Source organism: Chenggangzhangella methanolivorans (genome assembly GCF_042648545.1).
GTDB lineage: Bacteria > Pseudomonadota > Alphaproteobacteria > Rhizobiales > Methylopilaceae > Methylopila > Methylopila methanolivorans.
The window spans coordinates 827,364-882,767 of record NZ_JBHRXS010000003.1; the positions used below are offsets into that span (position 1 = coordinate 827,364).

A 55,404-nucleotide genomic window follows, 5' to 3' on the forward strand; every position below is an offset into this window, starting at 1 on the left:
CATGACCGTCATCGCCTCCAAGGCCCGCAAGGCCGCCGCCGCCCTCCTCGCCGCAGCCGTCATGGCCTCGGCCGTCGCGCCCGCCGCGCAAGCCAGGTCCGTCCGCAACGCGGCCTTCATCGCGGGCGGCGTCGCCGGCGGCCTCCTGCTCGGCGCGCTCGCCGCCGGCTCCGCCGACGCCTATGAGCGCGGCGTCTCCTACGAGCGCGACTGCTGGCTCGAGAAGCGCAAGCGCTACGACGCCTACGGCGATGCCTATTTCGTCAAGGTTCGGGTCTGCGACTGACCCTGGTCCCCGCCAACGTCGCGACCCGCCGGGGGCGGGGGCCTCCTCCCGGGCCCCCGCTCCCGCCTTTTTTCACAGCCGTCCGGACTTGCGGATCCGCACATAGAGCGCGCCGGTCCCGCCATGGGTCGGGCCGGCGGTCTCGAACCCCACCACCACGCCGCGCGCCGCTGGCGAGGACAGCCACATCGGGACCGCCCGCCGCAGCACGCCGCGCTCGGCGTAGGCGTCCGCGCCCGGCGCGCCCTTGCCGGTGATCACCAGCACCAGCTTGTGGCCGCGCGCCTGCGCGCCCTGGAGAAAGGTGACCAGACGGCGCTGCGCCTCCTCCTGCCTCAGCCCGTGAAGGTCGATCCGCGCGTCGATCTCGACGACGCCGCGCACCAGCCGCCTGCGGAACCGCGCCTCGAGCGGCGCAAGCGGGGTGAGGGTGGGCGCGGGCGCGGTCTTCGCCGAGAGCGCCGCGGGGGACGTCTCGGCCGCGGGCGCGGGCGCAGGTTCGCTCGAGGCGGAGACCGCCGGCGCGGCCGGAAGCGCGAGACGGCGGCCCGGAAGCGGCGCGACCGTCTCCGCGACCTTGGCCCACAGCGCGAGCTCGGCTTCGCTCGGCGTCCGGCGACGGCGGGTCACCGCCCGCCGTCCTCGCGCGGCAGCAGCACGGTGAAGCCGGTCTGCTGCTTCATGCCGCCCGCGACCGCGCCAGCGTCGTCGCCCGTCCCGACGAAATAGTCGCCGCGCGCGGCCCCGAGGATCGCCGAGCCGGTGTCCTGCGCCACCGCCAGAAGCCGGATCTGGCCGCCGTCCGGGAACCGGCCGTCGAGCCAGAACGGCAGGCCGTAAGACCAGATCCCGCGGTCGACCGCGATCGAGCGGCCGGGCTCGAGCGGCACGTTCTGCGCGCCGAGCGGGCCGTCGGCGTGCGTCAGCTTCTCGTCCTTGCGGAAGAAAATGTAGGACTGGTTCTCGCGCATCAGCGCGGCGCCCTCGCGCGGGTTCTGCGCGAGCCAGGCGCGGATCGCCGCCATGCTGGTCGAGCCCTTCGCGAGCAGGCCGCGGTCGAGCATCAGCCGGCCGATCCCGGTGAACTTGCGCCCGTTGCGCCCGTCGAAGGCGAGCCGCATCGCGCTGCCGTCGGAAAAGCGCACGCGGGTCGAGCCCTGGATGTGCACGAAGAAGGCGTCGACCGGCTCGGCCCAGACGAGCTCGAGCCCGCGGCCCGCGAGCGCGCCGTCCTCGATGGCCTTGCGGTCGTAATAGGGCTCGAAGCCGGCCCCGACCTTGCGCGCCCCGCCCATGCCGGCGGCAACCCCCGGCAGGCTCTCGCCGTCCGGGATCGTCACGAGATCGCGCGGGCGGGCCATCAGCGGCGTGTCGAAGCGGTCCGTGCGGACGCGCGAGCCCTCGATCTCCGGCTCGTAATAGCCCGTCAGCATGCCGGTCCCGACGCGGAACGGCCGGAACGCGCGCTCGAAGAAGGCCTTGGCCTGCGCGCCGTCGGGCCGGCCGAGCCCGACCGCTTCGGCGCAGACGCGCGTCAGCGCCTCGCCCGGGGGCTGGGCGGCCCTCGAGGGCGGCCGGTTCTCGAGAATGGCGCGGCAGGAGGCGGCGAAGGGCGTGAAGGCGGCGGCGTGGTCGTCCGCCGCCCAGCCGGCGAGCTCGGAGAAGGCGACGGGCTCGAGATTGTCCGGCGCGGCCATGGCTCCGCCTGCGCAGCCGATCGCCGTCGACAGGACCACGATCGCGGCCCCCCGACCGCCCATCGTCACGCCCTCGTCAGATCGCTTCGGTCGAGACGAGCCGCCAGTTCGGGTCGCGCGAGGGCACTTCGCGGGCGAAGGTCCAGACGTCGACGAGATCGGCGATCTCGGTCGGGCTGCCGTCGATGACCTGGCCGGACCGGTCGCGGGTCGCGCTGATGAGCTTCGAGACGAAGCGCACCGTGACCTGCGCGGTGCGGCCGACGACTTCGGCGCCGGTGATCTCGGACTTCTCGATCGAGACGAAGTTCGACTCGACCGTCTCGCCGCGGCCCTCCCGCTCGCCGATGGCGGTCGAGAAGCTGTCGAACACCTCCTTGGCGAGCAGCGGCTTCAGCGTCTTGCGGTCGCCGGCGGCGAAGGCGGTCACGATCATTTCATAAGCGGCCTTGGCGCCGCCGACGAATTCGCGCGCATCGAAGCCGCCGTCGGCCCGGGCGATCTCGTCGAGCCCGCTCGCGAGCGGCGAGCCCGCCTCCGCGACGCCCGCCCAGCGGTCGCCCGCCGGCTCGGCGGGCTCGGCGGGCTGGCCGACCGGCTCGGCCGGGCGCTGCGGCAGCGGGGTGACGTTGTCCTTGGGCTGCTCGGGCTGCGGGCGGCCCACATAGGTGTCCTGGCGCGGACGCTCGTTTCCGGTGCGCGTGCCGAGCACGGAGCGCAACCGCAGGAAGATGAACACCGCCAGCACGATGATGATGATCGTGTAGATATCGAAGCCGTCGTTCATCTCGTCTCGCAGTCGTCGTGGCGGTCGGCGCTTCCCGAAACGTGAAGCGCGGCCGTCGAGCCCAAGCCTTATATGTGAGCAGATCGGCCCGCGATTCCAGTCGCGTTCCGGTCGCGCTCCGCAGGCGCTTGAACTCCACGGGGTCGAGGGCCCACATAAGCTATCGTCGCGCGCTGCGCATCAAGGGACGGTTTCACGGACACGTCATGCCCCGACTTCTCGGTCTCATCCTTCTGCTGCCGGTGATGGAGCTCATCGCCTTCGCGCTGGTCGCCTCCGCGATCGGGCTCGGCAAGGCGGTGCTGCTGCAGGTCGCGATCTCTTTGATCGGCGTCGCGATGCTGGGTTCGCTCGTCACCGAGGCCAAAGCCAAGGCCCGCCAGAACGGCGGCCTGATGTCGTTCGCGCTCGACGCGAACCACGGCCTGCGCGGCCTCGCCGGCCTGCTGTTCGCAGTGCCGGGCTTCATCACCGACGCGATCGGCGTGATGGCGCTGATCCCGGAAGTGCGCCGGCGCCTGCGCGGCTTCCTCGGCGGCGCCGACAAGGCGACGGCCGAGCCGGTGCGCGCCAGCCGCCAGGCGTCGCCCGATATGCTGGACCTCGACGCCCAGGAGTGGCGCGAGATCCGGCCCGCGGCCGATCCCCGCAAGGCCTGATCCTTCGAACGACGGGCAGGCCTGCGGCTTGCCCGCTCCGCGGACGGCGTGTTACCTCGCGCCGCCCGTCGCGGATCGGTTTTCTCCCCGCGGCACGTGACGAAAACCCCCGAGGGGACGACCGATGGCCAGCAACAACGGCGCGCCCGGCGCCGAAAACAACGCGCCCGCGATCAACGTGCTGGCGCAATACGCCAAGGATCTCTCCTTCGAGAACCCGAACGCGCCGCGCTCGCTCGCGCCGCGCCAGACCTCGCCGCAGATCGAGATCAACGTGAACGTCAACGCCCGCAAGGTCGGCGACACGGATTTCGAGGTCGAGCTCGCGATTCAGGGCCAGGCCAAGGACGGCGAGACGCTGATCTTCCGCGTCGACCTCTCCTATGGCGGCGTGTTCCGCATCGTGAACATCCCGGAGGACCAGCTCCATCCGGTGGTGATGATCGAGTGCCCGCGCCTGCTGTTCCCGTTCGCGCGCCAGATCGTGGCCGACTCGGTCCGCAACGGCGGCTTCCCGCCGCTGATGATCGACCCGGTGGACTTCGCAGCCCTCTACCGCGCCCGCGCCGAAGAGGCCGCGGCCGCCCAGGGCAACGCGTAAGCTTTCCTGATCGGACGGACCTGCGTGCTTCGAGACGGCCGGCGAAAGCCGGCCTCCTCGAGCCATGAGGACCGTTTGGTTTCCTCGACGATCCTCATGGCTCGAGGAGCGCCGAAGGCGCGTCTCGAAGCACGCACTGGCCTGTCAGCCCGGCTGGACCACGTTCGCGCTAAGAGGCGGTCGTCCAGAGCGACGCGTAAGATTCCCTGATCGAACGGACCTGCGTGCTTCGAGACGCCGGCCAAATGGCCGGCTCCTCAGCATGAGGACCGTTTTTGGTCTCCTCAACCAACCTCATGCTGAGGAGGCCGGCTTTCGCCGGCCGTCTCGAAGCACGCACTGGCGTGTCAGCCCGGCTGGACCGCGTCCGGCTCGGCCAGAAACTCCCGCCACAGCACCGTTCCGCCGAGCCCCGCCACGAAGGCGAGATGGGCCTCGACCTCGGCGTCGGTGAGCCGCGGCGGAAGCGGCGTCGGGCGCTGGGCCACCGCAGAGCCGGCCTTCCCGCCCCGGCCGGAGAGTTGCGACAGGCCGAGAGAGGCCTGCCGGCCGCCGAGCAGCTCGAGATAGACCTCGGCCAGGATCTCCGAATCGAGCAGCGCGCCGTGCTTGGTGCGCTTGGAGTTGTCGATGCCGTAGCGCGCGCAGAGCGCGTCGAGCGAGGCCGCGCCGCCCGGGTTCTTGCGGCGCGCGAGCATCAGCGTGTCGACCACCCGCGACCGGCTGATCTTGGGCTTTCCGAGCTTGGCGAATTCGGCGTCGAGAAAGCCGACGTCGAAGGCCGCGTTGTGGATGACGAGCGCGTCCTCGTCGATGAAGGTCAGGAACTCGTCGGCGATCTCGGCGAAGCGCGGCTTGTCCGACAGGAACTCGCTCGAGAGCCCGTGCACCCGAAACGCCTCCTCGGGCATCGAGCGCTCGGGATTGATGTAGACGTGGTAGCTCGTGCCCGTCGGGATGCGGTTCAGGAGCTCGACGCAGCCGATCTCGACCACGCGGTCGCCGGTCGCCGGATCAAGGCCGGTGGTTTCGGTGTCGAGCACGATCTCGCGCAAGAAAAACTCTCCTCAGATCCCGGCGAAGCGCGCGATCGCCCCGCGCACCTGCTCGCGCGCAGCCTCGATCCCGCGCGACGTGTCGATCACGAGGTCCGCCCGCGCGCGCTTTTCGGCGTCGGGCGTCTGGCGGGCGAGGATCTTCTCGAAGGTCTCTTCGGTCATTCCCGGCCGTTCCAGAACCCTGCGCCGCTGCTCCTGCGCGCCCGCCGAGACCACCGCCACGGCGTCGACCTCGGCGTCGCGGCCGGTCTCGAACAGCAGCGGAATGTCGAGAACGGCGATTTTCGCGCCCGAGGCTCGCGCCTCGTCGAGGAACCGGCGTTCGGCCTCGCGCACGAGAGGATGGACGATCGACTCCAGCCGCGCGAGACTTTCGGGGTCGCCGATCACCCTTCTCCCCAGCTCCTTGCGGTCGACCGTCCCGTCGCGGGTCGTTCCCGGAAACGCGGCCTCGACCAGAGGGGCGGCCGCGCCCGAATAGAGCCGATGCACGGTCGCGTCGGCGTCGTGGACGGCCGCGCCCTCCTCGGCGAAGAGCTTCGCGGTCGTCGACTTGCCCATGCCGATCGAGCCGGTGAGGCCGAGGACGATCATGACTCTGTGGTCGCGTCCTTCGCGGCCTTCCTGCCGAGGAGCGCCGCGCCGAGCTCGCCGATCGCGATCGCCGCGAAGCCGCCGAGGAACAGCTCCCAGCGATAGGCCGCGAGCGTTTCGGTGAAGAACAGGAAGCTCACGAGCCAGGCGGTGGTGGCGGTCGAGCCTGCGAGCGTCAGAAGCTTGAGCGCCAAGAGCGCGGCGACGGTTCCCATCGTCTTCTCCCTGTCGTCAGCGCTGTCCGGCGATGTCCGCCTCGACCAGCGCCCTCAATTCCGGCGTCACCTTCGGCCGCACGCCGAACCACCGTTCAAAGCCCGGAACCGCCTGGTGCAACAGCATTCCGAGGCCGTCGACCGCACGGTTTCCGTTCGCCCGCGCCTGCGCCAGCAGTTCGGTCTCGAGCGGAACATAGACGAGGTCGTTGACGACCGCGTGGCCCGGCAGCTCGCCGAGATGGACGTCGAGCCGGTCCTTGCCCGTCATGCCGAGCGAGGTGGCGTTCACCACGAGGTCGGCGGAGGGAAGCCAGCGCCACAGCTCGTCATAGCCGACGGCGCGGCCCGCCTCGCCGGCGAGCGCCGCCACCGCCGCCGCGCGCGCCGCGGTGCGGTTGGCCACCACGACCGCGCCGAAACCGCGCCGGCCAAGCGACCGCGCCACCGCGCGCGCCGCGCCTCCGGCGCCCAGAATCACCGAGACGCTCTTGCGTTCGTCCCAGCCCGGAGCGCCGTCGTCGAGATTGGCCAGAAAGCCGAGCCCGTCGGTGTTGGCGCCGTGGAGCCTGCCGCCGTCGAGCCAGACGGTGTTGACCGCGCCGAGCGCCGCCGCCTCGCCGTCCGCCGCCTCGACCAAAGAAAAGGCCGCCTCTTTGTGAGGAATGGTGACGTTGCCGCCGACGAAACCGTCCGCCCCGCATCCGCGCAGAAAGGCCTCTAAATCCTCCGGCGCGACTTCGGCGTGCTCGTAGGATCCGTTGATTCCGTAAGCCTTCAGCCAGTGCCCGTGGATCATCGGCGAGCGCGAATGCCGCACCGGCCAGCCCGTCACGAAGGCGCGCTTCACGAGGCGAGCGCCCCGATGTCGCGCAATGCGGCGGTCACGAGAAGCAACGGCAGGCCGAGGATGGTGCTGAAGTCGCCCTCCACCTCCTCGAAGAGGTGCACGCCGGCGCCTTCGTACTGGTAGCCGCCGACGCTCGACAGCGCGGCCTCGCCGGTCACGTCGAGATAGATCTCGACGAACTCGTCGGACAGCTCGCGCATGGTGAGGTTGGCCTTGGAGATCCCGCTCCAGAGCACCGCCCCGTCCCGCACCAGCGCTGCCCCGGAGGCGAGCGTGTGGGTGCGGCCCGAGAGCTTGAGAAGCTGGGCTCGCCCCGATTCTCGGTCCTTCGGCTTGGTGAAGCGCTCGCCGTCGAGCGCGAGCGTCTGGTCGGCGCCGAGCACCAGGCGCCCGGGCATGCGCGACGAGACGTCGATCGCCTTGGCGGCCGCAAGCGAGCCGGCGACGCTCGCGGGGCTGAGGCCGTCGCCCGAAAGCGAGGCCTCGACGGCGCGCTCGTCGATCTCCGCGCCTCGGATCTCGGTCGGGATGTGCGCGCTTTCCAGAAGCTGCGCCCGGATCTCGCTTTTCGAAGCCAGCACCAAGAGAGCCGCGTCGCGCCAGAGCGCGCTCACGGAGCGACCTCGGCGAGGGCTTCCTGAATCCGCTTCGCGCGGTGCTCGCCGAGCATCGCGATCACGGACGCCGCCGTCTCCTCGATCGAGCGGCGGGACACGTCGATCATCGGCCAGCCGTTGCGCGAGCAGAGACGGCGCGAAGCCACGATCTCGGACGCCACCGCGTCGCGGTCCACATAGGCCGCTTCCTGCAGCCGCCCCGTCATATTGCCTTCAAGCCCGAGCACCCTGTTGTGACGCACCGCCACGATCCGATCGGGCGTCGCGACCAGCCCGACGACGAGCGGGCCCTTCAGCCCCTCGAGGCCGGCCGGCGGCGGCACGTCCGGAACGAGCGGAATATTGGCGGTCTTTACGCCGCGGTTTGCGAGATAGATCGAGGTCGGCGTCTTCGACGTGCGGCTGACGCCGAGCAGCACCACGTCGGCGCCTTCGAGGTCGTCGGCGTTCTGCCCGTCGTCATGAGCCATCGTGTAGTTCAGCGCGTCGATGCGCTTGAAATAGTCGTCGTTGAGGTCGTGCTGCGCGCCGGCCTTGGCCGCGCTCTCTTCGCCCAGATGCGAGCGCAGCAGCTGGAAGACCGGCGCCAGCACGGCAAGGCACGGACATCCGAGCTCCCGGCAGCGGGTCTCGAGCGCCGACGTCAGCTGCTCGTCGACGAGCGTGTAGAGCACGACGCCCGGCTCCTCCGCGATCTCGTTCAGCACCCGTTCGAGCTGCCGGGCCGAGCGCACGAGCGGATAGACGTGCTCGACGCTCGCCACGCTCTTGAATTGCGAGACGGCCGCGCGGGCGACCGCGACCAGCGTTTCGCCGGTCGCGTCGGAGACCAGATGGAAGTGGAACGAGGAGCGTGGTGCGGACATCTCGGAGGGCGCGCCGGGCCCGCCGCGAGGTCGGAAAAGGAGTCGACGACGCGGTGGACTGCTGTGGACGAATTCGCGCCTCGGGGGGAGACGGAGCCGCACTCTCGCTGAGCCGGCGATTTTCATCAACAGCGACGCGGTCCGGGAGAGCGCCCGTTAGGGTTCTGTTAACTTCCGTGAACGCTTCGTTAACGGCGCTGAGATCTGAGATCGTTAACGAATGGTTAACGGAGCCGGCGCCTGTGGACCGCTTGTGGAGCGTCTGGAACGCCTGTAATCCGCCCCCCTAGAAAAAGAAGCAGAAGAGTCTTCTCTGAGATTCTTAAGAAGGACGATCGGGTGAGCGAAGCTGTGGCCAAAGGCGTTAACGGTGCCGAGCCGACGCCTCTCCTGATCCGGGCGCTGTCGGGCGAAACGCTTCCCGTCCCTCCGATCTGGCTGATGCGGCAGGCTGGCCGCTACCTTCCCGAATATCGCGAGCTGCGCGCCAAAGCGGGCGGCTTCCTCGATCTCTGCTATGCGCCAGAGATGGCGACCGAGGTCACGCTCCAGCCGATCCGCCGCTTCGATCTCGACGCAGCCATCCTGTTCTCCGACATCCTCGTCGTGCCGCATGCGCTTGGCCAGGAGGTCCGCTTCGTCGAAGGCGAAGGCCCGCGGCTCGACCCGGTGACGGGGCTCGCCGAGTTCGGCCGGCTGAAGGACGCCATCGACCTCGACATGCTCGCGCCCGTCTACGAGACCGTGTCGCGGGTGAGGAAGGAGCTTTCGAGAGAGAAGGCGCTGATCGGCTTCTGCGGCGCGCCCTACACGGTCGCGACCTACATGGTCGGCGGGCGCGGCGGCGAGGAGCAGGCGCCTGCGCGGCTTCTGGCCTATCGCGAGCCGGACGTGTTCGCCGAGCTGATCGAGCGTCTCGTCACGGCCTCGGCCGCCCATCTCGTCGCGCAGCTCAAGGCGGGCGCCGACGCGGTTCAGATCTTCGACAGCTGGGCGGGCGATCTGCCTCCGGGCGAATTCGCCCGCTGGTCGACGCGGCCGATCGCCGAGCTCTGCGAGCGGGTGAGGGCGGAAGTTCCGGGCGCGAAGATCATCGCCTTCGCCCGCGGCGCCGGGGCCAAGCTCGCGGATTTCGCAGGCGTGGTGCCGGCCGACGGCTTCGGCGTCGCGACGTCGGAGGACCTCCGGGTCGCGCGATCCGCCGTCTACGCCTCCAGGGCGCTCCAGGGGGCCGTGGACCCGATCGCGCTGGTGGCGGGCGGGGCGGCGCTCGACAGGGCCGTGGACGACGCCCTGGCGGCGCTGGGAGGCCATCCGATGATCCTGAACCTCGGCCATGGAGTGCGGCAGGAAACGCCGCCGGAGCACGTGGCGCAGCTCGTGAAGCGGGCGCGGGGCAAGGGCTGACGCGACAGTCGCCATTCCGGACGGCCGTCGGGCCGAGCCGTGGCGGCGCTTGGAACAAGGCTCGTCATGCCCCGGCTTCCCGGGGCGTCCGCGGTTCGGCGAGCGCGGTGGTCTGTGATCCGGACTGGGTCCCCCGGACAATCCGGGGGATGACGGCCGCGATTTGGTTGAGAACGATCCCGGCTCTCCGCTTCGCTGCGGCCGGGACGACGGCGAGGGCCGATGGACGTCTATCTCTGGATCAAGGCCCTGCACGTCGTCGCGGTCATCGCCTGGATGGCCGCGATGCTCTATCTGCCGCGGCTCTTCGTCTATCATTCCGTGACGCCGGTCGGCTCCGCCCAGTCCGAGACCTTCAAGGTGATGGAGCGGCGCCTGCTCAAGGCGATCTCCAACCCCGCGATGGCGGTGACCTGGCTCGCGGGGATCGTCCTCATCTGGCAGGGCGGCTGGATGTCGTCCGGCTGGCTACACGGCAAGCTCGCGCTCGTGATCGCGATGTCGGCCGTGCACGGAAAGCTCGTGAAACACGTGCGCGAATTCGCCGAGGACCGGAACACGAAATCGCAGCGCTACTTCCGCATTCTCAACGAAGTCCCGACCGTGCTGATGATCGGGATCGTGATCCTGGTGATCGTCAAGCCGTTCTGAAGCGGGAACATCGGCGTGAAAGACGGCTCTCGAGGCTTGTGAAGCCGGGGCTGAGCCGGTATGTACGTCACAGCCTCGGAGTCGGACCGCGTCCGTAGCTCAGGCGAAAAGCCGTCGCGGCCCTCGCGATCGCTTCCGCGGCCCCCCTCCCAGACGCATCGCCGGTCTCGGCGCCCGTCACGACACGCCGTCGCGCCTCATGGACCGACGACCTGTCCTCCCAAACCGAACGTCCCTTCCGAATTCGCCCCGTCCTAGCGCGGGGACTCCCTTCAAAGGCCCAAGATGCCCGAAGTCAGGCTCTTCGATCTCAAGGCGAAATCGCCGACCGAAATCCTCGCCCAGGCCGAGGAGCTCGAGGTCGAGAACGCCTCAACGCTCCGAAAGCAGGAGCTTTTGTTCGCAATTCTCAAGCAGCTCGCGGCGCGCGAAGTCGACATCATCGGCGGCGGCGTGGTCGAGGTGCTGCAGGACGGCTTCGGCTTCCTGCGTTCGCCGGACGCCAACTATCTGCCCGGCCCCGACGACATCTACATCTCGCCCTCGCAGATCCGCCGCTTCTCGCTCCGCACCGGCGACACGGTCGAGGGCCAGATCCGCGGCCCGAAGGAAGGCGAGCGCTATTTCGCGCTGCTCAAGGTCAACACGATCAACTTCGAGGACCCCGAGAAGGCGCGCCACAAGGTCCATTTCGACAACCTGACGCCGCTCTATCCAGACGAGCGCCTGCGGATGGAGATCGAAAACCCGACCAAGAAGGACATGTCGACCCGCGTGATCGACATCGTGGCGCCGCTCGGCAAGGGCCAGCGCGCCCTGATCGTCGCCCCTCCCAGGACGGGCAAGACGGTCATGATGCAGAACATCGCGACCGCGATCGCCGCCAATCACCCCGAATGCTTCCTGATCGTGCTGCTCATCGACGAGCGCCCGGAAGAAGTCACCGACATGCAGCGCTCGGTGAAGGGCGAGGTCATCTCCTCGACCTTCGACGAGCCGGCCCAGCGCCACGTGCAGGTCGCCGAGATGGTGATCGAGAAGGCCAAGCGCCTCGTCGAGCACGGCCGCGACGTCGTGATCCTGCTCGATTCGATCACCCGCCTCGGGCGCGCCTACAACACCGTGGTGCCGTCGTCGGGCAAGGTGCTCACGGGCGGCGTCGACGCCAACGCCCTGCAGCGCCCGAAGCGGTTCTTCGGCGCCGCGCGCAACATCGAGGAAGGCGGCTCGCTCACCATCATCGCCTCGGCGCTGATCGACACCGGGTCGCGCATGGACGAGGTGATCTTCGAGGAGTTCAAGGGCACCGGCAACTCCGAGCTCATCCTCGACCGCAAGGTCTCCGACAAGCGCACCTTCCCGGCCATGGACATCACGCGCTCGGGCACGCGCAAGGAAGAGCTCATCGTTCCGCCGGACGTGCTCAAGAAGATGTATGTGCTCCGCCGCATCCTCAACCCGATGGGCACGGTCGACGCGATGGAGTTCCTGCTCGACAAGCTGCGCTCGACCAAGACCAACGCGGACTTCTTCGACTCGATGAACACCTGAGGACATGCGGTCTTCCCGGACGGCCGCAGGGCCGATCCGGGAGCGTGTTCAGGAACCGGCGTTCGAACCTCGATCGTCATCCCCCGGCTGGTCCGGGGGATCCACATCGGCGCGCGGCGCCGTCCGACCGATGGACGCCCCGGACAAGACGGGGCGCGTGACGCGGCGGAAACGAACCGGCTTCAGAACGTCGCGTCGCTCTGCAGGATGACGCGCGCCCCCTCCGGCCTAAAATCACCCGCGATGCTCGGTCGCTTCACACGGCTCTCCGCCCTCGCCCTCCTGCCGGTCGCCATGCTCTGGCTTCTGGCCGCGACGGCGTTCGCGCAGGATCTCAGCCTCCCGCGCTTCACCAATTACGTGGTCGACGAGGCGAACATCCTTCCGCCTGACGCCGAAGCCGCGCTCGTCGCCAAGCTCAAGGCGTTTCAGGACAAGACCGGCCACCAGTTCGCGGTCGCGACCGTGCCGTCGCTGCAGGGGACGAGCGTCGAGGACTTCGGCAACCGCCTGTTCCGCGACTGGGGCCTCGGCGACAAGCAGCGCAACGACGGCGCCCTCCTTCTCATCGCGCCGAACGAGCGCAAGGTCCGCATTGAGGTCGGCTACGGGCTCGAGGGCGACCTCACCGACGCGGTCTCGCGCCTTATCATCGAGAACGCCATCCTTCCCCGCTTCCGCGCCGGCGACTTTCCAGGCGGGATCGCGCGCGGCGCCGACGACGTGATGGCGGTGTTTTCGGGCCAGGCCGAGGAGTTCAAGGCGCGCGCGAACGCCGCCGACGAGTCTGCGCCCACGTGGCTCGACCTTTTGGCCACGGTCTTCGTGCTCACGATCTTCGCCATCGTGCTGTGGAGCTTCTATCGGGCGATGACCAATCCGCGGTCGCGCGGACGGTCCGGTCCTTGGATCACCGGCGGGACCGCGGGCGGCCTCGGGAGCGGCGGCTGGTCGGGCGGCGGAGGAGGCGGAGGCTTCGGCGGCGGGGGCGGCGGATCGTCGGGCGGCGGCGGAGCCTCGGGCGGATGGTGAGCCTGCGCGAACGCTTCGCCGCGCCTCCCGCGCCGCTTCTGTCGGAGCAGGATCGCGCCCGCATCGCCGAGGCCGTCCGCGCGGCGGAGGCCGGCACGGCGGCCGAGATCGTCGTCGTGATCGAGACCAGCCCCTGCGAGGAGGCCGACGCCACCGTCGCGCTCGTGGTCGCGGGCTTCCTCGCGATTTTTTCGGCCGGCCCGCTGTCGCTGCTCGATCCGTCGATCCACGTGCTGGCCTTGGCCCAGGCCGCGATCTTCGCGGGCCTTGCGGGCCTTGCGTCGTCCTCGCGCGTCCGCCGGGCGTTGCGGATCGACCGGCTGCCGTCGGCCGCCGCGCATGACGCGGCCGAACGCGCCTTCGCGGAACTCGGGCTTGGCCGCACGCATGAGCGCACCGGCGTGCTGATCCATGTCGCGGTCGCCGACCGCAACGTCGAGGTCATCGCCGACGAGGGCGTGCACGAGGCGGCCGCTCCCCAGACCTGGCGCGAGACCGTGGAGGACGTGACTTCGGCCGCGGGCTCCGGCCGGCTGGTCGACGGGATCGTGGCCGCGGTCGAGCGCTGCGGCCGCGCGCTCGCCGACGTCCTGCCGCCGCGCGCAGGGCTCGGCGACGAGCTGCCGAACGACCCGGTGGTGCGCTGACCGATTTCTAGCGCGCCAACGGTGTCGTTGAGGCGGCCGAACCTCCCGGGTCGTCCCGGGCTTGACCCGGGACCCAGAACCGACGTCGTCAGGCCGGCTGGGCGAGCCGCATCGGTTCTGGATCCCGGCTCTGCGGCCGGGATGACGGCGAAGATCTTGGCGGGAGCGCGCCAACGCCCGCTTTCCGTCCCCCCGACGCCCGAACCTCCCCGCCGTCCCTGGCTCTCGCCCGACGCCGCGTCAGTCCTTCCAGCTTCGGCGCGACCTCATGAGGTCGAGCGCCCGGTCGTAATATTTGGCCTTCTCGGTCTCGCTGAGGACCCGATAGCCGTCCTTCTGGAGCTGCGACGCATGCAGGCCGTTCGACCAGAACCGGTCGTCCTCCTCAGCTTTGAAAAGCTTTCGCGCCAGCTCCCAGACCGTCGCATCCGACCGTTGCACCTGCGTGTCCCCCGCGAATCGCGATTTTGGGAACATCGGCGGCGAAACAGGTCTGCGGTCCTATTAACCAGGCTAAGTCCGGAACGATTTCCACGAGAAAATTTTCGCCGAGGGCCGCCCGTCCGGTCTCGGACGATGCGGCCTCGAAGAAATTCGGCGGAGAGGGATGCGGTTCGTTACGCCGCCCACGCGGAGCGTCGGCCTCGCAGCGTCTGCAAGGCGCGTTCGAGCAGCTCCGTGATCTCGCCGAGATCGGCGCCCTCGCAGGCGAGCCCCTCGGCCCAAAGCGCCAGACCCTGGTCGATCCACTGCATCTCCTCGAGCGCGTTCGAAGTCTCGAGCGAGGCGGGGGGTTGGAAGGCGATGCTCAGCATGATCGACCCAAGCGTTGCGGGTTGGCCGTTGATGTTTCCTGGTTACGCAGAACGCTTGCAGGCCCGGCCTGCAGTTCGGCCGGGCCGGGAGGCTTCAAGCGCCCCGGCCCGGCTGTTTCTCGTCAGAGTACGAAGTCGCCCGCGTCGAGTTTGTGATGGCCTTCGAGGCGGATGCTCATATCCGTCTCGCCGTCGCCGTCCGCGTCGATGCGCACGAGGGTGTCGCCGCCCTTAAACGAGTAGCGGATCTCGCCGTCGCCATCGCCGGAGAAGTCGCCCTTTCCGATGAAGTCGAACGCCTGGTCGTTCGGCTCGTTGGGATTGGCGTCGACGCCCTTCAAATTGATCCGGTCGCCGTCCTCAAAATCGACGATGACGTCGGCCTTCTTGCCGATGCCCGAATCATGGACGTCGCCGAACTTGAAGATGTCGTCGCCGGAGCCGCCCGAGAGCACGTCGGCGCCGCGGCCGCCAAGGATGATGTCCTTGCCGGCGCCGCCGCTGAGTTCGTTGTCGCCGCGATTGCCGACCAGGCGGTTGTTGAGGTCGTTGCCGACCCCGTCGATGTCGCGGCCGCCGAGCAGAGTGAGGCGCTCGACATTGTCGCCGAGCTCGTAGGAGATCCGGCTCTCGACCGTGTCGCGGCCGCCATTGGCGCCCTCGATCACCACGTCGCCGGCGTCGTCGACCGTATAGAGGTCGTCGCCGCCGCCGCCCTTCATCACGTCCGCGCCCGAACCGCCGTCGAGGCTGTCCGAACCGCCGCCGCCGATGAGCACGTCCGAGCCGTCGCCGCCGAGAAGCCGGTCCTGGCCCCCGCCGCCGTTCAGCCGGTCGTCGCCTTCGTCGCCCGCGAGGGTGTCGGCGCCCGACTTGCCGGTGATGTCGTCGTCGCCGGCGCCGCCATGGATGGTGTTGTCCCTGGAGTCGCCGACCAACTTGTCGTCGCCGGCCAGCACGACGTCGAGCAGATCCTCGAGGTCGGTGGCTTCGCCAGCCGTCTTGAGCACCGCGCCCACGAGGCCGGTGACGTAGGTGACGACCGCCTCGAGATCGACGCCGGTGAGGTCGCCGAGGGCGTCGAGGTCGAGCTCCGTCTCGCCGAGGCCGAGCAGGCCGTTGTCGAACACGTCGTCGAGCACGTCTTCCAGATGTCCGAGATCCGCGCCGCCGAGCAGGTCCTGCAGCTCGCCGAGGTCGAGGTCCCCGCCGTTGAGGACCTCCTGAAGCTTGAGAGGATCGATGACCTTGTTGTCGAGCAGGCTGTCGAGAAGCTTGGAGTCTCCGCCGCCCAATGCGGCTTCGAGCGTCTTGCCCAGGTCCTTGATCAGGTCGCCCGGAGAGAGGTCCTTGACGACGTCTCCGAGATCGCCGCCAAGCAGATCGTCAAGAAGGTCGACGACGCCATCCAGCAGTCCATCAAGCGAAAGACTTTGACGTTCCATAAGCCATTCCTTTCAGCGACAAGTCAGCATCGGACCGTCACAGCAATATGCGAGCATTCATCGGTCCGCGTAACAAACCTATCAGCTGATTTATGAATGAAACGAAAAGCTGTACCATCAACGATAATTACAACTATATGGATTTAGTCATTTATATGTGGGCGTTTCTATTTTGCACGAGGTATTTTATTCTGATCGTCTATGTGTCGAAAGTCGTATACTGCTAAGCTGTCCTGTCCGCCGCGCCCGTCACTATGGAAAGATGTCGGCAAGGTCAGGCGCTCGATAGGAACGCGTTCTTCTCTAGATTGTCCGCGCGTCCTTCGGCTCTGGCCCGGCGACGTATTTCTTCGACGGCAGACAGTCGCTTTCCGAGTTACGCCGCCCCCTCATCTAAAACTTGCTTGCGTGATGATCTCGCCGAAGAACTCGCCTTCGGCCGGCGGAGGCGTCTTTCTGTGATCCGAAGGGCCGTCCAGCATCCCCTTACGGATAAACAGAAGTGTTCTGTATTCTTGCCACTGCCTCAGCTCCTGGCACATTCGATCGAGGTCCGACTCACTCGATTGAATATCAAGACCGCTCTTCTTAAGTCGGAATATCAATGCGATCTGATTGCTTACAGCTTCGCTGGCGTCGATCACCTTCGCATCTGCGAAAACAATTTCGTCGTTTAGTGAATTCCTCATGATGAGGATCCTCAGACGCGGTGATGCGCCTTCAAATAGCCATATGAGCGTTCGATCACGAAATCAACTATAAGCCGCAGAAAATTTTCACTACACGCGAGAATCAGTTGTGCTCGATTCAATCGCCTAAGTATTCGTCGACTAAAGTCGTTCCCGTTGGTCTCTTGGCTATGTAAAAATGCATATGCCTGGGCCGAAACGTTAACCTTTTGAAAACCATTCCGGGCGCCGGACCGCAGCGGTCGCAAAGGCGTGAGTCGCTCTCTCCCACGGCGTCCGTCCCGCCGCGATCGCCGCCGTTTCTGTGCGAAGACTGAACATCGCGCCCAATCATCACGCGCGCGATCTTCTCGCCGTCTTCGAGCGTTTTCGCCACATCGCAAGACGTCAAAATACATTGCGCAGGAAACAGACTTATGATTATCGTCACAGCATAAGCGCAACCTCCGGTCGCGTCATGACGCCTGTCGAGCCTCTGTCGTCAGAAGAAGCCGCCGCCCTGGGCGCGATCCTGAGCTCCCAGGTCGAAAGCCTGGCCGACAGCGCCCTCTATCCGGATCTCGTGGCTCGCGGCTATGCGCGCGCGGACGTCGACGGGCTGGTCCTCACGCTCGCCGGTCACCGGATGTATCTCGCAAGTCTGGCCGCCCGCTTCGGAGACTGATCAGGGTCGATCGCCGGCCTGTCTCTCTGGCGCGCCCTGCGCTTTCCGCTCGCGGCGGCGAGCGATCACGGAACCGTCATCAGTCGGTTGTGAACGATGGATAACGGTTTCGTGTTCGCCGGGCCGGGAGGGCCGGGGACGTCGCGAAAACCCTCCTTCGGAACTCACCGGATGCGAAACGGTCTGCTGGCCGCGGCCTCGGGCGCCGCGCTGCTGTTCGGGCTCGGCGTCGGAGCCGCTCAGTCCGCCGAAACGGCGAAGAACGTGATCCTCTTCATCGGTGACGGCATGGGCGTCTCCGAGGTGACGGCGGCGCGCTACTATCAGGGCGTCAAGAACAAGCTGAACTTCGACAAGCTCACGCACACCGGCTTCCAGACCACCTGGTCGCTGAAGCCGGGCGACGGCCCGACCTACCTGCCGGACTACGCGCCGGATTCGGCCGCCACCGGCACCATGTGGGCCACCGGCAAGAAGACCATCGACGAGCGCATCTCGCAGGGACCGAGCACGGCCGAAAACGTGCCCGGCAAGAACTACAAGACGATCCTCGAGGTGTTCCAGGCCAAGGGCAAGCGCGTCGGCAACGTCTCGACCGCCGAGATCACCGACGCCACCCCGGCGGTGCTCGCCTCCAAGATGAGCCTGCGCGGCTGCCAGGCGCCGGCCAACATGACCCTCTGCCCGACCGAGACGAAGGCCAAGGGCGGCCTCGGCTCGATCTCCGAGCAGATGGTCGACCACCAGATGGACGTCGTGTTCGGCGGCGGCAAAGCCCGCTTCGACGCGACCGGCGGCAAGATCGCGGGCGGCTCCGACGACGGCAAGACGGTCGAGGAGTCGGCGACCCGCCAGGGCCAGAAGCTCATCTACACCAAGAACGATCTCGACGCGCTGAAGTCCTCCGACATGCCGGTGCTCGGCCTGTTCGCGAGCGGCAACATGACCACCGAATGGACCGGCCCGCAGGCCATCCAGGGCGCCGGCGTCGAGAAGCACAAGTGCGACACCGACAACCGCCCGAAGGTCCAGCCCAAGCTCGAGCTCATGACCGAGAAGGCGATCGAGCTTCTGAGCGGCGGCAAGCGCGGCTTCTTCCTGCAGGTCGAGGGCGCCTCGATCGACAAGCAGGACCACGCCGCCAACGCCTGCGGCCAGATCGGCGAGACGGTGGCGTTCGATAAGGCCATCGGCGTCGCGCTCAAGTTCCAGGAAGAAAATCCTGACACGCTGATCATCGTCACCGCCGACCACTCGCACACGAGCCAGATCGTGGCCGAGGACTCGACCGGGACCGGGGACCCGACCGGCTATTCCGACAACCTGATCACCAAGGACGGTCAGGTGATGCGGATCACCTACGGCACCGCGGGCGGTCCCGGCCCGGTCGCCACGCCCCCGAGCCAGCAGCACACCGGCGCGGTCGTGCCGATCTGGGCCAAGGGCCCGGGCGCCGAGAAGATCCTCGGCACCACCGACCACACCGACCTGTTCGACATCCTGCAGGGCAAGTAAGCCCCGCCTCGCATGACCGGCGGCCGGGCCTCGCGCCCGGCCGCCGACCTACCAGACGAACCATCCGATCAGCGCGGCCGAAGCGACAGCCCAGACCGCGAGGACGATGACGAGGCCCGCTTTGCTGCGCGGCCGGCGCTCCAGCCCCGCGGCGCGCCCGCGATACTCGGCCATGAGATCGACCGGGATCAGCCGGATCGCGAGCATGACGCCGAGCGGAACGATCAGCAGATCGTCGAGATAGCCGAGCACCGGAATGAAGTCCGGGATCAGGTCGATGGGCGAGAGCGCATAGGCCACGACCGCGAGCGTCACGATCTTGGCCGCGAGCGGCGTGCGCGGGTCGCGGCCGGCGATCCACAGCGCGGCGATGTCCTGCTTGATCGCGCGCGCCCACCGCTTCGCCCGGTCGAGCAGCCGGCCCATCGCGGTCTCCCCGTCAAGCGGGCCCCGACGGCGCGCCGACGCCTCACCTGCCTTGGGACCGGCCGCGAGGCAAGGGCCGGGACGGATCAGCGGACGCCGGCCTGCTCCGTCAGGCGCGCGATCGTCGCCGCGGCTTCGGCGACCAGCGCCTCGACGTCGACCCGCGTGAGCCGCCCGCCCTCCTTGTGGACCACGCCGTCGATCATCACGAAGTCGACGTCCGCGGGCTGGGCCGCGTGGGTCAGCAGGAAGTCGACCGTTCCGGCCGGAGAGGTCGTCAGCCCGTCGGCCCGGACCGCGATGACGTCGGCGCGCTTGCCGGGCTTGAGCGAGCCGACCGCGTCGCCAAGGCCGAGCCCCCGCGCGCCGCCGATGGTCGCCCATTCGAGCACGCGGCGGTCGGGCAGAGCGGACTGCTTCTCGGCCATGCCGGCCGCGAGATCCGCGGTGAGGCGCATCACGTCGAACATGTCGGCGCGGCCGGCCAGCACCATGTTGTCGACCGACAGCCCCATCTCGACGCCCGAGGCCGCCATGGCGGGGATCGCGGGCAGGCCGTAGCCGACCTCGAGCTCGGTCCAGGGGCTGATCGAGAGCGGCGAGCCGGCCTCCTTCATCAGCGCGAAGTCTTCCGGGCGCGCATGCGTCGCATGGACGATCTGGACGTCCGGCCCGAGCAGGCCGTCGCGATGCATGACCGCGATCGCGCCCTCGGCGGCCGACGCGCGGTTCGACGCCACATGGGCGGTGATCGGCAGCTTCAGCTCGCGGGCCGCGCGCCATTCGCCGCGCCAGACATCGTCGGCCGAGCGGTCGGGCCCGCGCGCGCACATGCCGAGTAAGACGAGTCCGCCGGCGCCGCCATGCCGTTCGGCGAAGCGCTTCAACGCCGCGACGTCGATCGTCGTGTCGGGCGAAAGCGCCTGCGGATAGCCATAGGCGAAGCGGCCGCGCACGCCCGACGCCCGCTGGGCGGCGAGCTCGGCTTCGGCGAAATCGGGCGTCGCCGTGTTGTGCGCCCAGTTCTGCGCCGTGGTGATGCCGCTGTTGACGGCCTCGGCGAGCGCGAGCCGCACCGAAAGCGCGCTCGCTTGCGGCGTCCAGACCTTGGCGAGCGCCCCCATGGTCTTGGCGAAGGGCCCGAGCCGGCTCGACGGCAGCCCGCGGGCGATCGTGTTCCACATGTGCCAGTGGGTGTCGACGAAGCCCGGCATGACGACCCGGCCGCGCATGTCGCGCCGCGGAACGCCGGGCGCCGCGATCGACGCCGCGACGGCCGCGATCGCGCCGTCGCGGATGTGGACGTCGCCTGTCGCGAGATCGCCGAGCCCCGGGTCCATCGTGACCACATGGGCGCCCGCCAGAACCACTTCGCCGCCCGCTTGCGCGTTGGTCCGCCGCGCGCCGAGCGCCAGCGCTCCGCCGGCCGCGGCGGTCGCCAGAAAGCCCCGGCGGGTGTGCGCCATGCGGTCCCTCATCCGAGCATCTGGCCGGAGCGGCCGGCGTTGACGTTGATGGCGCGGCGGTCGAGATCGGTCATGGAGGCGCTCCGGTTCCGGGGTCAGGCGTTCTGGCGCGGCAGCATGCGGTCGAGCAGCCCGTCGCGGCGCACCGCGACGTGGTAGGCCGCGCCGGCGACATGGGCGAGGATCAGCGCGTAGACCGCCCATTGCACGTTCACATGGACGAAGTTCATCGCGTCCTTCAGCGCCTCGCTCTCGGGCAGGCCCGGCAGGTTGACGAAGAAGAACGGCACCGGCTTGCCCGAGCCCGACATCAGGTAGCCGCTGATCGGCATGGCGAGCAGCGCGGCGTAGAGCGCCCAGTGGGTCGCCCTGGCGAGTCCCGCGAACGGGCCCGGCTGCGGCGCAGGCGCCGGACGACGCGCGCGCCAGACCGAGCGCGTGACCATCAGGACGAGCAGCAACACGCCGACCGACTTGTGGAAGAACATCCAGTAGCCCGCGTCCTCCTTGGGCGCGGCTTCGGCGAGCCAGGCGAGCGGCAGCACGGCGAGCATCGCGAGCGCGACCAGCCAGTGCAGCGCCTGCGAGACGCCGTCATAGCGGGCGGGATCCGAGCTGCGCCCGGGGATCGCGGCGGCGTCGGTGATGCTGGCCATGGGAAAAAGCTCCTCGGTCGAAAATCTTTGCTGCGCTGCAACGTGGCGCGGCTCGCCTGATCGGGAAGGCGGCGGCCAGGGCGTTCACGCAGTTGCGAAATCGGGTGACGGCGGCGTGAGCGGACAGTTTCAGGCGGACGGCGGCGTGAAGGCTTCCGTCACGGCGGTCGTTCGCGCCGTCGCGGGCTCCGCTCCGCCGCCGATCGCCAGGATCCGGCCCCGAGCGCGACCGCGGCGAGGCCGTGCCGGGGCGTGGCCATGTCGGCCATGCGCTCCCATGCGTCGCGCTTCGGGTCGTAACGCCAGGCCAAGCCGATGACGCCGCCGGGGCCGGCCTCGTGAAGACGCTCGCCGCCGAAGACGTAGAGCAGGCCGTCGAGGACGGCCCCCGCCAGTCCGCCGGCCGGCTCCGGCATCGGCGCGCGCGGCTCCCAGCGGTCGGCGGTGGGATCGTAAACGTCGAGCCGGGCCATGTTGCCGCCCGCCATCGTGCGTCCGCCCGCGACATAGATCCGTCCGTCGATCACGGCGCCGGTCGCGCTGTTGCGCGCGCCGGGGATCGGCGCGGCGTCCGACCAGCGCCCGCTCGCGACGTCGAGAACCTGGTGGAGGTCGACGTCGCGCTGCTCCGGCCACAGCCGGGCGTCGGCGGAACGGGACGTCCGGCCCGAAATCACATGAATGCGCCCCTCATGGACGACCGCGACCCCTTCGGACTGCGCGATCGGCAGGCTTGGGCCGGGCGTCCAGGCGCCGTCCTGCTCGACGAAGACGTCGCGCCGCTGGCGCCAGTGCCCCCAGGCGCCGTCGCCTTCATGGGTCTCGCTTTCGTGGGTCGCGCCGCCGATGGCGAAGACCTGGCCTTCATGCGCGACGAGCAGCGGATGATGGCGCGGCTCGGGCAGAGGCGGCCCCTCGCGCCAGCGGTCCGTGGTCGGATCGTAGAGCCCGACCTTGGCGATCGCGCGCGACTTGCCGTCCACGCCGACCTGCATGCCGCCCGCGATCATCGCCTCCGGTCCGCGCGCGGCGGCGTAGACCTCCTGCACGCGCCAGGGCGCGGGCGCGCGGAGCTCCCAGCGCCCTCCGCCGGCGCTTCTCGCCGCGCCCTGAAACGCGAACGGCAGCGCGAGCCCCGCGGCGAGCGCGGCGCGGCGGGAAAGGTCGGGACCCGCGCGCCTCACGCGGCCGCCTTTGCGGAGCCCGCCGCGTCGAGCCGGGCGACGTCGGAGGGAGACAGCGTCAGCGTTGCGGCCCGCGCGAAGCTTTCGACCGGGGCGCGGCTGGTCGCGCTCGCGATCGGGGCGGTGACGCCGCGGCTCGTGATCAGCCAGGCGAGCGCGACCTCGGCGGGTTTCGCGCCGGTCTTCTCCGCGACGTCGTCGAGCGCGGTCAGGATCGCGAGCCCTCGGTCGTCGAGATATTTGCCGACCCCGCCGCCGCGCTTGCTCTGCGAGAGATCCGCCTTCGAGCGGTACTTGCCGGTCAGGAAGCCCGAGGCGAGGCTGTAATAGGTGACGACGCCGATCTCCTCGGCGACGCAAAGGTCGCGCAACGGCCCCACGAACGCGCCGCGATCGTAGAGATTGTACTCTGGCTGCAGCACGTCATAGCGAGGCAGGCCCGTCACGGAGGCGACCGAGAGCGACTTCGAGAGCCGATCCGCGTCGAGGTTCGACGCGCCGATCGCGCCGATCTTCCCGGCCTTCAGCAGCTTGTCATAGGCGCCGAGCGTCTCGTCGAACGCCGTCCCGTCGTCGGGCCAGTGCGAGAAGTAGAGGTCGATGCGCTCGACCCCGAGGCGGCGCAGCGACTCCTCGACCGCCGACAGGATCCAGCGCTCCGAGAGGCCCTTGCGCTCGGGCGAGCCCATCTCGGAGCCGACCTTGGTGAAGATCTTCACCTTCTCCCGCATGCCGGGGCGGCTCTTCAGCCAGCGCCCGATGATCGCCTCGGATTCGCCGCCCGAATTGCCCGGCGCCCAGGCCGAATAGACGTCCGCCGTGTCGATCGCGTCGAAGCCGTGATCGACGAAGGCGTCGAGCACGTCGACGCTCGTCGCCTCGTCGATGGTCCAGCCGAAGACGTTGCCGCCGAACACGATCGGCGAGATCTCGAGGCCGGTGCGCCCGAGCCGTTTCTTGTCCATGGTCCTCGTCTCCATTCGCGCCGGGGCTTCAGCTGTCCGCGACCGAGATTTCCTTGAGCAGGACGCGGCCTTCCATCGCCGGCCGGGACAGCGTCGCGGGCACGATCCCGTCGAGCTTCTTGGAATAGTCCTGCCCGAGATGGGCCTCGTGCGAGGCGACGTCCGTCCAACGCTCGAACAGGACGAAGACGTTCCTGGCGCGCATGTCTTCGTGCAGATCGAAGGCCAGGTTGCCGGGCGCGGCGCGCGCCTGGGGCATGACCTCTGCGAAGGCCTTCAGAAAGGTCTCGCGCTCTTGCGGCTTCACATGCGGCACGACCGCGACGTTGCGGCTCGAGCCGGGGTTCGCGACGGGCTTGGGCGCGGCGCCCCGGAGCGGCGCGGTCTCGGTGAGGAAACGCTCGGTCGGCGCGCCCGCCGCCGCGGTCCCGGCCTTGGCCACGACCGCTTTCAGATGCGGCAGCGTCATATGGGTCTCGAACGCGGCGCGGTCCTTCCAGCGCTCGAACAGATAGATGGCGTCGCCGCCGGCTTCCGACTGGAAGGCGTCGAACGAGACGTTGCCGGGCTCCTTGCGGGAGCCGCGGACGTTCTCCTTCATCACCGCCAGGAACCCGTCCATCTCCTGCGGCTTCACCGGGATCGCGGCGAAGATCTGCATTTCGCCGGTCGTCGTCGTCGGCGCGTCCGCGCGCGCCGGGGCGCCGAACTGGATTACGATCGTCGCCGCCAGCGCCGCGCCAGCAAGAAATGCCCGTCTTGTCCGCATGTCCGCTCTCCATGTCGTTACCGCGGCTCGGAAAAATGGCCGCGGCCGGTCCCGCGACCGACGACCTAGGCCTTCGGGTTTCACGGATAAGTCGGCTGATTGCGAAGAGACCTTTCGGCATTCTCGAAAGATGGACCGTTTCGAGCCGTTGCGCCTGTTCGTGGCCGGCGCCGATCACGGAGGCTTGTCCACGGCCGCCCGCCCCGAGGGCGTCGCGCCCTCGACGACGTCGCTCGCGCTGGGGTTCCGCGAGGGCGCGCGGACCTTTTCGGTGCGGGTCTCGGGCGACCGCATGGCGAACGACGGCGGGACGCTGCGCGGCTGGGCGACCGCCGGCGCGGGCCCGGTCCTGACGTCGAGTTGCGACATCGAGGACGATCTCGCGACCGGACGGCTGGGGACGGCGCTTGAGCCCCACCCGGATCCCGGCGCTGGTCGAGGTCCTCGCGGCGCGGTTTTCCGCCGACGCGCCGGACTGACCGGCGCACGCGTCACAAATCGAGGCTAAGCGATTGCTGAAGAATTGGCGGGCCCGAAAGGATACGCACAGGACGCACCTTGGGACTGCCTTAAGCCATTGTGATCGAACAGCTAACCGGCCGATCGCGATTAGCTAGGTGTAGCGGCTCCGTGTAGCAACGCAAGCGCCGAAATTTTGGGGTCACACGTTTGAGCCCCCTCACTACGTGGAGCGGCTGCGAGTTTCCCCCCGTACCCCCTAGGGTCGTTAAAGTTTTCCTGCCACTTTGCAGCGATCTCAAGGTTGCATCTCGCCGGGGCCTGTCTTGCTGACCCTACAACACATCCAAGAACGCTTGTCGCTCGCATGTGTACATGCCATTGCCGGCCGAGCCGGTGTGGATGTCGCCCATAGCATTCATGACTACGGCGTTGATGGAACGTTTCAGCCCCTTAAGATCGCGCCTCACGGAAAGGCCATACCTTCAGGTTTCCCCATCGATTTTCAGCTGAAGGCCTCAGTGACATGGAAGGTCACAGCAAGTCACATTAGATACAAGTTATCTTCAAAGAACTTTAACGATCTCGGAGCCCGCGATACGGAAGCAAACCCTATTTACCTGATTCTTATGTGCCTGCCGAAACCGGAGGAGCATTGGCTGAATGTATCCACTTCTCATCTACTTATGCGAAACTGTTGTTATTGGTATCATGTACCCTGCGGCTCGGCGACTACCAACACGTCGAATGTAACCATTGAAATACCTCGTACAAATCTGTTTGACGTCGGAAGTTTGAAAGCTCTGCTTACCGCTGCGCGAACCCGTTGCGGAGTCGTGTAATGGAACGGACATCAATCAAGCCGACACTCAACCGCTTAAAGTCTTATTTGACTAGAAGCGGCTGGAGGCGCGTGCAGCTCGCCGTCCCCGGCCTAGAGCTTTTCGTACAAAAGCACGGAGAGGAGGTATTTGAGATTGTTTTACCCGCTTCCACGGGCCGGTCCGATGAGGCTCTCAAAATAGACCTTGCTCTTAAAACGCTGTCGGGACTGGAAGACGGAACAGAAAGCCAAATTGCGGAGAGGATTGCTTCATATAGTCGAGACTTATTCAGAGCGCGCCTTCCTGACGAGGCAGTCTTTATGGACAGCATCAGGCTGAAGGTAGCGGAGAGCTTTCTGCGTCGGATGCGCCAATTTTTGGAAGCCGCGGGAACGGCGGAAGAAACGTCACTCGCCTATGTTCGCGGACCCTCCCCCTTGGGAGCCGCTTATGCAGCTGACTGTAGGTTCGGCCATACGTTTGTTGGGAGCTTTGGCTTCAGCATTCAGTCGAGCGTTGGTCCGAACAGTGGATATTTTGATAACGAAGTCGATCCAGCGCGACCATTCTCTAGAAGAGTTTTTGAACGCGTGGCTCGTGGTATGGGTCACATAGCTAAGGCTTGGGATGTGAGAGAGCCCCGCCTGCTTGTTGAACATTACAAAGATGGTTTTAACTCTAATATGCTAGAGAACTTCTCAATTTTATTGGCAACAGGCGGAGTGAAGCGCTTAGAGATTGACATCGACTTCTCGCCAGAATGGAAGACGCCGCCTGATATTGCGAGGACTTTGTCAATTGGCATCGACACGGCAGCCGCGCACATGATGCAGGAGGCCGCCGCATATCTCAGAGCGAATGAGCCGCCTCCGCTGCTGCGCCTAACTGGGACAGTCTCTCGCCTTGAGACATCTGACCGGCCTCCTACCCTGCTAGAGCGAGATGGATTTGGAGAAATCTATATTGAGTGGTTATTCCGGGGAAGCAGAAGGGTACGAACACGCGTTAGACTGCCCATAGCGGAATATTATGATGCCTTAAGAGCACATAGCGAGGGACTGCGAGTATCCGTGGCAGGATACATGGATATTAATGGGGGCAACATGAGTGAACTAGGAAGCCCCTTCGACTTTGAAGTTTTGGATGATTAGATATTGGCGTAGCCCGTCAGGGTATACCCCAGCGAGACGGCGGACTGAGACATCTTGAGCGTCTCAATAGGGTGGAATTGACACCTATGAGACATTCTGCCATCGTGGTCTAGACCCATATGAGACACGAGGCCGCCGCCATGACCACCTTCGGATACGCTCGGGTGAGCACGATCGATCAAGACCCCACTCTCCAGGTGGCGGCCCTCAAGGCGGCCGGCTGCGACGTGATCCGCGAGGAGAAGAAGAGTGGGACCACGCGGGACGCCCGCACCGAGTTGGCCACCCTCCTCCAGTTTACCCGCCCCGGCGACGTCCTCATGGTGACCCGCGTGGACCGCCTCGCGCGATCGATCGGCGATCTTCAGGACATCGTGCGCGAGCTGAAGGCTAAGGGGGTCTCCCTCAAGGCGACTGAGCAGCCGATCGACACGAGCACCGCAGCGGGCAAGGCCTTTCTGGACATGCTCGGGGTGTTCGCAGAGTTCGAGACGAACCTCCGCAAGGAACGTCAGATGGAAGGGATCGCGGCGGCAAAGGCGCGGGGCGTCTACAAAGGGCGGGCCCCGTCGATTGATCCAAGAGCCGTCGCTGAGCTGAAGGAGCAGGGTCTCGGGCCCAGCGAGATTGCGAAGCGGCTCGGGATCGGTCGGGCGAGCGTCTATCGAGCTTTGGGTGCGGGCTGAAGGACGCCACCGCTGACGGTGGCAGGCGGGGGCCGACGATGAAGGCGTGGCAACTGATCGGAGCGGCCTGTAGCGCTCTCGCGCTCGGCGCATGCGATGCTGCCCCGAGGGCTGACTGTGAGGAGAAACCGAAGGGCCGCGTGACGATCCAAGAGACGTCACCCCGGTTCGCCGCGGCGGCCCGCTTGGAGGCCGTTCTTCGGGTGCGGAACAACACCGATCGCCATCTTGCTGAGGTGCGCTTCGAGTGCGCCTGCGGGAACGGCAAGAAAGGCTTCGCTAAACTCGGTGGCGGCGCGATGCAGAACCTCAAGGCGCACGAGTTGGGGACGGCTCTTGTGGCCTGTGAGGGGGTCCCGCCGGGCCCCAAGCCGGAGATGAGCTGCATTGCGCCGAAGATCGTGGAGTGTCCCGCTGTGAGAGCACGTTAGGGCGGCGCGGCTGAATGCTTAAGGCTGCGGATGACGCGCTCGCTGAGCTCGACGCAACCACTTCCGGCGCAAATCCAAATGTCGCCCGTCCAACGATCGCGCTTCAGGTAACGTGCATCGGAGGTCCCAAGAGCCTGCACGTCATAACGAAACTGGGCGAGAGCTAGGCCGCATAGCGCGGTCACTAAGAGTATCCCAAACGCCAGTGACGCCAGTTCGCTCGTGCTCATCTCGTTCACGCTGCCCTACCAGACGACTTAGAACCTGCCACATGCTTTCGTAGAGGACATCATCGGGGTTCTACGTAGAGGGAACGCAGTCGCGGCCATTCTCAAACTGCCTAACCCTTGTTACGCTGTCTGTGATGGGAGCCATTTGGTTCGCTTTCGCTCATTGTTCCGAGGCTCGAACCATGTCGTTTCGCAATGGAGCCTCCGGCCCGCATCACGGACCGCCGCCGCGATCTCAAACAGCTTGGGCCGTTGTCGGTCCTTGGTACGTTTCGTACCTCCGGGCTTCGACCGTTCGGCAAGGCGCGTCGGGGCTGTGTCTCAAAGCCCAGCGCGATGCCGTTTCAGAGTATATTCGCAGCAAGGGTGGATACGGGGCTAAGCTTCTGCATGAATACGTTGAAGTAGAAAGCGGAAGACGGGACGATCGTCCTCAACTCAAGGTCGCGCTGCGACTTGCGCAGCTATCAGGAGCCACCCTCGTCATTGCAAACCTAGGCCGACTGAGCCGTAATTCTGCTTTCCTTCTGACGCTCAGAGACGGCGGCGCGAAATTTGTAGCGGCCGATCTACCAGACGTTTGCGACCTGACGATAGGGCTTTTGGCCACTGTCGCGCAGCACGAACGCGAAATGATCTCGAAGCGGATCAGGGAAGCGTTGGAGACAAAGAGGGCGGCCTTGGCGGCGGAAGCGGCTGCGAAACGGGCGCGGGGGGAAGACGCAGTCCGAGAGCTTGAAGACGGCTCCTCCCAGCCCCTCAGGCTCGGCAATCCCAACGGCGCACGCTGTCTTGCAGGCCTCGGGAACAGCGCGGCGGTCGCCGGCAAGAAGGCCAAAGCCGCTTATCGGGCAGAGAGCCTTCGGGATGTACTGGCAGACCTCGATCCTCAGGGTTCAATGTCGGCTCGTAGCCTGGCTACAGCGCTCAACGCGAGGGGTTTTCTGACGCCGCGTTATGGCAAGAGAGAGCGCAACGGCGGCAAGTCGTGGACGGCGCAAAGTGTAATCCGGTTGCGACAACGTTTAGTTACGCCATGAAAGGCCGCGGACAGGCTGATTAGGTGGGTTAAGTCCATACAGCGTCCAGCGCCGTCAACAGCCTAAGGTCTTGAAGCGTGGGAGAGCCAAAGATGGAAAGCGTTCAGCCTGCTATCCGTAAGCGGTTTGATCCGCGATGGCTCATCGGGGTGGCGTTCGTTCCGGTGTTCTTCACTGGGTGGCTGTGCTTGTTGCTCGGAGCCGCTTGGGTCTATGACCACACCCTCGGGGCCGTGCTCAGTTCATCGTCGACAAGACAGCACGACGCTAAGGTTTGGAGTGGCTGTTCCGGCGAGATAGACCCTGAGGCCTGCATGGGGCGGGCCCGCCTATTTGAGTGAGGCGTGGGGGTTGCGGGCGGTCCATGCCAAGGGCGGCGGCGCGAAGGTTTTTGCCAGGGAAGCCGGTTTGTCGAGCGCGATGGCCCTAGCCTCTGTATGACTCACAGAAGCCCATGAGCGACCGTTTCTTGGCGATCCTACTATCCCCCGCCGGAAACACGGGATGGGCGCTACCGATCCCTTCAGAGTCCGCCCAAGACCGCCTGATGGCTGAGCTTGAGATCCTCTTCGGGGATACGCTTGAGGAAACGGGGAGAGGCTCCGGTCTAACCCCCGATCATCGCCCGGTCTCTCTAAGGCCTGCCCGGAGGTAGGCCACCCGGAGGGGTATAGGGTAGGGCGTTAATCCTCCAAGGAAATCAATGTGTTAATTCCATAGGGCGGGGCCTGAGGGTTCCGCTCTATGTGTTTTCTCCCTGCGGAGGGGGCCCTAGCTAACTGCTTGATAACGCTGGGAAACAACTCGTGCCGTATATGAGGACACAGGGGGGCAACATTGCGTGTCCCTAACCCATTGTTATCGTTGGGGAACAATACGCACCGTATATGAGGACACAGGGCCCAAACCCGTGTGTATACCTTAGTGTCCTAGACCCCTGATAATCGGTGGATAGGGGGACACCTAACGCTCTGAAATCATTGGGGAACAACTCCCGGCCTATATGAGGACGCGAGGGGGCAACTGGATGTCTCTAACCCATTGCTATCGTTGGAGAACAACTCCCCTACTATATGAATAGACACCGAGCCCCCCTTGGAGTGTCCCTAAGCCATAGCTCTCACCGCCGCCCTTAACTCAAGGTGTCCCCCTAAGCACCTCGGGTGCACCTCAGGCCCTCCCCCGAGCGACCACACTGTTAGACCCCAAGTCGGTCACTCTGAGCACAGGGGATCGGGGGTCTCTCCTCCTACGCCCAACACTTCGAGGCCACCCCTCAAGGGCCATAGGGGAGGCAGTGAGAGACGACATGCTCTTGTCGTCGACCGCTCCGACTTGGACACCCAAAGCCCCACCTTACGCACTCCATCAAGACCACACCCCTAGTCCTGCTAAGGCCCCAAGGATCGCCCCCGCGTTAGGAATGGAGATAGCAGCCACACAGGGGTCGCCATCAGGTAGGCCTCGGGGTGGGGGGAGTGGCGGCAGGGCTAAGGCAGGGGGTCGAAGGCGGAAAGGCGACCACGTGGGCGACCTTCACAAGGTGGCCTGAGGTCCCGCTCCGCGGTCGAAGCATGAGACACCCCAAGCACGGACACCCTGAGCCACTACGACGGCGGGCTAGGGCAATGGGATGGCCTGCGGGATGGGGGAGCGCACAAGGCCACCTATGACCTACCCGATGTCCTCCACGGAGACGGCTGGAGGTCTGGGGCCGGGCAAGCGCTCTGGCGGGTTGTCGTTAAGCCGGACGTTTTGAGCCGTCGCGGGCCTGCTTCGTTTCGTCTGTTTCTGGGAGAAGCGAACCGGGGGCGGCCTCAATCTGACTGTTTTCGAGCCGAGAAGCCGCCCCCGCCCAGCACTGTGGGGTGCGTGAGAATGCTGGCGCGGCGAGAGTCCGCCGTCAAGTCTGGGCGCTCTACGCAGAAACCCGTACGCCCTAAGCCGTTGACGTTCTTGGGGGAACAACTCCCGGCCTTATGAGGCAGGGCGTCGGGCGTCCCCAAGTCGAAGCGCTTTGAGGCGGCCAACTTTCAGCGATGGCGCGAGGCTTAAGCCTGCGCTTCGCGAGACCGCTTGACGGCCACCGCTAATTTTGATGTGCTTTAAAGTTGAATGGCCGCGCTCATAAGAACTGAGCGGGCTTTATTTCGTGCGCGCAAATGATGGACACCCGTGCGCCACCTCGATGGCTTCATCAGGACCCCTAGGACTAGGGAGGCCACACCTGACACCTCAGGTGATACATGGGGCCACGCCTGTGGTCAAGCACATGGGGTGGGTTCGTCCTGCACCAACCCCCACGGTGAAGTTCATCGTGTAGGACATGGGGTGGGTATACATGGGGCCGCGGCGGAGGGTGCGCTCAATACCCACACCGCCCGGGACCAAGGGGTTAGGCCTCGGGGTAAGGCCCAGCACCCCCTCACAGCGGGCCAGTTTGGGCAGCACCAGACACCCACAGATGCATCGGCCCCGAGCGGACCACCCACCACAAGAGACACGACGCAGCGGGCGACCGGACCGCAGCGACCACGTGCGCCCACTCCGGTCTTCGAGAGGGGGACACCCCATGACTGACAGCGAAACGATGGCCGCCGCGGAGGGCAAGGAGCCCAGCGCACACGGAACGGGGACAGAGGCAGCGCCGCGAAGGTTCGACTTCAAGTCGACCATACGCACACACGACGAATTGCCCCCCGAGGCGTGCAGCCTGCGAGTTCGCGCCCTGAGGGTTCGCCTCACCGATCGGGGGCAAGCCCGATGACCGAGAGAAACCTTAAGTCCGCTCAACCCGGCTCCGCGCCGTCTGCCATGAACGAGAACGAGCTTGAGGCCTACCTCTATGGGGCTGGCCAAGGGCAGGCTCCCGCCGCCCCCGGGCCCATCCCAAAAGCCGCACCAACGTCGCGCCTAGCTATGACTGCGGAGGAGATTGAGGCCCTACTGTCCACACCTGAGGTCGGAGGGCCGGCGGTCTCTCCCACGAAGGCCACCCCACAAGGGACCTCAGCGCCAACCCCTGAGGTGGAGGGACCGCCGGCCCCTGCCTATGGCGAGCCTGCGGTGGCTGACCCGGTGAAAGACCCGGCCGCATGGCAAAGGGAGGCCACTGAGAGGGCGAAGCAGGCCGGCAAGGAGCCGGGGCTCCGAGACGGGTCCTTCGGTATCAACCCCGAGGCCCCCATCGTGGGTGCGCTCCAGGCCGTGTTTCAGACTCGGGACTTCCTGTTTGGGGCCACCCCCAAGGCGGAACAGTCCAGCCTGCGCAGAGGGGTGGACGACTGGACCGAGCACGCGCCCGGATTGGAAAAGGCCGCCGCGAGCCTCTCGCAGTTCGGCGTGGGGATGCTCGGGGCGGGCAAGCTGGCCGCCACAGGGAAGGTCCTGCCGTGGTTCGGCAAGCTCAACGTTGCGGGCAAGGGCGCGAAGGTCGCCGCTGAGACGGCTAAGGCCGCCGCGGTGGGGGCTGTCGCCTTCGACCCCTATGAGGATCGCCTCTCAAACATGGTCCAAGGGACGGCGCTGGCGAACCCCGTGACGGGCTTCCTCGCGGCGGACCCCAGCGATAGCCGCGCAGTCGGCCGCATGAAGGCCGCCCTTGAGTCCATCGGTCTAGACGCGGCGCTCATCGGGACCTTTGTCGGCGGCGTCCAGGTCTGGAAGCACCTCAAGGCGGGAGACACCGAGGCCGCCGCTAAGTGGACGGCTCGGCTCGACAAGGAGCAGCAAGGGCCCGAGGCCGTAGACCTCACGCAGGACGCTCCGCGGAGCCCCGAGGCAGCGGAGACCATCGCGGCCGACGTCCAGCCTCAGCATATGACAGGGGGCCCCGAGGCCGCGCCCACCGTCAGCGCTCCCGAGGGCCGGGAGGTGCAGGTCTCCGGGGAGCAGGTCGACGCCGCGACGCCTCAGGTGACACCGCCGCAAAGAGACATCCTCGATGTCCGCACCAAGACCCCCGAGGGCTCCGCGGTGGATGGCGTCGACACGCCCGAGCAAGGGGTGGCGCAAGCAGGCGTGGGGCTTCCCGCTCCCGCCTATAAGGCCCCCTCGCTGGACGGCTTCAATGCGGAGAGGCTCCTCACTAAGCTCAAGGCCGACACTGACGCCATAGAGACCGCGGGGTCTTTCACGGACGCGGTGGCGGCGGGCCACAACTTCGCGAAGGGCGAACAGCTCCCCATGCAGTGGCTCTCGGAGGGGAGCCCCGAGCGGGACCTCTTCGTCCGGCGCTCGGTGGAAGCCGTCAACGCCCGCATCCAGAAGCAGCGGGGCGGCAAGGGGGTCAACGCCAACGATTGGGCCGTCCAGACGGACGGGGAGTTGCTCCGCACGGTGGGGCAGTTCGCCCGCGCCTATAACGAAAGCCCCGACGCCATCCTGGGAGCGCTTCAGCAAGCGGCCCGCACGGCGGTGGGCCTCCCGGCTCAGCTCGAAGTCGGCATCATGCTGACCAATAAGCTGAAGCTCGAAGCCGACCGCATGGCCTCGCGCATTCAGCTCGGGGACCTCACCCCATGGGGAGGCGATCGGGCTAAGGCCCTCGGGGAGTTCAACCTCCTCGTCGGGGCCTACCGGCAGACGTTGGGCGACACCCTCGCCATCCGGGCGGCCGGCGGCAGGGTGACACGCAGAGGCGGCGGCTATTTGGACCGCCCCGACGCCACGCTCAACGACCTCAGCGGCGGGGAACTGCTGCTGGACCTCTGGACCAAGGCGTCCCACGACCCCGCGACCCTTCGTAAGGTCATCTCCCCCACGGTGCGGGAGCGGGCGCAGGACTACGCGAAGTACGTCCTCGTCAACAACCTCGTGTCCGGCCCCAAGACGCAGATCATCAACATCTTGTCGAACGGCGGGATGATGCTCCTGCGGCCCGCGGAGAAGATCATCGGGGCCACCTCGCAGCGAGCATTCGCGGCGGCCACCGGCAACGCTGAGTTGGCGGGCAGCGCAAACCGTCAGTACCGCCAAGCCCTGCGGGCCTACGGCTTCTATGCGACGAACCTCGCGGACGCTTGGTCGATGGCCTCGAAGGCGTTCCTCAAGAACGACAGCATCCTCAATCCGCACCGCACGGAGGCTTTCCTCCAGAACGTCCGCGCGGGCGGCAATGTGCAGTGGAAGCCCGCCGACGACATCACGGGCGTGCTGCACAACGCGATGTACGCGGCGCATCTCGCCATCGGGTTGCCGACCCGGGGCCTCGGCTTCGTGGATGAGCTGGTGAAGCAGACTGTTTATCGGTCGAGCCTCGCTAGCCGCGCGGTAGTCCGGGCGATGGACGACGGGATGGCGCGGGGTCTCTCGGGCGACGCCCTGCGGGAGTTCGTGCGGCAGGACATCGACAGCACGCTTAAGGCCGGCTTCGACGAGTTCGGCCAAGGGCTGGACCCCGAGGCGCTGCGCGAAGCCCAGATCGCGACGTTCTCGCAAGACCTACAGCCCGGTACGCTCGGCAAGCACGTGCAGGCGCTCGCTCAGAACAACTGGGCGGTCGGGATGCTGCTCCCCTTCGTGAAGACCCCCACCAACGCCCTGCGCTACGGGTGGAAGCTCTCGCCGGGGCTCAACATGCTCCAGACGGAGTTCCGCCAAGCCATCACCGGCAAGGCGGGCCCGGAGCTTCAGGCGGAGGCCATCGGGCAGTTCTCGCTTGGGACGATGGCGATGGGGGTCGCGGCCCTTGCGGCGATCGACGGGCGCATCACCGGCGGGGGTCCGAATGATCCCAAGATGAAGGCCGAACTGATGGCCACCGGGTGGCAGCCCTACAGCTTCGTCCGCCACAACGCGAACGGCTCCCGGACCTACGTCCCGTTCGGAAGGCTGGACCCCGTGGCCATCCCCCTGGGGATCGCCGCAGACATCGTGGACGCCCTCTATGTGCGCCAGCAGACGGGGCAGGACATCGACGTAGAGGCCGCGATCTTCTCGCCGGTCTTGGCCATAACGAAGCAGTTTCGCGAGAAGTCTTACCTCCTCAGCATGTCGCAGGCCCTAGACGCCCTGTTCGACGACGACCCCAAGGGGGAGCGGGCTCAGCGGTTCTTCGGAAGCATGGCGGCCAACATGGTCCCGTACTCCGCGATGATGCGGCAGGCGAACCCTGACGACACGCTGCACGAGGCCCGCGGGGTGGTGGACCGCATCATGGCCACCGTTCCGGGGTGGAGCACGAAGGTCCCCAAGCGGTACGACGCGTGGGGCGACCCGGTGACCGCCTACAGCCGCAATTGGTTCGCGTCGGACGACGACGGCTCCGTGGTGGACCGCGAAGTCCAGCGCCTTCTCGTTGAGACCGGAAGCTCCATCACGCGCGTGGCCCCGAGGCCGCGGGCGGGCGTCGACCTCCGGGACATCACGATGAAGGACGGACGGAACGCCTACGAGGTCTATGCGCAGCTAGGTGGCAGGCCGTCGCCCCGTTCGAAGCCGCTTAAGGAGGTGGCGGCGAAGCTCATCGCCTCGCGTGGCTACAAGCGAGCGCCGGACGGCGACGCGTCGACCAAGGGGACGAAGCTCTATCTCTTGGTGCGGCTCGTGGCGGACTACCGGGGCAGCGCCTTGGACATCCTGATGAAGGACCCCAACGTCCGCGACGCCATCCTCAAGAAGCAACGCGACGTAGCCGCAGCTTATCGCGGAGGGTCCGCCAAGCCGCAGGCCTCGGAGTCATCCGGCGTCATGGGCCTCGTGAATGGGGTCCTAGGAGGCGGCGGCTCGGATTAGCCCCCGTGATCGCCCGACACCCATGGGGACAGCTCCGGGAGGCCTCACGGCTTCCCGGCGGCGTTCTCCAGCGCATTGCCCCCGCTCCTACGAGGGACACGGGGCCACACCTTCGGGTCTCTAGCTCGCCCGCGAGAGGCCTGATCACCGCGCCCGCTCCGATCGCGCCACCTCGAAGCGCCAGCGTCACGCAGCCCACGCCGCCGGCTTCACGGCGGACCGATGGCGCTTGCCTACAGCCCCACCCTTTCTGAGGACATCACGATGTCAGACAACGCAGAGAAGCGAGCCGCCCCGCGGTTCATAACGCCCGAGGCTTATGCCGATTGCCTGGAGTTCATCCGGCAGGCCAAGGCCTACATTGAGAGCCACGAGACTGCTCCTCCGCCGGACCTCTCCCTCCTACTTACGGACGCTCGCCACGGCCCCTTTACGGACATTGGCCTTACGGCGGGCCTCTTAGGCCGCCCACTTGTTTCCTTCGGCCTTACCGATCGGAAGGCTACCAGACCTCGCCGGATGGACCCGACGTTCTTCGCCGGGTTCCGCCTCTTAGTCGGCCTCGGGATGGGGGCCGATCTTCACGACAACGGCAAAGGCCAAAGCTACCTCCGCTTGGATATCAGGCCGTATGGGGCGGTCTCCCACGTCTACGCCAGCCGCATCCTCTGGGACGCACAGCCTGGACAGCAGGTGCGGGGCAGCGGCGGGTTCCTCGATCACCGCTACCTGGTCCATGAGGCTTGGGCGGTAAGGGCAGAGACGTCTCTTCGCGAAGAAGGCGTCGGCTTGCAGGCCTCGGGAGCCGGCCGTGAGGAGGCTCTCGCGGCGGCGCTACTGGACTTCAAGCACCACGCTGGGGCCGCCGGCCTTCCGGGAACCGCAGCGGAGTACGTGGCGGCAATCCGATCGGCCTTTGAGATGAGCGACCGCGAGCACGCCCTCAGGTCCCGTCAGTCAGAGCCCGACGCCGCCGAGTAACGAGACCCCAGTTCCCGAGCGGCCGGCGCGGACTATGCGTCGGTCGCGAGGGTGGGGCGCTGGGGAGGGTTCACAGTGGGCGCAGTGAGGCCCTCCCCAGCAAGCCCTTCCGCTTCCTGTCATGACATTTGAAGCCCCGAGGGGTCACTCGTCTGAGACCGGGGAACCTTCCATGGAGGCGTCCGCGAGATTCCCCCCGTGGCCCGGCTCGGGGCCCCACCTCAGGGCAGACACCGCGGCGGGCGCTGCGATCTTCGCGACCCCCTCGGACAAGGCTTGGAGGTCGAAGCCCTTCCCATAGCTCCGCCCAACGCCGCTTCCTCCCGCGTGACCGGTTAGCGCGTCGTGCATCTCTTCGGTGAGGTGAGCGCTTCGGGCGAGCCGCTTGAAGGTGTGGCGGAAGGAATGGAAGACCTTGATTTGGTCCTTCACGCCAGCCGTGTCGCGGAGATACCGGCCGAACCACTTGGACCATGCGGCGGAGCGCTTGCCGTTCACGTCAGACTTGATGTCGGGCCACAGCGGCGCGTCGGAAGGATTGTTCTTCGCGCGGGCCTCGCGGTAGCGCAGCAAGCCGATGCGCTCCAGCTCCGGGTGAAGCGGGACCTTGCGGCGGGAACTGACGGTCTTCACGTTCCGCCCGCCTGATATCCCGATGTCGAGAAACCAGACCCCCGCCTCGACGTCTTTCCCAATGTCGCAGACGCGAAGCTGCGCAAGTTCCTCCTGGCGGGCTCCGGTGAGGAGCGCCAGCACGGGAAGCCAGAACGCCGCCTCCCCGCCGCCGCCGGCCGGTCGCACCCCGGAGGCGAAAACAGGGGTCTCGAAGAGAGCCTTGAGGTCCGCATTGTCGAAGGGCTCGCGGCCTTCCGCCTGCCGTTCGTCGACGTCGGAGCGCACGTCCTTGAAGGGATTGGCGAAGGCAGAGAGCCCGTCCGTAAGCCCGTCCTTTTCGGCTCGGCGCACGACCGCCTTGAGCATGTTGAGCAGCTTGTTGACTGTCGTGGCGCTCGTGGGTGGGTAAGCCCGGAGGTCTTTTTCTAGGAGGTCGCGAAGAGGCAGAGCGCGGAGCTTTGCAGGCAATCCCGTGGGCCGCCGCTCCAGCGCGTCGCGGAAGGTCCGAGTGTCTTCCTTGGTGATCGCGCCCAAGGCCTTGTCGCCCGCCCATTCTTTGAAGAGCCGTACGGCAAGGGCCGCTTCCCGTAGACTGTTAGGCGCGAGCTGCCTCCCACCCTTTGCCGTGCTAGGCCGCTTCCAGTGGTCGAACGCCTCGGAGAACTTCGGCCCTTGCGCGGGGGGCGCGGGCTCCGGGGTCTTCACGCGTTTGCCGGATTGCCGGTCGAGCTTTGCCTCCACTGCGTCCGCAGCCGCCCCCAAGATCGCCAACGCGCGGTCGCGGTGCGTGGGGTCCTTAGGATCAAATCGGAGGCCCAGCCGGTGAAAGGCCGCTTCAATGTCCCCACGGATGACAGACGGGTCCTGACGTGCGAGCGCGTCGCGAAGGTCCGCCGCTTCGATCTCTAGCAAGTCGCCCCACGCGAGGAAGTGGTCTCGTTGCATACCCTCAGTGGCTTCCCGAGGAAGAAGCCCAAGCGCCTCCCGATCGTGCAGACCTTCCATAGGGTCGCCGGATCGCCGTTCGGCTTGATCCATCTCCAACTCCCGGCGGAAGTAGGCGGCCTCAAACTCTTCCACCGAAGGAAGCTCAGGCAGGCTGGCGTCGGTTAAAGACCCCTCCCCATACATCCGCAGGGCCGCCGCGATGTCGTCGGACACCGCGCTCGCGAGCTTCAGGCTGCGGCGCTTGGCCGTGGCCTCGTCCTTCGTCTTGAGGGAGTTCGTCACTTCGAGCTTGAAGCGGCCGGTCTTCGCGTTGACCAGTTGGGGGAAGGCCGCGCGGATGTGCTCGGGGGCGTCCTTACCCGCAAGCGCTTCTGGAAGCCGCTTCCGAAACCACTGTGTGCTGCCGCGAACCGCCATGTAGCTCAGAGCCGCCATTTTGCCTGACCTCGTGTAGCACGATGGTGTAGCGAACGGCAGGCTAAGCCCCATGAGGAGCTAGCTATTCGGCGATCTCAATGGCTTAGGAAAATTTGGCGCGCCCGAAAGGATTCGAACCTCTGACCCCCAGATTCGTAGTCTGGTGCTCTATCCAGCTGAGCTACGGGCGCGCTGCCGCGTGAGGCCTTGGGGCCCCGCGGGAGGCGACGTGTTAGCCGCGTTCAGATCGCATTGCAAGCGCTCTCGACGCGGCTCGCCGCTCCTTTTTAGGCGCGCGCGCGTTCGCGGGCCCGCGCCTGGAGATCGATCGGGCGGTCGGGGATCGTGATCCGGAAGGTCGCGCCCATGGTGCCGTCCACGAGCGCGATCGAGCCGCCATGGGCGCGCACGAGCTCGGCGGCGATCGCCAGGCCAAGCCCCGTGCCGCCCGAGCGGGTGGAGCCCTGGAACGGCTCGAACAGGTGGTCGCGCGCCTTCTGCGGCAGGCCGGGACCGGTGTCCGACAGCTCGATCACCGCCACCGCGCCCTCGCGGCGGCCGAGAATGCGGATCTGGTCGCGGTCCGGGTCGGTCTCGCCGCGGCTCTCGAGCGCCTGCAGCGCGTTGCGGCCGAGATTGAGCAGCGCGCGGAACATCTGGTCGGGATCGGCGTCGATGACGAGGCCGCGCTCGACCGCGGACACGAAGCCGACCGCGCCGCCGCCCGCAAGGCCAAGGCCCGCGCGCACGTCCTCGACGATCTCCGACAGCGGCGTCATGCGGCGGGCCGGCGGCGTCTCCTGCGCCGCGCCGTAGGACAGCGTCGACTGGCAGAAGCTGATCGCGCGGTCGAGCGTGGCGACGAGGCGCGGGGCGAGCTTCTGCACCGTCGGGTCGGCGACCGCGCCGAGGCGGTCGGACATCAGCTGCGCGGAGGCGAGCAGGTTCCGGAGGTCGTGGTTGATCTTGGAGACCGCCAGGCCAAGCGCCGCGAGCCGCGACTTCTGGGCGAGCTGGGAATGGATCTGGAGCTGCATGCGGGCGAGCTCCTCCTCGGCGACGCCGATCTCGTCGTCGCGGCCGGACGCCGCCACGATGCGGCTTGCGTCCTCCGGCGCGCCGGCGAACTGCACCATCGAGCCGGTGAGGCGGCGCACCGGCCGCACGATCATGCGGTCGAGCGTGAAATAGACGAGCGCGCCGGTGATCAGCGAGATCATCAGCGAGAGCGCCAGCACGTTGATCGAGAAGGCCAGCATCGCCTTCCTGAGCGGGGTCTCGTCGACCACGATCTCGATCTCGTCGCCGCCGTCCTGCGCGTCGTCGACCACGCGGGCGAGCCGCTTGTCGCCGTAGAGCAGCACGTCGAACGCCTCGAGCACGGTCTCGGGCCCGACGGGGTCGCGGCGGTCGACCGTGTGGGCGACCTCGGGCGGCATGTCGGCGACCGCGAGCAGGCGCCGGGCGTCGCCGGTCTGCAGCACGAGCGCGCGGGCGCCGACGATCTTCAGCAGCTTGCGGGCGAGCGGCTCCTCCACCGCGCCGTCGGGCGCGGCGTCGAGCGCGAGCGCTGCGGTGCGAGCGCGGTTCAGCTGGTCGTCGATGAAGTTGAGTCGGAAGTTCGCCACCGACGGCACGAAGATCAGGATTTCTGAGACCATGACGAACAGCGCCGTCAGGGCCAGCAGCTTGCCCGACAGGCCAGGTCGCCCCGTGGGCGCCTTCGCGGGGGCGTGCTCTTCGCTCATGGGTCGGCGCGGGTCATGGGCGGAAAGTCACGGGCGGGCGGGTCGGGGATTGCGGTCGGCGGCGGACCGGGCGCGCGGGCGTGATCCGCGCCCGAGTCGGCGCCCGCCTCGCGGGCGCGTCGATAGTGAGCTTCGCGCGGGGCCTCGTCAAATTGCCGGGAGCGGCGGGCCGCCCGCCCGATCTTAAGGTTTACGAAAGCTTTCGCTTTCCAGCGCGCGCGCCGGGGCGCAGCGTGGCCGGCGAGGGTTCGCGCGGCGGGCCGCCGCCATGGACGCCGCGTCGACGAGGCGGCGAAAGGGAGAGGATCATGCTTGAGGTCGAGAGCGTCATGCAGCGTCTGGACGACCAGACCAAGCGGCTGAAGGCGGAGGCCGCCGCCTGCCTCGCCCTGGAGACGCAGGAGGAGCGCGCGCTCACCGTGAAGAGCCTCGCGCTCGTCTCCGAGGCGGTGCTCAAGATCGGCCGCGACATCCGCCAGATCCGGATGCAGCTCGCCGACCGGAGCTGATCGCCCGAAGGCGACGTGCGGGCCTCCCCGCGATTGACTTCGCGCGGAGGCCTCCCGTATAAGCCGCCGCATGTTCGCGCCCGCGCAGACCGCGGGCTTTTTTGTATTGGCCGAAGGCCCCCGACGCGGGCCCCGCTTGACGCGGGAGACGCCTGTGCGGGCCTCGGCGACCGGAGACGACGTTCGTGAAACGGACCTACCAGCCCTCGAAGCTTGTCCGCAAGCGCCGCCATGGCTTCCGCGCGCGCATGGCGACGGTCGGCGGCCGCAAGGTCATCGCCTCCCGCCGCGCCAAGGGCCGCAAGCGGCTGAGCGCCTGATCGACGACCGGGACGACGCCGCGCATGCGCCGATGACGACGCTCGCGGCCACTCTCGACATGATGCGTCGCCGGCGTGACTTCGTCGCGGCGGCGAATTCCGGCGTCAAGATCGGCGGACCTCTGGTCGCCCTCCAGATGAATGATCGCGGCGCGGAGCAGGACAAGCCCCGCGTCGGTTTCACCGCGACCAAGCGGGTCGGCAACTCGGTCGAGCGCAGCCGCATGAAGCGGCGCCTCCGCGAGGCCGCGCGCGCGGCGCTTGGAAAAGACGCCCGTCCCGGCTGCGATTACGTGCTGATCGCCCGGCGCGCGGTGCTCGACGCGAATTTCGACCGCCTGACGCGCGACATCGCCCAGGCGGCGAAGCGCGCCCACGGACGGGCCGGCGGCGAAGCGGACAAGGCGAGGCCCGATCGGGCCCGCCCGCGCGAAAGCGGACGTTGATGGACAATCGCAACACACTCATCGCCATCGTTCTGTCGGTCCTGGTTCTGGTCGGCTGGCAGTATTTCGTGGCGAAGCCGCAGCTCGACGCCCAGCGCGAGCAGCAGGCCGCGCAGCAGGCGCTGACCGACGAGAACAAGGCGACGCCGGCGCCCGGCGTCGGTCCGCAGGCCGCGCCCGCGGCCGGGGCCCAGTCGCCCGCCGGCGCGCCCGCGGCGCAGCCCGGCGCGGCCGGCGGCCAGATCAAGACCCGCGAGCAGGCGCTCGCCGGCGCTCCGCGCGTCAAGATCGACAGCAACAGGCTCGACGGCTCGATCTCGCTGATCGGCGGCCGGGTCGACGACGTCCAGCTCAAGGACTATCGCGAGACCGTCGACCCGAAGAGCCCCGAGATCGTGCTGTTCGCGCCGATCGGCAGCCCGCAGCCCTATTACGCCGAGTTCGGCTACGTGAACGGCGCCGGCGAGAACGTGAAGCTGCCCGACGGCCAGACCGAGTGGAAGGCCGAGACCACCGGCCCGCTCACCACCGAAAAGCCGGTCGTCCTCGTCTGGGACAATGGCCAGGGCCTCGTGTTCCGCCGCACGATCTCGATCGACGGCGACTACCTCTTCACCGTCAAGGACAACGTCCAGAACACCGGCGCGGCCGCCACGACGCTGCACCCTTACGCCTTGCTGTCGCGCCACGGCGAGCCGCAGACGCTCGGCTACTGGTTCCTGCATGAGGGGCCGATCGGCGTGTTCGGCCAGGAGGGCCTGTCCTACCCGACCTACAAGGACATCACCGGCGGCCCGCGCACCTACAAGGCGACCGGCGGCTGGCTCGGCTTCACCGACAAGTACTGGGGCGCCGCGCTCATCCCGCCGCAGGACAAGGGCTACGCGGCCCGCTTCGCCTCGGCGACCGAGGGCGGCAAGCTCTACCAGAGCGACTACCTGCTCGACCCGATCGTCGTCGCCCCGGGCGCGACCAGCGAGTCGACCGCGCGGCTCTTCGCCGGCGCCAAGCAGGTGGCGGTCATCGACAAGTATGAGAGCCAGGGCGTCCTGAAGTTCGAGCTGATGATCGACTGGGGGACCTACCTCCATCTCGTCACCAAGCCGATGTTCTATGCGCTCGACTTCTTCTACAAGCTCGTCGGCAACTTCGGCATCGCGATCCTGATCGTGACGCTCTGCGTGAAGATCATCTTCTTCCCGCTGGCCAACAAGTCTTACGTCTCGATGTCGAAGATGAAGCTTGTCCAGCCCGAGATGGTGAAGATCAAGGAGCGGTTCCCGGACGACAAGCAGCGCCAGCAGCAGGAGCTCATGGAGCTCTACAAGCGCGAGAAGATCAATCCGCTCGCCGGCTGCCTGCCGATCCTGATCCAGATCCCGGTGTTCTTCGCGCTCTACAAGGTGCTGTTCATCGCGATCGAGATGCGGCACGCGCCGTTCTACGGCTGGATCCACGACCTCGCCGCGCCGGACCCGACCTCGCTCTTCAACCTGTTCGGGCTGCTTCCCTACGACGTGCCGCACTTCCTGCTGATCGGCGTGTGGCCGATCCTGATGGGCATCTCGATGTTCGTGCAGATGCGCCTGAACCCGGCCCCGCCGGATCCGACGCAGGCCATGATCTTCAACTGGATGCCGCTGTTCTTCACCTTCCTGCTGGCCTCGTTCCCGGCCGGCCTGGTGATCTACTGGACCTGGAACAACCTGCTCTCGATCCTCCAGCAGTGGATCATCATGAAGCGGCAGGGCGTCGAGGTGAACATCATCGGCAACACGCTCGACGTGTTCCGGAAGAAGAAGCCCGCGGACGCGGCGAAGAGCTAGACGGCTCTTCACAAGGCGCGTCATCCCGGCCGAGGCGTGAAGCCGAGAGCCGGGAGCGTCCTGCGCGTAAGGCGCGCCTCTTTTTGAAAACGATCCCGGATCGGCCTTCGGCCGTCCGGGATGACGGCCCCTCCGGAGCGCCTCATGTCCGAGCCCGAGACGCTTCCCGAAGACCCCTATCCCGAAATCGGCCGCAAGCTGTTCGCCGGCCCCTGCGACTTCAGGCTCGGCTGCGCCAAGCTCGACCAGCTGCCGCCGATGGACCGGCCCGAGATCGCCTTCGCGGGGCGCTCCAACGTCGGCAAGTCGAGCCTCGTCAACGCGCTCACCGGCCGCAAGACGCTCGCCAAGACGTCGAACACGCCCGGCCGCACCCAGCAGCTCAATTATTTCGACCTCGGCGGCCGCGCCTTCATGGTCGACATGCCGGGCTACGGCTACGCGCAGGCGCCCGTCGAGGAGGTCGCGGCCTGGACGCGGCTGGTGAAGTCCTATCTGCGCGGCCGCGCCAGCCTCGCGCGCGTCTTCGTGCTGATCGACAGCCGCCACGGGATCAAGGAAGTCGACCGCGAGGCCTTCTCGCTGATGGACGCGGCGGCGACGTCCTATCAGGTGGTGCTCACCAAGCTCGACCAGCTGAAAGCCGCCGAGCGCGAGGCGCGGATCGCCGAGACGCTGGCGGGCCTCGCCAAGCGCCCCGCGGCCTTTCCGGAAGTGCTCGCGACCTCGAGCCGCGACGCGATCGGCGTCGCCGAGATGCGCGCCGCGATCGCGCGCCTCATCGACGAGCGCAGCTGAGCCGTCGTCAGTAGCGGTACGACACCCCAAGCCCGAGCAGCGCCGAGGTCTTGGAGCCGTCCTTCACGATCGGGCTGTCGGCGGCGTCGCCGACGTAGCGCGTCACCTCGGCGCGGGCGACGAGGCCCCACTGTTCGTTGAACTGATAGCCCGCGGTGACGCCCGCGCTCACGTCCTTGAAGCCCGCGCCCGGCCGGTAGGCCTTGAGCCCCGAGGCGATCGAGCCTGCGCGGGTGACGCCGAAATAGGTGCGGTTGAAGTCCTTGCTGGCGTAGGTCGTCTGCGCGTCGACATTGGCGTAGACGGGGCCCCAGCGCAGCGCCGCATAGCTCACCCCGCCGCTCGCAGTGAAGCCGTCGTGCTCGCCCGAGACGTCGTGCAGCACGGTGGCTTCAAGGCGGATCTCGCCTTGTCCGTTCCGGTCGCCGCCGAAGGCGTAGGCCAGGAACCCGCCGCCCTCGACCGCGCCGTCGATCTCCGCGAGGCGCTTCACCGGCCCCGACACGTCGTCGTCGCGCTTGCCGCGATAGTTCACGACCGGGCCGAAGTCCCACGGGCTGTCGGCGAAGAGGTCGACGCGCGCTTCGAGCCCGCGGAGCTGAAGCTCGACGCCGCCCCATTTCACATTGGCGAGCAGGAGCGGCACGACCTCGTATTTGTCCGAGCCCTCGAACTCCGGCTTCATCGCGACGCCGGCGGCGAGCAAAGCCGAGACGACCCTCTCATTGGGCGCCGCCACGGCCTCGCCGAGTGTTTCGTCGGAAAAATCCGCAGCCCGGAGGGGCGACGCCCCGATCCCGGCCAAAATCGCCGCTACGCAGGCAAGACTTAGGTTCTGTCTCATCAAGCTTCCCCGACCACGGCCGAACTGGCCCGGCGCGAGGCGAGCTATGGCGGGCGGGCAGGGTTTCGGGCGAGCGCCCGTTCGCGACTGCGCGGAGCGCTTCGCGAAGCGGGCTGGAAACTGAGGGGAAAGGCCGTTCGCGATGCGCGACTTCGCGAAATTCCCGAGCGAGGACTGGCTGCGCCAGCGCGCGAGCGAGCTCGCTTTGGCGATGGCGCTCGGCCTCGCCTTCGCCTGGATCGGACCGTTCAGCACCGACAAGGCCGAATTCCTGCCGAAGCTCGGCTACTGGGTCGGGCTTCTGGCCTGCTGGTACATCGTCGCCGCGCTCGTCGAGCACGCGCTCGAGCGCCTGCCGGCGTTCCGCGACGCGCGGCGCAGCGTCCGGCGTCCGCTCATCTGCGCCGTCGCCGTGCTCCCGATGCTGCCGGTCGCCGCGCTCGCGACCGTCGCGCTCAGCGACTTCGAGCCGACGTTCTGGGAGCTCGCGGAGATGTCCAGCCAGATCTTCGTGGTCGGCTGGGGCGTCATGCTGCTGACCGACGCGATCCTGCGGCCGGCGGGGCCGCCCGACCCGCAGCTCCGCTTCGTGGCGGCGGGCGCGGGCGAGGCCGCGGCGACGATCGACCTTCCCGCCGGGGAGAGCGAGGCGCCCCAGACCAGCCGCCTCGTCGAGCGGCTGCCGCCGAACCTGCGCGGGCCGCTGATCTGCCTGCGGATGGAGGATCACTATGTCCGCGTCCACACCACGCGCGGCTCGACCCTGATCCTCATGCGCCTCGGCGACGCCATGGCCGAGGCCGCCCCGACGCCGGGCGCGCAGTCGCACCGCTCATGGTGGGTGGCGGCGAACGCCGTCGAGAGCTTTGAACGCGTCGGCCGGGTCGGGCAGCTTCGGCTGAAGACCGGGCTGACGGCGCCGGTTTCGCAGCCCTACCTGCAGGCGATCGAGGCGCTCGCCGCGAAGCCCTAGGACGTCGCCGAGCGCGGGTGAAACCGCGCGATCGCGGCGTCGAGCGCCGGAAATCCGCCGCTGAGCTCGGTCGCCGACATCCAGTATCCGGTGACGCCGACGGTCGCGGCGTTGATCTTCGCCAGCCGCCGCGCCGCCTTGGTGAAGGGCAACGCCGGTTCGCGCGCAGGATCGATCGCGAGAACGATCGATTTCCGCGCGCCCAGATCGGCCTTTCCCACCGCCGTGACGGCGTCCCACGGGATCCAGTCGTTCGACAGGCGCCGGTCGAACACGCCCTGGCGTCCGACCGAGACCACCGGGCCGCGCCGGAAGAACCTCACGGTCGCCACGATCGCGCAGGCGCCGAAGAACAGGACGCCGGCATAAAGCGTGAACTCGTTGAGGCTGCCGGGCTCGACCCCGGCGGGGCGCAAATGGAGCAGGACGCCGCAGAGCGCGACGAAGCCCCATGCGCCGCCCTTGAGGGCGAGAAGTCGAAGGGCCGACTTCTCGAGGTCGATCTGGTCCTCGGCCATGCCCCCGCGGCTCTAGACGCGCCTGAAAAGCCCGATGATCAGCAACAGCACGATCGCGCCGACAGTCGCGCCGATCAGAGTCCCAAGCAGCCCGCCGCCGACGAAGATCCCGAGCTTGGCCAGCAGCCAGGTTCCGACGAAGGCGCCGATCACGCCGACGATGATGTTGCCGATGATGCCGAGCCCGTAGCCTCGCACCACGATGCCGGCCAGCCAGCCGGCGACGCCGCCGATCAGCAGAATCGCGATCAGGCCGTAGCCCGCAAATGGTTCAAGCTCCATTCCGCATCACCCTCGTGCTCATGCGGTCCACCGCCTCGAAACTCAACATATGGCGGCGACGCCGAAGGTCTATGCCGCGGCGCAGCATACCGCCAACGTCGCATTGCGCGGTTTTCGGGAGGCGACTAGTTCGAAACGCAACGGCAATTTGAACGCGAGCCCGAAGTCCATGAGCGCCAGCGGCGAAAAGAAAGATCTCTACGAGCTCGGCGAGATGCCGCCGCTCGGCCATGTGCCCGCCACCATGCATGCCTGGGTGGTGCGCAAGGAGCGGCACGGCCCGCCCGAGAGCGCCAACGAGCTCGAGGTGGTGCCCACCTGGCCGCTCGGCGACGACGACGTGCTCGTCTACGTCATGGCCGCCGGCGTCAACTACAACCACGTCTGGGGTTCGCTCGGCGAGCCGGTCTCCCCGATCGACAGCCACAAGTCGCCGATCCACATCGGCGGCTCCGACGCCTCCGGCATCGTCTGGGCGGTCGGCTCCAAGGTGAAGCGCTGGAAGGTCGGCGACGAGGTCGTCATCCACTGCAACCAGGACGACGGAGACGACGAGGAGTGCAACGGCGGCGACCCGATGTTCTCGTCCTCCCAGCGCATCTGGGGCTACGAGACGCCGGACGGCTCCTTCGCGCAGTTCTGCCGCGCGCAGTCGCGCCAGCTGATGCCGCGGCCCAGGCATCTCACCTGGGAGGAGGCGGCCTGCTACACGCTGACGCTCGCCACCGCCTACCGCATGCTGTTCGGCCATGCGCCGCACCAGCTGAAGCCGTCCGACAACGTGCTGGTCTGGGGCGCCTCCGGCGGCCTCGGCGTGTTCGCGGTCCAGCTCATCGCGGCCTCGGGCGCGAACGCCATCGGCGTGATCTCGGACGAGAGCAAGCGCGACTACGTCATGAGCCTCGGGGCCAAGGGCGTCATCAACCGCAAGGACTTCGACTGCTGGGGCCAGATGCCCAAGGTGAACTCTCCTGAGTACAACACCTGGGTGAAGTCGGCCCGCGCCTTCGGCAAGGCGATCTGGGAGATCACCGGCAAGGGCGTCGACGTCGACATGGTGTTCGAGCATCCGGGCGAGTCGACCTTCCCGGTCTCGTGCCTGGTGGTGAAGCGTGGCGGCATGGTGGTGTTCTGCGCCGGCACCACCGGCTACAACATCACCTTCGACGCCCGCTACGTCTGGATGCGGCAGAAGCGCATCCAGGGCTCGCATTTCGCCCATCTGAAGCAGGCGAGCGCGGCCAACAAGTTCGTCATCGACCGCCGCGTCGACCCCTGCATGTCCGAGGTCTTCACCTTCCAGGACATTCCGAAGGCCCACACCATGATGTGGCACAACCAGCACCCGCCCGGAAACATGGCGGTGCTGGTCAACGCGCCGCGCACGGGGCTCCGGACGGTGGAAGAGGTGCAGGAGGCCTACGAGGCCTCGAAGGCCGCCAAGCCCGCCGCGGCCTGACGATGCAAGGCTTCGTCCGCGCGAAGCTGCATGGGATCCGCGTCACCGGCGCGGATCTCAACTATCACGGCTCGATCACGCTCGACCCGGAGATCTGCCGGCGGGCGGGGCTCGATCCGCTCGAGTTCGTCGAGATCTGGAACAAGAATTCCGGCGCGCGCATCAGCACTTACGTGCTCTATGGGGTGGCGGGCGCGCGCTGCTGCATCCTGAACGGCGCGGCGGCGCGCACCTGTCAGGTCGGCGACGAGGTCATCATCGCCTCGACGACCTTCGGGACGCTGGACGACGTCGTGGCGACGAACCCGCGCGTGCTGACCTTCGGCCCCGGCAACGAGGTCGCCGAGGAGCTCAGCTATCGCGTGTTCCGGAACGAGCGCGGCGAGCCCGACATGACGATCGAAAGCCACGGCGCCGCCGTGCCGGTGACGCGGCTGGTGGGCTGAGCCGCCCGAACCGCCGCCTGTCATCCCGGCCGAAGAGCCGGGATCCAGAACCGAGACGGCTGACCCAGATCCCGCGACCGCGTCGGTTCTGGATCCCGGGTCAAGCCCGGGATGACGGCGGAGCATGCGGAGCCTCTGACGGCGGACGCGCTGCGCCTGTCTCGGACAAGCCGCCCGAACCGCCGCCCGTCATCCCGGCCGAAGAGCCGGGATCCAGAATCGAGACGGCTGATCCAGATCCCGCGAACTCTTCGGCCCCCGGATCCCGGATGAACCCCGGAAACAGCTGGGGGCGGCGAACCGGCCTTACGCCTCGGTGTGCGTGGAGGTCAGCTCTTTGCGCTCGCGCCGCGACAGGCCGGAATTCAGCCGGGTCAGCACGAACACCGCGAGCGCGACGCCGAAGGCGAGAACCAGCAGCTCTTCATAACCGGCGATGATCATAGGATGTCCTTCTCTCAGCAGGTTTTGCTGTCTGTGCAACGCATTGGACCCTGCCGCGGACGACCGGCGCCACGGTATTTCGCCGGCATAGTTTCCATCCGGCGCCTGAACTTCGTCGCCTTCTCATAAAACTCGGCGGGTCGGCGCTCTGGACGCAGGCCCCGCGGACCGGCATTGATCGGGCGTCCTTTCGAACGGGAGACGGCATGGTCGCGATCAAGGCCTCGGGCGTCGACCGCTTCATCGCGCGGCCGCCGGCCGAGATTTTCGCCGCGCTGATCTACGGGCCCGACGCAGGGCTCGTGGCCGAGCGCGCCGAGGCGCTGGTCAAGCGCGCGCTGGACGGCTCCGACGATCCGTTCGCGCTCGTCCGCCTCGAAGGCGACGAGCTCGCCTCCGATCCCGGCCGCCTTCCCGACGAGGCCAACACGATCGCGCTGTTCGGCGGCAAGCGCGCGATCCGCGTGCGGGTCGGCGGGCGCTCTGTCGCGGCGGCCCTCGAGGCGCTGCTGTCGGGGCCGCGGCCGGAATCCTTCACCGTGCTCGAGGCGGGCGACCTCAAGAAGAACGCGCCGCTGCGCGCGCTCTGCGAGAAGCACGCCCATGCGGCGGCGCTGCCCTGCTACCCGGACGAGGCCGGCGCCCGTGACCGGCTGATCGAGGAGGAACTGCGCGCCGCCGGCCTCACCATTTCAAGCGAGGCCAGGGCGCTGCTGCAGCAGAGCCTCGGTCCCGACCGGCTCGCCGCGCGCGAGGACGTCCGCAAGCTCTGCCTCTACGCGATGGGCCAGGCCCGCATCGAGACTGACGACGTCTCAGCGATCGTGGCGGAGTCCGGAGACGTCGGCATGGACGAGGCTGTGGACGCGGCCTTCGGAGGCCGGCCGGCCGATGTCGTTGCGACGCTGAAGGCGCTGCGCGCTTCCGGCACGCCGGCCTCGGTCACGCTCGCCGCGGCGCTGCGTCATGCGCTGCTCATGCACCGGCTGCGGGGGCAGGTCGAGGAGGGACGCTCGGCGCGCTCGGTGATGGAGAGCGGCGGCGCGATGATCCACTTCCGCCGCAAGGACGCGGTCGAGCGGGCGCTCGCGCGCTGGTCGGGCGAGCGGCTCGGCGACGCGGTGACGCGGCTCGCCGACGCGGTCGCGCAGGGGCGAAAGTCCGCCGCGACAGGCGAAGCGGCCGCGGAGCGCGCGTTGCTCGCAATCGGACAGGAAGCCGCGCGTTTCTCGCGCTAAACGTGCAGAAAATCGACTCGATCAGAGACTCGCTGGCGGCGATTTCGAATGCGGCCGGTGTGATTGCCTTCGCGGAGCGAAAAAGCCGCCAGCGGGCTTCTGAGAGTCACGGATAAGGCAGGGGGTTTTGGCGGTCGCGCGAGGGGGCGCCGGGAGGCTTCCGTGACCGCCGCCCGGTCATCCCGGCCGAAGAGCCGGGATCCAGAACCGGAACGGCCAATCCAGCTCCCGGCGCGCGTCGATTCTGGATCCCGGGTCAAGCCCGGGATGACGGGCGGAGGGTCGTTCGCCTCGTCTTGTCCGTACACACTCGCTTCGCCGATCGGTCCGCCCGAACCGCCGCCTGGTCATCCCGGCCGAAGAGCCGGGATCCAGAGCCGAGACGGCCGATCCAGCTCCCGGAGCGCGTCGGTTCTGGATCCCGGGTCAAGCCCGGGATGACCGTCTGAGGGTCGTGCGCCTCACCTAAAGGGCGGCGGCGCGCCGAAGCCTCACCCCCGCAGCCGGCGCGCCAGCATGTCGAGCTGCTCGAGATCGGCGAAGCGGATCGTCAGCGTCCCGCCCGCGCCCTTCGGCGACAGCGTGACGTCGAGGCCGAGCGTCTCGCCGATCTCCTTCTCCAGCGCCAGCGTGTCGGCGTCGCGCTCCGGTTTCGCCGCGCGCAGGCCCGCGGCGCTCTTCACCTCGGGCGCGCGGCTCATCGCCTCGACGTCGCGGACCGACAGCCCCTTCTCGACCACCCGCCTGGCGGCGGCCTCGGGATCGGGCAGCGCCAGCAGCGCGCGGGCGTGGCCGGCGGTCAGCGAACCGTCGAGCACATGGGCCTTCACCGCGTCCGGCAGCTTCATCAGCCGCAGCGTGTTGGCGATGTGGCTGCGGCTCTTGCCGATGACCTCGGAGAGCTTCTCCTGCGTGTAGGAGAACTGCGCCATCAGCTGCTCGTAGCCGGCCGCCTCGTCGATGGCGTTGAGATCGGCGCGCTGCACGTTCTCGACGATCGCGATCTCCAGCGCCTCGCGGTCGGTGACCTCAAGCACCACGATCGGCGCGTCGTGGACGCCGGCGCGCTGGGCCGCGCGCCAGCGGCGCTCGCCCGCGATGATCTCGAAGCTTTCGCCCTCCCCGCCTTCGACCCGGCGCACGAGGATCGGCTGGATCACGCCCTTCTCGCGCACCGAGGCGGTCAGGTCCTCGAGGTCCTCCTCGCGGAACGAACGGCGCGGATTGTAGCGGCTCGCCTTGATCTGGGCGATCGGCGCGCGCCGCTGCGGGCGCGTGCGGTCGACCACCGCGGTCTCTTCGCCGACGTCTCCGATCAGCGCCGCGAGACCGCGGCCGAGACGCGAGCGTTGCGGCTCCTCAGCCATCTTCGCCTTCCCCATGTTACGCGAACTCTTGAGTGATCAGGCCGCCGCCCGCAGCGCGCGCTCGCGCTGGATGACTTCCGAAGCGAGCTTCAGATAGGCCTGGCTGCCGGTGCACTTCAGGTCGTAGAGCAGCGCCGGCTTGCCGTAGGACGGCGCTTCCGACACGCGCACGTTCCGCGGGATCATGGTCTCGTAGACCTTGTCGCCGAGGAAGGCGCGAACGTCCGCCACCACCTGGCCGGACAGATTGTTGCGCGGGTCGAACATGGTGAGCACCACGCCATGGATGGTGAGCGCCGGGTTCAGCGTCACCCGCACCTGCTCGACCGTGCGCAGCAGCTGGCTGAGGCCTTCGAGCGCGAAGAACTCGCACTGCAGCGGCACCACGATCGCGTTCGCGGCCGCCATCGCGTTGATGGTGAGCAGGTTGAGCGAAGGCGGGCAATCGACCAGCACATAGGTGTAGGGCGTCTCGCGGCCCTCCGCGTGCAGCGCCGCGATGGCGTTGCGCAGCCGGAAGGCGCGGTCCTTCTCGGAGGCGATCTCGAGCTCGAGACCGAGCAGGTCCATGGTGGAGGGCGCGAGCGAGAGCCGCGGGACCGCGGTTTCCTGGATGGTCTCGGCGAGCGTCGCGTCGCCCGAGAGCACGTCATAGGTCGAGAGCTTGCGGGCCTTTCGGTCGACGCCGAGCCCGGTGGAGGCGTTGCCCTGCGGATCGAGGTCGACGATCAGCACGGTCTCGCCGATGGCGGCGAGTGCGGTTCCCAGATTGATGGCGGTCGTGGTCTTGCCGACGCCGCCCTTCTGGTTCGCGAGCGTCAGCACCCGCGGGGCGCCGGGCGGGAACGCGCTTGAGAGCATGGTTTTCGGCTCCGGAAATCGTCCGTCGTCACCGGGGTCCGAGGAAGCGGTCGATCCGCACGATCCGCGCGTCGGGCTCGGTCAGACTGGGGTGAAGCGACGCTTCGACATTCCAGGATTTGGCCGTCACGGTCAATTCGGCCTCGGCCTCTCGACCCTTGGGAAAGAGCCCCACGGCGCCCGTTTTCAACAGCGGAGCGGCGAGCCGCACCAGATCGGCGAGCGGAGCGAGCGCGCGGGCGCTGACGACGTCGGCCGACGTGACCGCCGAACCGGCGATCGCTTCGGCGCGCGCGCCATGGACCAGCGCCTCGACGCCCATCGCGCGGGCGGCCTCGCGCAGAAACGCCGCCTTCTTGCCGTTGCTCTCGACGAGATGGACCCGGATGTCCGGGCGCAGCGCCGCGACCACGAGGCCCGGGAAGCCGGCCCCGGAACCGAAATCGACCCAGACGGTCGCGTGGGCCGGGGCAAGCGTCATGATCTGGGCGCTGTCGGCGACGTGGCGCGTCCACACCGCTTCGAGCGTGCTCGGCGCGACGAGATTTGTCGTCGCCTGCCATTTGTCGAGCAGCGCCACATAGGCGTCGAGCCGCGCCCATGTTTCACGTGAAACATTCATGAGCCGCTCTGCGGCGGCCCGGTCGGCCTCGCGCGGGGTCACGCGGACGCCGCGGAGCGACGGGCGCGCACGGCGAGCAGCGCGAGCGCCGCAGGCGTCATGCCCTCGATCCGACCCGCCTGCCCCAAGGTCGCGGGCGTGGTGCGGATCAGCTTCTCCTGCAGCTCGGCGGAGAGCCCGGGAATGGTCTGGTAGTCGATCGAGCCGGGCAGCGCGAGCTCCTCTTCGGCGCGGCGGCGCGCGATGTCCGCGGTCTGCCGATCGAGATAGACGGCGTAGCTCGCCTCGATCTTGAGCTGCTCGAACGTCGTCCGGTCGACCTCCGCGAAGGCCGGCCAGATGCGCTCGATCTCGACGCGGCCGACGTCGGGCAGCGAGAGCAGGTCATAGGCCGTGCGGCGACGGCCGTCCTGATTGACGGTCACGCCGGCGCGCCTGGCCTCGGCTGGCGTCAGCGAAACCGAACGCGCGAGCGCCTCGGCGGAGGCGAGCCGCGCGGCCTTCTCGGCGAAGCTTCGCGCGCGCCCCGCGCCCACGCAGCCGAGCGCTTCGCCCTTGGCGGTGAGGCGCAGATCCGCATTGTCGGCGCGCAGCGACAGCCGGTACTCGGCGCGCGAGGTGAACATGCGATAGGGCTCGGTGACCCCATGGGTCACGAGGTCGTCGATCATCACGCCGACATAGGCCTCGTGTCGGCCGAAGACCGCGCCCTCCCCGCCGCCTGCGCGCCGCGCGGCGTTGAGGCCCGCGACCAGCCCCTGCGCCGCCGCCTCCTCGTAGCCGGTGGTTCCGTTGATCTGGCCGGCGAGGAACAGCCGCGGAAGCTTCTTGAGCTCGAGCGTCGCGGTCAGTTCGCGCGGATCGACATGGTCGTATTCGATTGCGTAGCCCGGCCGCAGGATCTCGACCTTCTCGAGCCCCGGCATGCTGCGCACGATCGCGAGCTGCACGTCCTCCGGCAGCGAGGTCGAAATCCCGTTCGGATAGACGGTCGGGTCGTCGAGGCCTTCGGGCTCGAGAAATACCTGATGGCTGTCGCGCTCGTCGAAGCGCACGACCTTGTCCTCGATCGAGGGGCAATAGCGCGGGCCGCGGCTCTCGATCCGGCCCGAATACATGGCGGAGCGCGACAGGTTCGCGCGGATGATCGCGTGGGTCTCGTCGGTGGTGCGGCTGACGCCGCACTGGATCTGCGGGTTGCCGATCGCCTCCGTCAGCGTCGAAAACGGCTCGGGCGGATCGTCGCCCGCCTGCATGTCGAGCGCCGCCCAGTCGATGGTGCGTCCGTTGAGCCGCGGCGGCGTGCCGGTCTTCAGTCGTCCGAGCGCAAGGCCCGCGGCCTCGAGCCGGGCCGACAGCCCGAGCGCCGGCGCCTCGCCCGCGCGGCCGGCCGGGATCTGCCGCTCGCCGATATGGATGAGGCCGCGCAGGAAGGTGCCGGTCGTCAGGACGACGGCGCCTGCGGAAATGCGCCGGCCGTCTCCGGTGACGACGCCCGCGACCGCGCCGGCCTCGACGATCAGGTCGTCGACCTCGGCCTCGATGATCTCCAGTCCGGGCGTTTCGCCGAGCGCCCTGTGGATCGCGGCTGCGTAGAGCCGGCGGTCCTGCTGCGCGCGCGGGCCGCGCACCGCTGGCCCCTTGCTGCGATTGAGCACGCGGAACTGGATGCCGCCCGCGTCGGCGCAGCGGCCCATGAGCCCGTCGAGCGCGTCGACCTCGCGCACGAGATGGCCCTTGCCGAGCCCGCCGATCGCGGGGTTGCAGGACATGGCGCCGAGCGTCTCGCGCCGATGGGTGACGAGCGCGGCGCGCGCGCCCATGCGCGCGGCCGCCGCCGCCGCCTCGCAGCCGGCGTGGCCGCCGCCCACGACGACGACGTCGAATGCGTGCTGAGAAGGCGTTCCTGAGGGCGTTGTCATAGCGACCGCGTCTCTACGGCGGAGCGCCCATGCGCGCAATGTTTCACGTGAAACATCGAACCGCCCGCATACGAAAAGGCCCCGCTCTTGGCGGGGCCTGATCGCGCATATGGTTAAGGCTTAGTAACCGGGGAGCGTGAAGCTCGAGGGCA

56 protein-coding genes and 1 tRNA gene (1 of these 57 cut by a window edge) are annotated in these 55,404 nt (G+C 67.7%); 26 read left to right on the forward strand and 31 right to left on the reverse strand.

Features of this window, described 5'->3' with window-relative positions:
* The first annotated feature begins 1 nt into the window (after window position 1).
* Window positions 2-286: a hypothetical protein gene (locus ACFOWB_RS04270; protein ID WP_261401183.1), complete on the forward strand. Its 285-nt coding sequence runs from the start codon at window positions 2-4 to the stop codon at window positions 284-286.
* A gap of 72 nt (window positions 287-358) precedes the next feature.
* Here ACFOWB_RS04270 and ACFOWB_RS04275 read toward each other — a convergent pair whose 3' ends face one another.
* Genes ACFOWB_RS04275 through ACFOWB_RS04285 form a run of 3 tightly spaced genes read right to left on the reverse strand, consistent with a single transcriptional unit; the run spans window position 359 to window position 2,770 of the window.
* Window positions 359-916: a Smr/MutS family protein gene (locus ACFOWB_RS04275; protein WP_261401182.1), complete on the reverse strand. Its 558-nt coding sequence runs from the start codon at window positions 914-916 to the stop codon at window positions 359-361.
* A complete protein-coding gene (gene mltA, locus ACFOWB_RS04280) occupies window positions 913-2,046 on the reverse strand; it encodes a murein transglycosylase A (protein ID WP_378145856.1) in 1,134 nt (377 codons plus the stop codon). The genes ACFOWB_RS04275 and mltA overlap by 4 nt, the downstream gene beginning before the upstream one ends.
* 13 nt (window positions 2,047-2,059) lie before the next feature.
* Window positions 2,060-2,770 carry a Tim44/TimA family putative adaptor protein gene (locus tag ACFOWB_RS04285; RefSeq protein ID WP_261401180.1) on the reverse strand — a complete coding sequence of 237 codons (711 nt, stop codon included), beginning with the start codon at window positions 2,768-2,770 and terminating at the stop codon, window positions 2,060-2,062.
* 206 nt (window positions 2,771-2,976) lie between these two features.
* Here ACFOWB_RS04285 and ACFOWB_RS04290 point away from each other — a divergent pair, with 206 nt between their 5' ends.
* Together ACFOWB_RS04290 and secB are read left to right on the forward strand one after the other, a co-directional pair.
* Window positions 2,977-3,429, forward strand: a complete 453-nt coding sequence (locus tag ACFOWB_RS04290; protein WP_261401179.1) for an FxsA family protein — start codon at window positions 2,977-2,979, stop codon at window positions 3,427-3,429.
* Between the two features lie 124 nt (window positions 3,430-3,553).
* Entirely contained in the window at window positions 3,554-4,030 is a 477-nt protein-coding gene (gene secB, locus ACFOWB_RS04295; protein ID WP_261401178.1) for a protein-export chaperone SecB, read from the forward strand.
* 347 nt (window positions 4,031-4,377) lie between these two features.
* On the opposite strand, the gene dnaQ is transcribed toward secB, so the two are convergent.
* The 6 genes from dnaQ to ACFOWB_RS04325 are packed head-to-tail and all read right to left on the reverse strand — an operon-like array spanning window position 4,378 to window position 8,230.
* The gene (gene dnaQ / locus ACFOWB_RS04300; RefSeq protein ID WP_378145859.1) at window positions 4,378-5,085 is read right to left on the reverse strand and encodes a DNA polymerase III subunit epsilon; all 708 of its coding nucleotides are present in this window, start codon (window positions 5,083-5,085) and stop codon (window positions 4,378-4,380) included.
* Window positions 5,086-5,097: 12 nt separating this feature from the next.
* On the reverse strand, window positions 5,098-5,682 hold the full coding sequence (gene coaE / locus ACFOWB_RS04305; RefSeq protein WP_378145861.1) for a dephospho-CoA kinase: 585 nt from the start codon (window positions 5,680-5,682) through the stop codon (window positions 5,098-5,100).
* Window positions 5,679-5,897 (reverse strand): hypothetical protein, encoded by a 219-nt coding sequence (locus tag ACFOWB_RS04310; protein WP_261401176.1) that lies wholly within the window; start codon window positions 5,895-5,897, stop codon window positions 5,679-5,681. The genes coaE and ACFOWB_RS04310 overlap by 4 nt, the downstream gene beginning before the upstream one ends.
* Window positions 5,898-5,913: 16 nt before the next feature.
* Window positions 5,914-6,747 (reverse strand): shikimate dehydrogenase, encoded by an 834-nt coding sequence (locus ACFOWB_RS04315; protein ID WP_378145863.1) that lies wholly within the window; start codon window positions 6,745-6,747, stop codon window positions 5,914-5,916.
* Complete coding sequence (locus ACFOWB_RS04320) at window positions 6,744-7,361, reverse strand: Maf family protein (RefSeq protein ID WP_378145865.1); 618 nt, start codon at window positions 7,359-7,361, stop codon at window positions 6,744-6,746. Before ACFOWB_RS04320 ends, ACFOWB_RS04315 begins: the two co-directional genes overlap by 4 nt.
* Window positions 7,358-8,230, reverse strand: coding sequence for a pyruvate, water dikinase regulatory protein (locus ACFOWB_RS04325; protein WP_378145867.1), 873 nt, complete (start codon window positions 8,228-8,230; stop codon window positions 7,358-7,360). The genes ACFOWB_RS04320 and ACFOWB_RS04325 overlap by 4 nt, the downstream gene beginning before the upstream one ends.
* Before the next feature lie 339 nt (window positions 8,231-8,569).
* Here ACFOWB_RS04325 and hemE point away from each other — a divergent pair, with 339 nt between their 5' ends.
* The 5 genes from hemE (at window position 8,570) to ACFOWB_RS04350 (ending at window position 13,518) form a co-directional block, all read left to right on the forward strand.
* On the forward strand, window positions 8,570-9,637 hold the full coding sequence (gene hemE / locus ACFOWB_RS04330) for a uroporphyrinogen decarboxylase (RefSeq protein WP_378145869.1): 1,068 nt from the start codon (window positions 8,570-8,572) through the stop codon (window positions 9,635-9,637).
* Between the two features lie 222 nt (window positions 9,638-9,859).
* Window positions 9,860-10,288 (forward strand): protoporphyrinogen oxidase HemJ, encoded by a 429-nt coding sequence (gene hemJ / locus ACFOWB_RS04335; RefSeq protein ID WP_261401175.1) that lies wholly within the window; start codon window positions 9,860-9,862, stop codon window positions 10,286-10,288.
* A 285-nt stretch (window positions 10,289-10,573) separates the two neighbouring features.
* Window positions 10,574-11,839 carry a transcription termination factor Rho gene (gene rho / locus ACFOWB_RS04340; protein ID WP_261401174.1) on the forward strand — a complete coding sequence of 422 codons (1,266 nt, stop codon included), beginning with the start codon at window positions 10,574-10,576 and terminating at the stop codon, window positions 11,837-11,839.
* A gap of 243 nt (window positions 11,840-12,082) precedes the next feature.
* Entirely contained in the window at window positions 12,083-12,871 is a 789-nt protein-coding gene (locus ACFOWB_RS04345; protein ID WP_261401173.1) for a TPM domain-containing protein, read from the forward strand.
* Window positions 12,865-13,518, forward strand: a complete 654-nt coding sequence (locus tag ACFOWB_RS04350; protein WP_261401172.1) for a TPM domain-containing protein — start codon at window positions 12,865-12,867, stop codon at window positions 13,516-13,518. Before ACFOWB_RS04345 ends, ACFOWB_RS04350 begins: the two co-directional genes overlap by 7 nt.
* A gap of 240 nt (window positions 13,519-13,758) precedes the next feature.
* Here ACFOWB_RS04350 and ACFOWB_RS04355 read toward each other — a convergent pair whose 3' ends face one another.
* From ACFOWB_RS04355 to ACFOWB_RS04370, 4 genes are all read right to left on the reverse strand, one after another.
* Window positions 13,759-13,959 carry a hypothetical protein gene (locus ACFOWB_RS04355; protein ID WP_261401171.1) on the reverse strand — a complete coding sequence of 67 codons (201 nt, stop codon included), beginning with the start codon at window positions 13,957-13,959 and terminating at the stop codon, window positions 13,759-13,761.
* Window positions 13,960-14,135: 176 nt separating this feature from the next.
* The gene (locus ACFOWB_RS04360) at window positions 14,136-14,333 is read right to left on the reverse strand and encodes a hypothetical protein (RefSeq protein WP_261401170.1); all 198 of its coding nucleotides are present in this window, start codon (window positions 14,331-14,333) and stop codon (window positions 14,136-14,138) included.
* 122 nt (window positions 14,334-14,455) lie between these two features.
* On the reverse strand, window positions 14,456-15,778 hold the full coding sequence (locus tag ACFOWB_RS04365; RefSeq protein ID WP_261401169.1) for a calcium-binding protein: 1,323 nt from the start codon (window positions 15,776-15,778) through the stop codon (window positions 14,456-14,458).
* 389 nt (window positions 15,779-16,167) lie between these two features.
* Entirely contained in the window at window positions 16,168-16,467 is a 300-nt protein-coding gene (locus ACFOWB_RS04370; protein ID WP_378145875.1) for a hypothetical protein, read from the reverse strand.
* A 304-nt stretch (window positions 16,468-16,771) separates the two neighbouring features.
* Between ACFOWB_RS04370 and ACFOWB_RS04375 the strand changes: the two genes are divergently transcribed.
* Window positions 16,772-17,131, forward strand: a complete 360-nt coding sequence (locus ACFOWB_RS04375; RefSeq protein WP_378145877.1) for a hypothetical protein — start codon at window positions 16,772-16,774, stop codon at window positions 17,129-17,131.
* A gap of 171 nt (window positions 17,132-17,302) precedes the next feature.
* On the forward strand, window positions 17,303-18,646 hold the full coding sequence (locus ACFOWB_RS04380; protein WP_378145879.1) for an alkaline phosphatase: 1,344 nt from the start codon (window positions 17,303-17,305) through the stop codon (window positions 18,644-18,646).
* Between the two features lie 48 nt (window positions 18,647-18,694).
* Here the strand turns inward: ACFOWB_RS04380 and ACFOWB_RS04385 are convergent, their stop codons facing one another.
* From ACFOWB_RS04385 to ACFOWB_RS04410, 6 genes are all read right to left on the reverse strand, one after another.
* On the reverse strand, window positions 18,695-19,072 hold the full coding sequence (locus ACFOWB_RS04385) for a YkvA family protein (protein WP_378145880.1): 378 nt from the start codon (window positions 19,070-19,072) through the stop codon (window positions 18,695-18,697).
* Between the two features lie 86 nt (window positions 19,073-19,158).
* Complete coding sequence (locus ACFOWB_RS04390; RefSeq protein ID WP_261401164.1) at window positions 19,159-20,538, reverse strand: amidohydrolase family protein; 1,380 nt, start codon at window positions 20,536-20,538, stop codon at window positions 19,159-19,161.
* A 95-nt stretch (window positions 20,539-20,633) separates the two neighbouring features.
* Window positions 20,634-21,194, reverse strand: a complete 561-nt coding sequence (locus ACFOWB_RS04395; RefSeq protein ID WP_261401163.1) for a cytochrome b — start codon at window positions 21,192-21,194, stop codon at window positions 20,634-20,636.
* A gap of 158 nt (window positions 21,195-21,352) precedes the next feature.
* A complete protein-coding gene (locus tag ACFOWB_RS04400) occupies window positions 21,353-22,378 on the reverse strand; it encodes a Kelch repeat-containing protein (protein ID WP_261401162.1) in 1,026 nt (341 codons plus the stop codon).
* A complete protein-coding gene (locus ACFOWB_RS04405; protein ID WP_261401161.1) occupies window positions 22,375-23,343 on the reverse strand; it encodes an aldo/keto reductase in 969 nt (322 codons plus the stop codon). Before ACFOWB_RS04405 ends, ACFOWB_RS04400 begins: the two co-directional genes overlap by 4 nt.
* A 28-nt stretch (window positions 23,344-23,371) precedes the next feature.
* Window positions 23,372-24,112 (reverse strand): putative quinol monooxygenase, encoded by a 741-nt coding sequence (locus ACFOWB_RS04410; protein WP_261401160.1) that lies wholly within the window; start codon window positions 24,110-24,112, stop codon window positions 23,372-23,374.
* A 130-nt stretch (window positions 24,113-24,242) separates the two neighbouring features.
* Between ACFOWB_RS04410 and ACFOWB_RS04415 the strand changes: the two genes are divergently transcribed.
* From ACFOWB_RS04415 to ACFOWB_RS04445, 7 genes are all read left to right on the forward strand, one after another.
* Entirely contained in the window at window positions 24,243-24,620 is a 378-nt protein-coding gene (locus ACFOWB_RS04415) for a hypothetical protein (RefSeq protein WP_261401159.1), read from the forward strand.
* Between the two features lie 307 nt (window positions 24,621-24,927).
* Window positions 24,928-25,413, forward strand: a complete 486-nt coding sequence (locus tag ACFOWB_RS04420) for a DUF4365 domain-containing protein (protein ID WP_378146087.1) — start codon at window positions 24,928-24,930, stop codon at window positions 25,411-25,413.
* A gap of 71 nt (window positions 25,414-25,484) precedes the next feature.
* Window positions 25,485-26,546 carry a hypothetical protein gene (locus ACFOWB_RS04425; RefSeq protein ID WP_378145884.1) on the forward strand — a complete coding sequence of 354 codons (1,062 nt, stop codon included), beginning with the start codon at window positions 25,485-25,487 and terminating at the stop codon, window positions 26,544-26,546.
* 140 nt (window positions 26,547-26,686) lie between these two features.
* Window positions 26,687-27,232, forward strand: a complete 546-nt coding sequence (locus ACFOWB_RS04430; RefSeq protein WP_378145886.1) for a recombinase family protein — start codon at window positions 26,687-26,689, stop codon at window positions 27,230-27,232.
* An 843-nt stretch (window positions 27,233-28,075) separates the two neighbouring features.
* The gene (locus ACFOWB_RS04435) at window positions 28,076-28,933 is read left to right on the forward strand and encodes a recombinase family protein (protein WP_378145888.1); all 858 of its coding nucleotides are present in this window, start codon (window positions 28,076-28,078) and stop codon (window positions 28,931-28,933) included.
* 3,066 nt (window positions 28,934-31,999) lie between these two features.
* Window positions 32,000-35,668, forward strand: coding sequence for a hypothetical protein (locus tag ACFOWB_RS04440; protein WP_378145890.1), 3,669 nt, complete (start codon window positions 32,000-32,002; stop codon window positions 35,666-35,668).
* A gap of 222 nt (window positions 35,669-35,890) precedes the next feature.
* Entirely contained in the window at window positions 35,891-36,649 is a 759-nt protein-coding gene (locus tag ACFOWB_RS04445) for a hypothetical protein (protein ID WP_378145893.1), read from the forward strand.
* Window positions 36,650-36,793: 144 nt separating this feature from the next.
* On the opposite strand, the gene ACFOWB_RS04450 is transcribed toward ACFOWB_RS04445, so the two are convergent.
* The 3 genes from ACFOWB_RS04450 to ACFOWB_RS04460 all read right to left on the reverse strand — a co-directional run bounded on the left by ACFOWB_RS04450 (window position 36,794) and on the right by ACFOWB_RS04460 (window position 40,377).
* A complete protein-coding gene (locus ACFOWB_RS04450) occupies window positions 36,794-38,647 on the reverse strand; it encodes an integrase (RefSeq protein ID WP_378145895.1) in 1,854 nt (617 codons plus the stop codon).
* A gap of 96 nt (window positions 38,648-38,743) precedes the next feature.
* Window positions 38,744-38,820, reverse strand: a tRNA-Arg gene (locus ACFOWB_RS04455).
* A gap of 96 nt (window positions 38,821-38,916) precedes the next feature.
* On the reverse strand, window positions 38,917-40,377 hold the full coding sequence (locus tag ACFOWB_RS04460; protein WP_378145897.1) for an ATP-binding protein: 1,461 nt from the start codon (window positions 40,375-40,377) through the stop codon (window positions 38,917-38,919).
* Window positions 40,378-40,685: 308 nt separating this feature from the next.
* Between ACFOWB_RS04460 and ACFOWB_RS04465 the strand changes: the two genes are divergently transcribed.
* From ACFOWB_RS04465 to yihA, 5 genes are all read left to right on the forward strand, one after another.
* Window positions 40,686-40,886 (forward strand): hypothetical protein, encoded by a 201-nt coding sequence (locus ACFOWB_RS04465; RefSeq protein ID WP_261401151.1) that lies wholly within the window; start codon window positions 40,686-40,688, stop codon window positions 40,884-40,886.
* A 185-nt stretch (window positions 40,887-41,071) separates the two neighbouring features.
* Window positions 41,072-41,206, forward strand: coding sequence for a 50S ribosomal protein L34 (rpmH, locus tag ACFOWB_RS04470; RefSeq protein ID WP_261401150.1), 135 nt, complete (start codon window positions 41,072-41,074; stop codon window positions 41,204-41,206).
* 32 nt (window positions 41,207-41,238) lie between these two features.
* Entirely contained in the window at window positions 41,239-41,652 is a 414-nt protein-coding gene (gene rnpA, locus ACFOWB_RS04475) for a ribonuclease P protein component (RefSeq protein WP_261401149.1), read from the forward strand.
* Window positions 41,652-43,478, forward strand: coding sequence for a membrane protein insertase YidC (yidC, locus tag ACFOWB_RS04480; protein WP_261401148.1), 1,827 nt, complete (start codon window positions 41,652-41,654; stop codon window positions 43,476-43,478). The genes rnpA and yidC overlap by 1 nt, the downstream gene beginning before the upstream one ends.
* Before the next feature lie 144 nt (window positions 43,479-43,622).
* Window positions 43,623-44,276, forward strand: a complete 654-nt coding sequence (gene yihA / locus ACFOWB_RS04485; RefSeq protein WP_378145901.1) for a ribosome biogenesis GTP-binding protein YihA/YsxC — start codon at window positions 43,623-43,625, stop codon at window positions 44,274-44,276.
* 7 nt (window positions 44,277-44,283) lie between these two features.
* Here the strand turns inward: yihA and ACFOWB_RS04490 are convergent, their stop codons facing one another.
* Window positions 44,284-45,015: a MipA/OmpV family protein gene (locus tag ACFOWB_RS04490; protein ID WP_261401147.1), complete on the reverse strand. Its 732-nt coding sequence runs from the start codon at window positions 45,013-45,015 to the stop codon at window positions 44,284-44,286.
* Window positions 45,016-45,262: 247 nt separating this feature from the next.
* Here ACFOWB_RS04490 and ACFOWB_RS04495 point away from each other — a divergent pair, with 247 nt between their 5' ends.
* Window positions 45,263-46,093: a LytTR family DNA-binding domain-containing protein gene (locus ACFOWB_RS04495; RefSeq protein ID WP_261401146.1), complete on the forward strand. Its 831-nt coding sequence runs from the start codon at window positions 45,263-45,265 to the stop codon at window positions 46,091-46,093.
* On the opposite strand, the gene ACFOWB_RS04500 is transcribed toward ACFOWB_RS04495, so the two are convergent.
* Complete coding sequence (locus ACFOWB_RS04500; protein WP_261401145.1) at window positions 46,090-46,611, reverse strand: STM3941 family protein; 522 nt, start codon at window positions 46,609-46,611, stop codon at window positions 46,090-46,092. The two genes, ACFOWB_RS04495 and ACFOWB_RS04500, sit on opposite strands and share 4 nt — an antisense overlap.
* 12 nt (window positions 46,612-46,623) lie before the next feature.
* Window positions 46,624-46,893: a GlsB/YeaQ/YmgE family stress response membrane protein gene (locus tag ACFOWB_RS04505; RefSeq protein ID WP_261401144.1), complete on the reverse strand. Its 270-nt coding sequence runs from the start codon at window positions 46,891-46,893 to the stop codon at window positions 46,624-46,626.
* A 169-nt stretch (window positions 46,894-47,062) separates the two neighbouring features.
* Here ACFOWB_RS04505 and ccrA point away from each other — a divergent pair, with 169 nt between their 5' ends.
* Together ccrA and ACFOWB_RS04515 are read left to right on the forward strand one after the other, a co-directional pair.
* Entirely contained in the window at window positions 47,063-48,352 is a 1,290-nt protein-coding gene (gene ccrA / locus ACFOWB_RS04510) for a crotonyl-CoA carboxylase/reductase (RefSeq protein WP_261401143.1), read from the forward strand.
* Window positions 48,353-48,354: 2 nt separating this feature from the next.
* Window positions 48,355-48,798: an aspartate 1-decarboxylase gene (locus ACFOWB_RS04515; RefSeq protein ID WP_261401142.1), complete on the forward strand. Its 444-nt coding sequence runs from the start codon at window positions 48,355-48,357 to the stop codon at window positions 48,796-48,798.
* Window positions 48,799-49,104: 306 nt separating this feature from the next.
* On the opposite strand, the gene ACFOWB_RS04520 is transcribed toward ACFOWB_RS04515, so the two are convergent.
* A complete protein-coding gene (locus tag ACFOWB_RS04520; protein ID WP_261401141.1) occupies window positions 49,105-49,242 on the reverse strand; it encodes a hypothetical protein in 138 nt (45 codons plus the stop codon).
* Between the two features lie 206 nt (window positions 49,243-49,448).
* Between ACFOWB_RS04520 and holA the strand changes: the two genes are divergently transcribed.
* Window positions 49,449-50,480, forward strand: coding sequence for a DNA polymerase III subunit delta (gene holA / locus ACFOWB_RS04525; protein ID WP_261401140.1), 1,032 nt, complete (start codon window positions 49,449-49,451; stop codon window positions 50,478-50,480).
* A 491-nt stretch (window positions 50,481-50,971) separates the two neighbouring features.
* Here holA and ACFOWB_RS04530 read toward each other — a convergent pair whose 3' ends face one another.
* The 5 genes from ACFOWB_RS04530 to ACFOWB_RS04550 all read right to left on the reverse strand — a co-directional run.
* Entirely contained in the window at window positions 50,972-51,847 is an 876-nt protein-coding gene (locus tag ACFOWB_RS04530; protein ID WP_261401139.1) for a ParB/RepB/Spo0J family partition protein, read from the reverse strand.
* Window positions 51,848-51,883: 36 nt separating this feature from the next.
* Window positions 51,884-52,708 (reverse strand): ParA family protein, encoded by an 825-nt coding sequence (locus tag ACFOWB_RS04535; protein ID WP_378145906.1) that lies wholly within the window; start codon window positions 52,706-52,708, stop codon window positions 51,884-51,886.
* 28 nt (window positions 52,709-52,736) lie between these two features.
* Window positions 52,737-53,330 carry a 16S rRNA (guanine(527)-N(7))-methyltransferase RsmG gene (rsmG, locus tag ACFOWB_RS04540; protein ID WP_261405740.1) on the reverse strand — a complete coding sequence of 198 codons (594 nt, stop codon included), beginning with the start codon at window positions 53,328-53,330 and terminating at the stop codon, window positions 52,737-52,739.
* Window positions 53,331-53,368: 38 nt separating this feature from the next.
* Complete coding sequence (gene mnmG, locus ACFOWB_RS04545) at window positions 53,369-55,291, reverse strand: tRNA uridine-5-carboxymethylaminomethyl(34) synthesis enzyme MnmG (protein ID WP_378145908.1); 1,923 nt, start codon at window positions 55,289-55,291, stop codon at window positions 53,369-53,371.
* An 81-nt stretch (window positions 55,292-55,372) separates the two neighbouring features.
* On the reverse strand, window positions 55,373-55,404 hold the end of the coding sequence (locus tag ACFOWB_RS04550) for a hypothetical protein (protein WP_261401137.1). It continues 253 nt past the right edge of the window; 32 of the gene's 285 nt are visible here — the last part of the coding sequence; its start codon lies beyond the right edge, outside the window — the gene reads right to left on this strand; it ends in the stop codon at window positions 55,373-55,375.

Coding starts and splice junctions, on each gene's coding strand:
- ACFOWB_RS04270 (WP_261401183.1), top strand. CDS start 2: ATGACCGTCATCGCCTCCAAGGCCCGCAAGGCCGCCGCCGCCCTCCTC.
- mltA (WP_378145856.1), bottom strand. CDS start 2,046: ATGGGCGGTCGGGGGGCCGCGATCGTGGTCCTGTCGACGGCGATCGGC.
- ACFOWB_RS04285 (WP_261401180.1), bottom strand. CDS start 2,770: ATGAACGACGGCTTCGATATCTACACGATCATCATCATCGTGCTGGCG.
- ACFOWB_RS04290 (WP_261401179.1), top strand. CDS start 2,977: ATGCCCCGACTTCTCGGTCTCATCCTTCTGCTGCCGGTGATGGAGCTC.
- secB (WP_261401178.1), top strand. CDS start 3,554: ATGGCCAGCAACAACGGCGCGCCCGGCGCCGAAAACAACGCGCCCGCG.
- coaE (WP_378145861.1), bottom strand. CDS start 5,682: ATGATCGTCCTCGGCCTCACCGGCTCGATCGGCATGGGCAAGTCGACG.
- ACFOWB_RS04310 (WP_261401176.1), bottom strand. CDS start 5,897: ATGGGAACCGTCGCCGCGCTCTTGGCGCTCAAGCTTCTGACGCTCGCA.
- ACFOWB_RS04325 (WP_378145867.1), bottom strand. CDS start 8,230: ATGTCCGCACCACGCTCCTCGTTCCACTTCCATCTGGTCTCCGACGCG.
- hemJ (WP_261401175.1), top strand. CDS start 9,860: ATGGACGTCTATCTCTGGATCAAGGCCCTGCACGTCGTCGCGGTCATC.
- rho (WP_261401174.1), top strand. CDS start 10,574: ATGCCCGAAGTCAGGCTCTTCGATCTCAAGGCGAAATCGCCGACCGAA.
- ACFOWB_RS04345 (WP_261401173.1), top strand. CDS start 12,083: ATGCTCGGTCGCTTCACACGGCTCTCCGCCCTCGCCCTCCTGCCGGTC.
- ACFOWB_RS04350 (WP_261401172.1), top strand. CDS start 12,865: ATGGTGAGCCTGCGCGAACGCTTCGCCGCGCCTCCCGCGCCGCTTCTG.
- ACFOWB_RS04360 (WP_261401170.1), bottom strand. CDS start 14,333: ATGCTGAGCATCGCCTTCCAACCCCCCGCCTCGCTCGAGACTTCGAAC.
- ACFOWB_RS04365 (WP_261401169.1), bottom strand. CDS start 15,778: ATGGAACGTCAAAGTCTTTCGCTTGATGGACTGCTGGATGGCGTCGTC.
- ACFOWB_RS04370 (WP_378145875.1), bottom strand. CDS start 16,467: ATGAGGAATTCACTAAACGACGAAATTGTTTTCGCAGATGCGAAGGTG.
- ACFOWB_RS04380 (WP_378145879.1), top strand. CDS start 17,303: ATGCGAAACGGTCTGCTGGCCGCGGCCTCGGGCGCCGCGCTGCTGTTC.
- ACFOWB_RS04385 (WP_378145880.1), bottom strand. CDS start 19,072: ATGGGCCGGCTGCTCGACCGGGCGAAGCGGTGGGCGCGCGCGATCAAG.
- ACFOWB_RS04390 (WP_261401164.1), bottom strand. CDS start 20,538: ATGGCGCACACCCGCCGGGGCTTTCTGGCGACCGCCGCGGCCGGCGGA.
- ACFOWB_RS04395 (WP_261401163.1), bottom strand. CDS start 21,194: ATGGCCAGCATCACCGACGCCGCCGCGATCCCCGGGCGCAGCTCGGAT.
- ACFOWB_RS04405 (WP_261401161.1), bottom strand. CDS start 23,343: ATGGACAAGAAACGGCTCGGGCGCACCGGCCTCGAGATCTCGCCGATC.
- ACFOWB_RS04410 (WP_261401160.1), bottom strand. CDS start 24,112: ATGCGGACAAGACGGGCATTTCTTGCTGGCGCGGCGCTGGCGGCGACG.
- ACFOWB_RS04415 (WP_261401159.1), top strand. CDS start 24,243: ATGGACCGTTTCGAGCCGTTGCGCCTGTTCGTGGCCGGCGCCGATCAC.
- ACFOWB_RS04430 (WP_378145886.1), top strand. CDS start 26,687: ATGACCACCTTCGGATACGCTCGGGTGAGCACGATCGATCAAGACCCC.
- ACFOWB_RS04435 (WP_378145888.1), top strand. CDS start 28,076: ATGTCGTTTCGCAATGGAGCCTCCGGCCCGCATCACGGACCGCCGCCG.
- ACFOWB_RS04445 (WP_378145893.1), top strand. CDS start 35,891: ATGGCGCTTGCCTACAGCCCCACCCTTTCTGAGGACATCACGATGTCA.
- ACFOWB_RS04450 (WP_378145895.1), bottom strand. CDS start 38,647: ATGGCGGCTCTGAGCTACATGGCGGTTCGCGGCAGCACACAGTGGTTT.
- ACFOWB_RS04460 (WP_378145897.1), bottom strand. CDS start 40,377: ATGAGCGAAGAGCACGCCCCCGCGAAGGCGCCCACGGGGCGACCTGGC.
- ACFOWB_RS04465 (WP_261401151.1), top strand. CDS start 40,686: ATGCTTGAGGTCGAGAGCGTCATGCAGCGTCTGGACGACCAGACCAAG.
- rnpA (WP_261401149.1), top strand. CDS start 41,239: ATGACGACGCTCGCGGCCACTCTCGACATGATGCGTCGCCGGCGTGAC.
- yidC (WP_261401148.1), top strand. CDS start 41,652: ATGGACAATCGCAACACACTCATCGCCATCGTTCTGTCGGTCCTGGTT.
- yihA (WP_378145901.1), top strand. CDS start 43,623: ATGTCCGAGCCCGAGACGCTTCCCGAAGACCCCTATCCCGAAATCGGC.
- ACFOWB_RS04495 (WP_261401146.1), top strand. CDS start 45,263: ATGCGCGACTTCGCGAAATTCCCGAGCGAGGACTGGCTGCGCCAGCGC.
- ACFOWB_RS04500 (WP_261401145.1), bottom strand. CDS start 46,611: ATGGCCGAGGACCAGATCGACCTCGAGAAGTCGGCCCTTCGACTTCTC.
- ACFOWB_RS04505 (WP_261401144.1), bottom strand. CDS start 46,893: ATGGAGCTTGAACCATTTGCGGGCTACGGCCTGATCGCGATTCTGCTG.
- ccrA (WP_261401143.1), top strand. CDS start 47,063: ATGAGCGCCAGCGGCGAAAAGAAAGATCTCTACGAGCTCGGCGAGATG.
- ACFOWB_RS04515 (WP_261401142.1), top strand. CDS start 48,355: ATGCAAGGCTTCGTCCGCGCGAAGCTGCATGGGATCCGCGTCACCGGC.
- ACFOWB_RS04520 (WP_261401141.1), bottom strand. CDS start 49,242: ATGATCATCGCCGGTTATGAAGAGCTGCTGGTTCTCGCCTTCGGCGTC.
- holA (WP_261401140.1), top strand. CDS start 49,449: ATGGTCGCGATCAAGGCCTCGGGCGTCGACCGCTTCATCGCGCGGCCG.
- ACFOWB_RS04530 (WP_261401139.1), bottom strand. CDS start 51,847: ATGGCTGAGGAGCCGCAACGCTCGCGTCTCGGCCGCGGTCTCGCGGCG.
- ACFOWB_RS04535 (WP_378145906.1), bottom strand. CDS start 52,708: ATGCTCTCAAGCGCGTTCCCGCCCGGCGCCCCGCGGGTGCTGACGCTC.
- rsmG (WP_261405740.1), bottom strand. CDS start 53,330: ATGAATGTTTCACGTGAAACATGGGCGCGGCTCGACGCCTATGTGGCG.